Genomic DNA, 55,293 nt, shown 5'->3' with positions numbered 1-55,293 from the left:
AATCTCAGCATCCCCGACCTCACCGCGGTCCGCGCCCGCAACCCGGAGGCCGTCGCCGAGGCGGCCGCCCGCCGGGCCCGCCGCCCGCTGATCGGCGACAGCGGCCGGCTGATGATCGTGGCCGCCGACCACCCGGCCCGGGGCGCGCTCGGCATAGGCGACCGGCGCCTGGCCATGGCGGACCGGGCCGACCTGCTGGAGCGTCTCTGCGTCGCGCTGTCCCGGCCGGGTGTGGACGGGGTGCTGGCCACCGCCGACATCCTGGAGGACCTGCTGCTGCTCGGGGCGCTGGAGAACAAGGTCGTCATGGGGTCGATGAACCGCGGCGGCCTGGCGGGCGCGTCCTTCGAGATGGACGACCGCTTCACCGGCCACCGCGCCGAGGACATCGCCCGGCTCGGATTCGACGCCGGCAAGCTGCTGGTCCGGATCGACTACGACGACCCCGGCTCGCTGACCACCCTGGAGTCCTCCGCGCGCGCCGTCGACGCCATGGCCGAACGCCGGCTGCCGGTGTTCGTGGAGCCGTTCATCTCCCGCCGGGTGGACGGCCGGGTGCGCAACGACCTGTCCGCCGAGGCCGTCACCCGCTCCATCGCCATCGCCTCCGGCCTGGGCGGCACCTCCGCCTACACCTGGCTGAAGCTGCCGGTCACCGACGACGTCGACGACATGGCGGAGGTGCTGCGGACCTCGACGCTGCCGGTGGTGCTGCTCGGCGGGGAGGTCGGCGACCAGGAGGCCGCGTACGAGCGGTGGGGCAAGGCGCTGCGCCTGCCCACCGTGCAGGGGATGGTCGTCGGCCGCTCCCTGCTCTACCCGGCGGACGGCAGTGTGGAGAAGGCGGTCGACACGGCCGTCGGCCTGTTGTGAGAAGCCCCTACGACACCGGAGGCACCGCATGACGCACCACCTTCCCGCGGGCCGGGCCCTCGCCGGGCCCTACGCCGTCGACGTGAGCCCGAAGACGGCCGGCTGGGACCATTCGAGTCTGCGCGTCCTGGAGCTGGAGCCCGGCGGCACGCACATGTTCGACACGGACGACAGCGAGTGGATCGTGCTGCCGCTGAGCGGTGGCTGCACGGTCGCCGTGGACGACGCATCCGGCCGTCACACCTTCGAACTCGCCGGTCGTGCGAGCGTGTTCGACGGCGTGAGCGACTTCGCCTACGTCCCGCGCGACGCCCGCGCGGGCGTGACCTCCGCCCGGGGCGGCCGGTTCGCCCTCACCGGCGCCCGCTGCACCCGCCGCCTGCCCGCCCGTTACGGCCCCGCCTCCGGCGTGCCCGTGGAACTGCGCGGCACCGGGAACTGCTCACGGCAGGTCAACAACTTCGGCGCGGCGGGGGTGTTCGAATGCGACCGGCTCATCGCCGTCGAGGTGCTCACCCCGGGCGGCAACTGGTCGTCCTTCCCGCCGCACAAGCACGACGAGCACCGGCCGGGCGAGGAGTCCGTGCTGGAGGAGATCTACTACTTCGAGTTCGCCGCCCACGACGGCACACCGGGCCTGGGCTACCAGCGGGTCTCCCCCTCCGGCCCGGGCCGCGACACGGACGTGCTGGCGGAGGTGCGCGACGGCGACGTCGTCCTCATCCCCGACGGCTGGCACGGGCCGTCCATGGCGGTGCCCGGCCACCACATGTACTACCTCAACGTCATGGCGGGCCCCGGGGACGAGCGCGCCTGGCTGATCTGCGACCACCCCGACCACGCCTGGATCCGCGACACCTGGCAGGACCGGTCCGTCGACCCCCGACTCCCCCTCTACACCGCACCGGAGAGGTCCGCATGAGCGCCACCACCCGCCGACTGACGACCGCACAGGCGCTGGTGCGGTTCCTGTCCGCCCAGTACACCGAACGGGACGGCGTGCGGCGCCGGCTGATCGCGGGCACCTGGGGCATCTTCGGTCACGGCAACGTGGCCGGCATCGGGCAGGCGCTGGTCGAGTACGCCGACGTCATGCCGTACCACCAGGGCCGCAACGAGCAGGCGATGGTGCACGCGGCGGTCGGCTACACCCGTCAGCTGAACCGGCTCTCCGCGCAGGCGGTGACGACCTCCATCGGGCCCGGGGCGACCAACCTGGTCACCGGGGCGGCCCTCGCCACGATCAACCGGCTGCCGGTACTCCTGCTCCCGGGCGACTACTTCGCCTCCCGCGCCGCGGACCCCCTGCTCCAGCAGCTGGAACACCCGGTCGGGGCCGACGTGTCGGTCAACGACACGCTCCGCCCGGTGTCGCGGTACTTCGACCGCGTCACCCGGCCCGAGGCGCTGATCCCCTCCGCGCTCAACGCGATGCGGGTGCTCGCCGACCCGGCCGAGACCGGCGCCGTCACCCTCGCCCTGCCGCAGGACGTGCAGGCGGAGGCGTACGACTGGCCCGAGGAGTTCTTCGCCGAGCGGGTGTGGTCCGTACGGCGTCCCGCCCCTGACCCGGTGGAGCTGGCGGCGGCCGCGGAGGCGGTGCGGGCGGCGCGGCGGCCGCTGATCGTCGCGGGCGGCGGGGTGCACCACAGCGAGGCCGAGGAGGCCCTGAGGGCACTGGTGGACGCCACCGGCATCCCCGTCGCCTCCACCCAGGCCGGCAAGGGTTCCCTGCGCCACGACCACCCCGCCGACCTCGGCGGCATCGGCCACACCGGTACCGCGGTGAGCGACGAGGCCGCCCGCACCGCCGACCTGGTGATCGGTGTCGGCACCCGCTACACCGACTTCACCACCGCCTCCGGCACCCTGTTCCAGAACCCCGGCGTGCGCTTCCTCAACCTCAACATCACCGCCTTCGACGCGCACAAGCTGGCGGCGCGCACCCTGGTCTGCGACGCGCGGGCCGGTCTGGAGCAGCTCGCCGGGGCGCTGGCCGGGCACCGGGTGGAGGAGTCGTACGCGGACGGGTACCGGGCGGGCAAGGAGCGGTGGGAGCAGGTGGTCGAGCGCGCCTTCCGGGCCGACGACGACAGCGCCGTGCCCACGCAGACGCAGGTACTGGGCGCGCTGGACGCCGTCGTCGGCGACGAGGACGTGGTGATCAACGCGGCCGGTTCGCTCCCCGGCGACCTGCACAAGCTGTGGCGAGCGCGCAGCCCCCGCCAGTACCACCTGGAGTACGGCTACTCCTGCATGGGGTACGAGATCCCCGCCTCGCTCGGCGTCCAGCAGGCCGCGCCCGGCACCCCGGTGTGGGCCCTGGTCGGCGACGGCACGTACCTGATGATGCCGACGGAGATCGTCACGGCCGTCCAGGAGGGCCTGCCCGTCACCATGGTGCTGGTCCAGAACCACGGCTACGCCTCCATCGGCGGTCTCTCCGAGGAGACCGGCGGCGAGCGCTTCGGCACCGCCTACCGCCACCGGGCCGCCGACGGCACCTTCACCGGCGCCCCGCTGCCCGTCGACCTGGCCGCCAACGCGGCCAGCCTGGGCATGCGCGTACTGCGCGCCAAGACCGTCGGGGAACTGCGCGGCGCGCTCGCCGAGGCACGCGCCTCGGACCGCCCCACCTGCGTGTACGTCGAGACCGATCCGGCGACCGGGGCTCCGCCGGCCGAGGCCTGGTGGGACGTGCCGGTGGCCGAGGTGGCCTCCCGCCCGGCCGCCGTCCGGGCCCGCGAACGCTACGACGCGCAGGTCGTCGCGCGCCGCCGTCACCTGTGAACCCGCCCGCACCGTCCGCACTCCCGAGGGAGGTCCGTACCATGGCGAAGACCGGTGACCGCGCGCGTCCGGCGGCCGAACCCGCGCTGAGCGCCCTGGACTTCGCCCTGGACCGGGGCAGTCCGGTGCCGCTGTACCACCAGCTCGCCCAGCAGCTGGAGGCGGCCATCCAGCGCGGGGTGCTCGCCCCGGGGAACCTGCTGGGCAACGAGGTGGACCTCTCGGTCCGCCTCGGCCTGTCCCGCCCCACCGTCCGCCAGGCCATCCAGTCCCTCGTCGACAAGGGGCTGCTCGTCCGGCGGCGCGGGGTGGGCACCCAGGTGGTGCACAGCCGGGTCAGGCGCCCGCTGGAGCTGAGCAGCCTCTACGACGACCTGGAGGCGGCCGGTCAGGGCCCGGCCACCCTGGTGGTCCGCCACGAGACGGTGCCGGCCTCCCCCGGCACGGCCGCGGCGCTGGGCCTGGCGGAGGGCGAGGAGGTCGTCCTCCTGGAGCGCCTGCGCAGCACCCACGGCCAGCCCGTCGCCCTGCTGTGCAACTACCTGCCGCCGGGCCTGCTGGAGCTGGACGACGACCGCCTGGAGGCGACCGGCCTGTACCGGATGATGCGTTCGGCCGGCATCACCCTGCACAGCGCCCGCCAGACCGTCGGCGCCCGCTCGGCCACCGCGCAGGAGGCCGCGCGCCTGGGTGAGCGGGAGGGCGCGGCCCTGCTCACCATGGAGCGCACGGCGTACGACGACACGGGCCGGCCGGTGGAGTTCGGCACCCACATCTACCGCGCGTCCCGTTACTCGTTCGACTTCCAGCTGCTGGTCAGGCCCTGAGGCCCGCGCTGAACGGGGTGACCGGGCGCGGCAGCCGCTCGCCGTCCACGGTCAGGTCGACCGCCTCGTTGTAGAAGGCGAGGCGGTCCTTGATCACGGCCACCGCGGGCAGCGGGTCGGGGTAGCTCCACAGGATGTGCGGCGGTACGGCCCCGTCGCCGCGCCAGGACCAGTACGCGTCGGCCGTGCCCTTGTACGGGCACCGGGTGCTGTGGTCCGCGGGCGCGAAGAGGTCCAGGCGGACGTCCTCGCGCGGAAGGTAGTAGCGGGTCGGCAGTGACGTCTCGAACAGCAGGACCGGGTGTGCGGTGTCGGCGACGACGGTGCCCCCGATCTCGACCCGGACGTGGCGGCTGCTCGGCATCGCGTCCACCCGTTTGTGCGGGTCGCGGGGGTGGACGAAGATCTCCTCGTCCTCCTCGTACCAGTGGTCGAGGCCGGTGCCGCCGGGCCCGAACCAGGCGAAGGCGATGTACCCGGACAGGTCGTCGGCGGGGAAGGTCCAGGCGGCGTTCGGGCGCGGGTCGCCGGCGGCGTGGAGGTCGTAGAAGACCGTCGAACCGGTGTGGCTGCCCGTCCGGGGGCGCCGGGCGGGACGGAGGAGGTCCGTGCGCACCTCCTTCCGGGGGAAGGCGTACTGCGGGACGGGCAGCCGGGGTTCCCAGACGAGGACGGGGTGGCGGCTGTCGACGACGGTGACGTCGCCGGCGGTGCCGCGCACCCAGCGCTCGCTGGGTTCCCACAGCAGGCCCTCGGGGGTCGCCCGCGGGAAAGGGGCGGCTGGACGGGTGGTCATGGCGGGGACTCCCTCCGGACGGGCCGGTACCCCCTCCACCGTCCCACCGGCGGGCGCGGTTGTCCGTCTCAGTGCGCCGCGTCCAGCCGGGCCCGCTGCTGCGGGGAGAGTTCCAGGTCCACCGCCGCCAGGTTCTCCTCCAGCTGCTCCAGGGAGGACACCCCGGCCAGCGGGAGGATCGGCAGCTCGTGGCCGAGCTGCCAGGCCAGGGTCACCTGGTTGGGTGTCGCCCCGGTCTCCCGGGCGACCTCGTGCAGCGCCGCGAGGCGGGCGGGCGTGCCCGGGTGGTCGTAGTCGTGGGGCAGCCGTTCGGGGCGGGTGTAGGCGCCCTTGAGCAGCGGTGAGTAGGCGACCAGGGTGAGAGCGGGTTCCGCGCGCAGGTAGCCGGCCAGTTCCGCTCCGGCGTGGCCGAGGCTGCCGTCGGGGAACAGGCGCTCGGGGACGTCGGACCGGGGCCGGAGGTAGCTGTGCTGGTACTGGAGCACCTCGTACCCGGGCAGTCCGGCCGCCGCCGCGATGGCGCGGGCCCGCTCCACCCGCCACACGGCCTGGTTGCTCACCCCGAGCAGTCCGACCGTGCCCTCGGCGACCAGGGCCGCGAAGCCCTCGACCGTCTCCCGCTGCGGGACGGTGTGGTCGTCGATGTGGGCGTACAGCAGGTCGAGCCGCTCCAGGCCGAGCCGTTCGCGGCTGCGCTCGGCGGACTCCCTGATCACCTTCGCGGACAGGCCCTCCGGGTTGTCGACGTAGTCCGTGCCGGGGGCGAGGGGGCGGGCGCCGAGCTTGGTCGCGAACACCATCTCCTCACCGACGCCCCGGCTGCGCCGCCAGCGGCCGAGGAGTTCCTCGCTCTGGCCGCCCTGGCCGCCGTCGGTCCAGAAGGCGTAGTTGTCGGACGTGTCGACGAAGTTGCCGCCGGCTTCGGCGTAACGGTCGAGCAGGGCGAACGCGGTCCTCTCGTCGGTCGTCGAACCGAACAGCATCGCGCCGAGCGCGAGCACGCTCACCCGCCGGCTGTACGGACCGGTGCCGATGGTGCGGTACTTCATGGCCAACTCCTCCTGTGCCGCGCCCCGTTGTCGGGGCACTGGAGGGGAGTCTTCCTGTTGGAGAGCGCTCGAGGTCAAGCGTGGCGGGCGAACTCCCGTGCCCGCGGTGAAACTGTTCTCCCCCGCGGTTCGTCCTCCACGACGGGCCGAGCGGACGGGGAGACGGGTGCGGCGGGAGTGGTGGGCGTGGACGCGGGGGCGGGTGCTCGCCGGCTGCGCGGTGCTGGTGGCGGCGCTGACGGCGTTCCACGGGGTGATGCCCGACCGGCCGGGCCGGGTGGGCTCCCTGCTGGAGTCGTTCCTGCCGTGGCTCGGCCTGGCGGTCGTGCCGCTGTTCCTGCTGGCCGTGCTGCGCCGGTCGGCGGTCGCGCTGCTGGCCCTGCTGCTGCCCACGGCGGCGTGGACGCACCTCTTCGGCGGGCTGCTGCTGCCCGGGGCGGCGCCCGGACCGCGCACCCTGCTGGTGGTGCAGCACAACGTCAGCGACGAGAACACCGACCCGGCGGGCACGGCCCGCGCGCTGGCCGGGGCCGGGCCCGACCTCATCGCGCTCCAGGAGCTGGTGCCCGGCGCCCTGCGGGTCTACCGGCGCACCCTCGCCGCGGACTACCCGCACCACGTGGTGCGGGGCACCGTGGGGCTGTGGTCGAGGCATCCGCTGACCGGCACCCGGCTCGTGGGCATCAGGCCCCATGACCTCACGGAGCCCTGGAGCCGTGGACTGCGGACGGTGGTCCGCACGCCGCACGGCGACACCGCCGTGTACGTCGCGCACCTGCCCTCGGTCCGGGTCGGGGCGGGCGGCCTCGCGTCCGCCCGGCGCGACGAGAGCGCCGGACTGCTGGGCAGGGCCGTGGCCGCGGAGCGGCTGGAGCGGGTGATCCTGCTGGGCGACCTGAACGGCACGGCCGACGACCGTGGGCTGGAGCCGCTGACCTCGCGGCTGGGCGCGGCGCGGCGGGGTTTCGCCCTCAGCTTCCCCGCGTCGCTGCCGCTGGCGCGGATCGACCAGGTGATGGCCCGCTCCGCGACCGTGGACCACATCCGTGCCCTGCCCGCCACCGGCAGCGACCATCTGCCGGTGGCGGCCCGGATCACCTTGCGCTGAGGCCGGCGAAGGGGCCCTCCAGGGCGGCCCACTGGAGCAGCATGATGGTCTTCGCGTCGTTGATCGCGCCGGTGCGGATCATCCGCAGGGCCTCGCGGAAGGGCAGTTCGAGGATCTCGATGTCCTCCCCCTCCTCGTGCAGGCCGCCGCCCTCGTGGGTGAGGGTGGCCGGGCCGTAGGCGGCGGCGTAGAAGCTGACGCGTTCGGTGACCGAGCCGGGGCTCATGTAGACGTCGAAGACGTGCTGCACGGGGCCGATGGTGTGCCCGGTCTCCTCCACCACCTCGCGGCGCACGGCGACCTCGGGGTGCTCGTCCTCGTCGTCGAGCAGGCCGCCCGGCGTCTCGATCAGCATCCCGTCGGGGTGGCCGTTGACATAGGCGGGGAAGCGGAACTGGCGGGTGAGCAGCACGGTTTCGCGTTCGGTGTCGTGGAGCAGCAGGGTGGCGCCGTTGCCGCGGTCGTGCGTCTCGCGTTCCTGGGTGCTCCAGGTGCCGTCGGCGCGCTGGAGGTCGAAGGTCGTGGTGCGCTCGACGTACCAGTGGCTGGACAGCAGTCTCACGTCCCGGACCCGGACCCGCGGGTTGCCGGTCAGGTCGCGGCCCGTGCGGTCGAGTCCGGTGCGTCCCCGGCGGTCCGGGGTGTCGATGCCGGCGGTCATCGGCGGGCCGATCGCCGGGAGGTCGGGTGCTCAGTGCTCATGCCCGCTTCTACCACGCCCCGGCACGGGGAGGGGGACGGGAAAGGCCGTACCGATGTGTTCGGTACGGCCTGCCGACCTGCGGTTCCAGCAAGTCGGGACGACAGGATTTGAACCTGCGACCCCTTGACCCCCAGTCAAGTGCGCTACCAAGCTGCGCCACGTCCCGATGCGCGTGCGCGGGGTGATCCGCGTGAGCGCGCGAACAGCACTTTACCCCACACCCCGGTCCCGGCCGAAGCCGGTCCGGGCCTGGGACAATCGGTGCATGGGCAGCACGGACAGCACCTCCACCGGGCGGACGGCCGCCGCGCGCGACCGGGACACCGAGGGGCGGGCGCGCAACGCGCGGCCCCGGGACGGGCTCGGACGACCCCTGCCGTACGGGGCCGAGGGCGTGCCCCGGCAGCCGGAGGGGGTGGTGCGGCGGCCGGAGGAGAGCGTCGCGGAGGCGCAGCGGCTGCTGGACGCGGGGAGGCCGTTCCACGCGCACGAGGTGTTCGAGGACGCCTGGAAGTCGGGGCCGGAGCGGGAGCGGGAGCTGTGGCGGGGACTGGCCCAGCTCGCGGTGGGGCTCACCCACGCCGCCCGGGGGAACGCCACGGGCGGGGCGCGGCTGCTGCGGCGGGGTGCCGGTGCGGTGGAGGAATGGGCCGCGGGGGCCGAGGACCGGCCGCACGGGATCGACCTCCCGGGTGTGATCGCCTGGGCCCGGGAGCTCGCCGGGGCCGTGGAGCGGGGCGATGGCCCCGTGGACGCGGGGGCGCGGGCGCCCCGGCTGCGGGGGACCTCCTGACGGGACGACCCGGCGCGACGCGGGCGCCGGCGTGCGGCCGCCGGGGCGGACCGGCCGGGGGCCGGGCCGGCCGGTGATCACCGTCGGGCCGCGCTCGGGTGCGTGCACGCCCTACGATGACGCCGGGCGACTGGAGGAGTCATGGCCGTGGACTGGAGCGAGCGGGGCTACCACGCCCAGCGTTGGGCGGCACGGGGGGCACTGGCCGCCGCCGCGCTCGCGGTGGCGACCCCCTTGGTCTACGGCGGGCTGCGCGGTCTGCTGCTGCTGGTGTCCGGGGTGGCGGGGCTGGGACTCAGCGCGGCCGCCGTGTGGTGGACGCTGACCCTGCGGGGGCCGCTGCGCTGGGTGTCGGCGCTGGTCGCCGTCTGTGTGCCGGCCGGTCTGCTGGCCCTGTTCGCGGTGACGCTGTTCTGGGCGCTGCTGGTGTCGCTGGCCCTGTGGGGACTGGCGGTGTGGAGCGGCAGGTACGCGCTGCGCGGCACGGGTGGCGGGCAGGCCCACGTACGGGAGCGGCGGCTGCCGCCGCCCCGGAAGCCGGTGCTGATCATGAATCCCCGGTCGGGCGGCGGCAAGGTGGGCCGGTTCCGGCTGCGGGAGAAGGCCGAGCGGCTGGGCGCCCGGGTGGTACTGCTCGGGCCCGGCGGGCAGCACGATGTCACCGAGCTGGCCCGGGCCGCCGTCGCGGACGGCGCCGACCTGCTGGGCGCCGCCGGGGGCGACGGCACCCAGGCGCTGGTCGCGGCCGTGGCCGCCGAGCACGACATCCCGTTCCTGGTGATCAGCGCCGGGACGCGCAACCACTTCGCCCTGGACCTCGGCCTCGACCGCGGGAACCCGGCCGCCTGTCTCGACGCGCTCACCGACGGCGTGGAGCTCCGGGTCGACCTGGGATTCGCCGGCGACCAGCCGTTCGTGAACAACGCGTCGTTCGGCGCGTACGCGGCGATCGTGCAGAGCCCCGCCTACCGGGACGACAAGATCGGCACCAGTCTGGAGATGCTGCCGGACCTGCTCACCGGGCAGCAGGGGCCCCGGCTGGTCGCCCGCGCCGGGGACACGACGCTGACGGCTCCGCAGGCCGTGCTGGTCAGCAACAACCCGTACCGCACGGGCGACCCCTTCGGGCTCGGGCGGCGGGAGCGGCTCGACTCGGCCGTGCTCGGTGTCCTCGGGGTCAGGCTGGAGGGCGCCGTCGGTGCGGCCGGTCTGCTGCTGCACCCGGATCCGAGCGGGCTCACCGTCCTGACCGCGCCTGAGGTCCTCATCGAGGCGGACGTCGACCGGATCGAGGCGGGAGTCGACGGGGAGGCCATGGTGCTGCCGGCGCCCGTGCGCTGCCGCATCGCACCGGGGGCGCTCCGGGTCCGGGTGCCGCGCAGGCGGCCCGGTGTCGCCCCGGCGCCGCCCCGGCTGGACTGGCGGCGGCTGCGCAAGCTGGCGGCGACGGTGGGCCGTACCGCGGCGCCGAGCCGGCGGCACCGTCCGCTCCACAGCGCGTCGTCCGGCACCGGGCCGCCGGCCGGTCCGCGGGAGGGGACGCGGCCGGGCGGGCCGCGTTCAGGGGATCAGTAGCTGCACGCCGCCCACCACGGTCGCCGCGATCACCAGGTGCTCGAAGAGCCGCTGGTTGATCCGGTTCACGGCCCACCTGCCGAGCAGCGCGCCGGGCACCACGAAGAGCACGAGTGCGGCGTCGAGCAGCAGCGAGTCGGCGTCGATGAGGCCGAGACCGGCGCTGAAGGGCAGCTTGGAGGTGTTGACGATGAGGAAGAAGAACGCCGAGGTGCCCAGGAACCCCAGCTTCCGGAAGCCGGCGGAGAGCAGGTACATCGACATCACCGGGCCGCCCGCGTTGGCGACCATGGTGGTGAAGCCGCCGAGGACGCCGTAGGAGCGGGCCTTCGCGCGGCCGGCGCGGGTGGTGACCCGGTCGGGGTCGTCCTCGGTGTCGGCCCGGCGCCGCCGCCACACGGTCACGCCGGCCATCAGCAGCAGGATCGCTCCGATCGAGGTCCGTACGATCCCGTCGTCCGCCCACATCAGGAACACGGTGCCGGCGACGACGCCCGCAGCGACCGCCGGGAACAGCCGCCACAGTGTGGGCCAGTGGGCGTGCCGGCGGTAGGTGAGCACGGCGAGCAGGTCGCCGGCGATCAGGATGGGGAGCAGGACGCCGGTGGAGGCGCGGGCGGGCAGGACGGCGGCGAAGATGGCCAGGCTGACCGTGTTCGCCCCGCTGACGGCGGTCTTGGAGAAGCCGACGAGCAGGGCGGCGAAGGCGAGCGCGGCGAATTCCCAGCCGGTGAGGTGCCAGAGGCTCATGGTGTTCATGCGGCAACCGATGCTATGTGCAAGCAACGGAGCCGGGTAAGGACCGTCCCGCCTGACGGCTCCTCGCGACGGTGACCGGCCCGCTCGGTGTCAGGCGCGCTCGACCAGCACCGCGCTGCCCTGCCCGACGCCCACGCACATGGTGGCCAGGCCGCGTCCGGCCCCGGTGCGGCGCATGCGGTGCAGCAGGGTGGTGAGGATGCGGGCGCCGGAGCAGCCCAGCGGGTGGCCCAGCGCGATCGCGCCGCCGCTGGGGTTGACCAGGTCCGGGTCGATGCCGAGCTGGTCCACGCAGGCGAGGGCCTGGGCCGCGAAGGCCTCGTTGAACTCGGCCTCCCCCAGGTCGCCGATGTCCCAGCCGGCACGGGCGAGGACCTTGCGCGTGGCCGGGACGGGACCGATGCCCATGACGTCCGGGTGGACGCCCGCGGAGACTCCGGCGACATAACGGCCGAGCGACTGGAGCCCCAGCTCCCGGAGCGCCTCCTCACTGACGAGGACGAGGCCGGCCGCGCCGTCGTTCATCGGGGAGGCGTTGCCCGCGGTGACCGAACCGCCGGCGCGGAAGACGGGCTTGAGGCGGGCCAGCTTCTCCACCGAGGTGTCCTCGCGGACGCACTCGTCGGCGTCGACGACCACTCCGTCCGGGCGGGTGACGGGCAGCAGTTCGTCGTCGAAGTGGCCGTTCTTGCGGGCCTCCGCGGCGCGCCGGTGGCTGCGCAGGGCGAACGCGTCCTGGCGTTCGCGCGCGATGCCGTACCGGGCGGCGACCTCCTCCGCGGTCTCCCCCATGGCCAGCAGGCCGTGCAGTTCCTTCATCGCGGGGTTGACCAGCCGCCATCCCAGCCGGGTGTCGACGGTCTCCATGCGGTGCGGGAGGGCCTCCTCGGGGCGGGGCAGGACGAAGGGGGCGCGGCTCATCGACTCGGAACCGCCGGCGATCACGATGTCGGCCTCGCCGGCCGCGATGGTGCGGGCGGCGGTGGTGACCGCCTCCAGCCCGGAGGCGCACAGCCGGTTGACCGTGGCACCGGGGACGGACTCGGGGAGCCCGGCGAGCAGGGCGGCCATGCGGGCGACGTTGCGGTTGTCCTCACCGGCCTGGTTGGCGGCGCCCCAGTAGACGTCGTCGACGCGGGCCGGGTCCAGGGCGGGCAGATCGGCGACCAGGCCGCGGATCACGGCGGCGGCGAGGTCGTCGGGCCGGACCGTGGAGAGGGCTCCGCGCAGTTTGCCGATGGGGGTGCGGCGGGCGGCGGCGAAGTGGACGGGACGCACGACAGGACTCCTGACCCGCGCCGGCCGGGATGCCGCGACCGGCGAGACTCCTCGTGATTAGCACTGCTAGTTTTGGACTATAGACCGGTGCTCGCTCCGCTGGGAAGATCCCGGCCGCACCCCGCCCCGCCGGGTTTGCGCCGGTGGGCCACGGGCACCCGCGCGATCAGAGTGGCCAGGAGCGCGGCACCGCGGGTGACGGCCCCGGACAGGCCCGCCCCGGGAGCCCGGGAGCGCCACCGGTGAGGACGCACGCGAGTTGCCCGCTCCGCCCGGCCACGGACGACACGAGAAGGAGGAGCAGCACTTCATGACCGTCGTGAGGAGCACCCTGCCCGAGGAGGCCCGCCGGATCGCCGCCGAGGCCCTCCAGGACACCCTGGTGGACCTGCTCGGGCTGTCACTGATCGGGAAGCAGGCCCACTGGAACGTCGTGGGTCCGCGGTTCCGCTCCGTCCACCTCCAGCTGGACGAGGTGGTCGCGGCGACGCGTGCCCAGGCGGACACGGTGGCCGAACGGGCCGCCACGCTCGGCGTGCCGCCGGACGGCCGCCCGGAGACCATCGCCAAGGTGTTCTCCCTGCCCGCCCCCGACGAGGGCTGGCTGCGCGACTCGGAGGCCGTCCAGTTGATGACCGACGCGCTCGGCGCGGCGGTCACCCGTCTGCGCGAGCGCATCGACACCACCGAGAAGGCCGACCCGGTCACCCAGGACCTGCTGATCTCGATCACCTCGGAACTGGAGAAGCAGCGCTGGATGTTCGAGGCGGAGAACGTCCCCGGGACGTCCTGAGCGAGACGGCACCCGGGAACCACGAACACGTAAGGGGCACACGATGAGCGACGCCCTCGAGATGGACGCGCTGTGGGACGAGTTCCACCGCGTGGTGAACATGACCTCGGCGGAACTGGCGGCCTGGCTGCGGGTGAGCGACGCCGGGGAGACGACGGAACCGCTGCCCGACCGGGCGGGCCCCGAGACGGGGCAGCACGTCCTGGCCATCCTGCAGAAGCGCCGCACCGACCTCACCGAGGACGACCTGCGGGTGATGGAGGAGGTCGTGGACGCGGTCACGGCGCAGGCGGACCCGGAGAACGAGCCCCGGGCCGAGGACACCGCCCGGCGCCACCACCTGATGACGCTGGGCCACGACCCGCTGAAGGGGTAGCCGTGGCCGGCCGGGACGAGGAGCGGGCCGTGCTGCGCGCCCTCGTCGACGCACACGGCGAGACGTACGCGGAAGAGGCCGGCATCACGCTGCGGGACGCGCCGCAGCCGCTGTACCGGCTGCTGGTCCTGGCCCACTTGCTCAGTGCCCGCATCAGCGGGTCGATCGCCGTGGCCTCCGCCCGTGCTCTGCACGAGGCGGGGCTGCGGGATCCCCGCCGCATGGCGGAGGCGGACCGGCAGAAGCGGGTGGACGCACTGGGCCGGGGCGGCTACCGGCGCTACGACGAGCGCACCGCGACCCAACTGGGCGAGGGCGCCACCCTGTTGACCGAGCGCTGGGGCGGGGACCTGCGCGGGCTCCGCGCGGAGGCGGACGGCGACCTCGGGGAACTCCGGCGCCTGCTGAGGGAGTTCCCGGGCATCGGACCCACCGGCGCCGACATCTTCCTGCGGGAGGCCCAGCGCGTCTGGCCCGAGGCGGCGCCGTATCTGGACCGCAAGGCCCTCGACGGCGCGCGGCGGCTCGGGCTGCCGCAGGACCCGGAGCGGCTCCTCACCCTGGCGGAGGACACCGAACCCGCGGTGCTCGCCGCCGCGTTGGTGCGCGCGGCGATCGGCCGGGAGGTGGCCGACGACACGCTGAGCCGTGCCGCCTCATGACACCTCCCCCGTCGGCGCGGTCCCCGCGCTCCCCTGTTCACGGGACAGCCTGATCACCGCGCGGCACAATGGGCCGGGACGGCCCGACGGGCCGCGGGGCGACGGGGAGGCAGCAGACGTGAGCGAGAGCCGCACGCCGCCGGGCGGGCCGGTACGGCCGGACACCGGCGTGGCGCACAACGCCCGCGTGTGGAACCACTGGATCGGCGGCAAGGACAACTACGAGGTCGACCGGAAGGTCGGCGACCAGGTCGCCTCGATCATCCCGGTCGTCCGGGACATCGCCCGCGCGGACCGGGACTTCCTGGGCCGGGCGGTGACGTACCTGACCCGTGAGCGCGGGGTGCGGCAGTTCCTCGACATCGGCACCGGGCTGCCCACCGCGGACAACACCCACGAGATCGCGCAGCGCATCGCGCCGGACGCACGGGTCGTCTACGTCGACAACGACCCGATCGTGCTGGTCCACGCCCGCACCCTGCTGACCGGGAGCCCCGAGGGCGCCACCGACTACATCGACGCCGACGTGCACGACCCCGGGACCATCGTGCGGCGCGCCGCCGAAACGCTCGACCTCACCCGGCCCGTCGCGGTGATGATGCTGGGCATCCTGAACTTCGTGCTCGACACCGGGGCGGCCCTCGACATCGTGCGCCGGATCATGGCGGCGGTGCCCTCGGGGAGTTACCTGGTCCTCACGCACCCCACCGCCGATCCCGAGGTCGGCGGTGAACCGCAGGTGCCCGCCATGGAGTTCTGGAACGAGAACGCCACTCCCCCGATCACCGCCCGCAGCGCCGCGGACGTCACCGCGTTCCTCGAGGGACTGCACCTCGTGGAACCGGGTCTGGTGTCCTGCTCGCAGTGGCGCGCCGCGCCCGGCTCCACCCCCGTCGTGCCGCAGTACGGCGCGGTGGCCGTGAAGCCCTGACCGCTGAAAGTATGATCAAGCAATGTCTGACATGACCGAAACCACGCCGGGCTGGCTGTCCTCCGACGACCTGGAGATGGCACGCGCCCAGATGCCGATCCTGTACGTCGAGGCCGTGCCCGTGCGTGTCGACGACAGTGGCGAAGTCACCAGTGTCGGCCTGTTGCTGCGCATCGGGCCCGACGGCACGGTCAGCCGGACGCTGGTCTCCGGCAGGGTGCTGCACCACGAGCGTGTCCGGGACGCCCTGCTGCGCCACCTGGAGAAGGACCTCGGCCCGGTGGCGCTGCCGCGGGTTCCGGCGTCGTTGCAGCCGTTCACGGTCGCCGAGTACTTCCCCACCCAGGGCGTCACCGCGTTCCACGATCCTCGTCAGCACGCGGTGTCGCTGGCGTACATCGTGCCGGTGACGGGTGACTGCCGGCCCCGGCAGGACGCGCTGGACCTGGTGTGGTTCAGCCCGCAGGAGGCCGTGTCCCCGGCGGTGCAGAGCGAGATGCCGGGCGGGCACGGCGTGCTGCTGAAGCAGGCGCTGGCGCACGCGGGCTGCGCGATCTGACGGAGCGCCGTCAGCTCTCCGGGTGGGTGAGGTTGCTGCCCGTCGACGGGTCGAAGACGTGGGCCTTGCCCATGTCGATCCGGAGCTCGACGGGCGCGCCCTCGCGGGCCCGGGTGGCGGCGTCCAGCCGGGCCACGATCTGCTGGGCCGTCCCGGCGCCGGCGTCGCGCAGGCCCGAGTCGGTGGCCAGTTCCTCCAGTTCGGCCGACGTCACCGGGCCGCCCTCGGCCTGGAAGTACACGTAGGCGTCGGAGCCCAGGGACTCCAGTACGTCCACGGTGGCCGTGACGACGGGCCCCCGGCCCCCGTGCGCCAGGGACGCGTCCTCGAAGGCCTCGGGGCGCAGCCCGACGATGACGTCGCGGGGCGCCCGCCGCTCCTCCAGCACCCGGCGGGCCCGGTCGTCCAGCGGCAGCTCGCCGAGGGGGGTGCGCAGCGTGCCGCCGGCCAGGGAGGCGTTGACGAAGTTCATCGCCGGGGAGCCGATGAAGCCGGCGACGAACAGGTTGCGCGGCATGCCGTAGAGCTCGGCGGGAGTGCCGACCTGCTGGACCAGCCCCTGCCTCATGACGACGACCCGGTCGCCGAGGGTCATCGCCTCGGTCTGGTCGTGGGTGACGTAGACGGTGGTGGTGCCCAGGCGGCGCTGGAGCCGGGAGATCTGGGTGCGCATCTGCACCCGCAGTTTGGCGTCCAGGTTGGACAGCGGCTCGTCCATGAGGAACGCCTCGGGATCGCGGACGATGGCGCGTCCCATGGCCACCCGCTGGCGCTGGCCGCCGGAGAGGTTGGCGGGTTTGCGGTCCAGGAAGTCGCTCAGGTCGAGCACCCGGGCGGCCTCCTCGACCTTGCTGTCGATGGTGGCCCTGTCCACCTTCGCCAGCCGCAGCGGGAAGCCCATGTTCTCCCGCACGCTCATGTGCGGGTACAGGGCGTAGCTCTGGAACACCATGGCGACGTCCCGCTCCTTGGGGGCGAGGTCGTTGACGACCCGTCCGCCGATGCGCAGCGTGCCCTCGGTGATGTCCTCGAGGCCGGCGATCATGTTCAGGGTGGTCGACTTGCCGCAGCCGGACGGGCCGACCAGGATCACGAACTCCCCGTCGGCGATGTCGAGGTCCACGTCCCGTACGGCGAGGGATCCGTCGGGATAGCGCTTGGTGACTCCCTCGAGGACGATCTCTGCCATGGGTGGCTGCTCCTTGCCTTCATGCTCATCCCTTGACCGCGCCGGAGGTGAGTCCGGCGACGATCCGCCGCTGGAAGAGCAGGACGAAGATGACGATCGGGACGGTGATCACCACGGCTGCCGCGGCGATCGACCCGGTGGGCTGCTGGAACTGCGAGCTGCCGGTGAAGAACGCGATCGCGGCGGGCACCGTACGCGCCGACTCGGTGGAGGTCAGCGAGATGGCGAACAGGAAGTCGTTCCAGCAGAAGATGAACACGAGGATGGCCGTGGTGAAGACGCCGGGCGCGGCCAGCGGCACGATGACCAGCCGGAAGGCCTGCGCGGGAGTGGCCCCGTCCACCTTGGCGGCCTTCTCCAGGTCCCAGGGGATCTCCCGGAAGAACGCCGACAGGGTGTAGATCGCCAGCGGCAGCGAGAAGGTCATGTACGGGATGATCAGCCCGAGCCAGGTGTCGAAGATCCCGATGATCCGCTCGATCTCGAACAGCGGGGAGACCAGGGAGATCGGCGGGAACATGGCGATGAGCAGCGACATGCCGATGAGGACGCGCTTGCCGGGGAACCGCAGCCGGGCCACGGCGTAGGCGGCCATGGTGCCGAGGGCGACCGCGATCACGGTGGCGATGAGGGCGATGCCGATGGAGTTCACCAGCGCCCGTGTGAACTCGGAGGTCCGGAAGATGCCCCGGTAGTTCTCGAAGGTCCAGTCCCGAGGGATGTAGTTGCCGTCGGAGAGGGTGCCCGGGTCCTTGAAGGAGAGGGCGGCGATCCACCACACCGGGAAGAGGGCGTACAGCACCACGACCAGGTTGACGACGGCCCAGCGGGCCCTGTGCCTGCTGCCCGCGGCGGCCATCAGCGCCGCACCTCCGCTCCGGGTGCGGCGGCGCCGAACAGCTTGACGAAGGTGAAGGCGATGATGCCGACGCACAGGAAGATCAGGACGGAGATCGCCGAGCCGATGCCGAGGTTCAGTGCCGTGAACAGGTTGTCGTAGCCGAGGATGGACAGGGAGCCGGTCCCGTGGGCGCCCGAGGTCAGGACGTAGATGTTGTCGAAGATGCGGAACGCGTCCAGGGTGCGGAAGAGCAGGGCGACCAGGATGGCCGGCTTCATCAGCGGCAGCATGACCTTGGTGAAGCGCTGCCAGGGGGTCGCGCCGTCGACCATGGCGGCCTTGAGGGTCTCCTCCGGCACCAGGGCGAGTCCGGCCAGCAGGAGCAGGGCCATGAACGGGGTGGTCTTCCACACCTCGGCCAGGATGATCAGCCACAGCGCGGGCCACTGTTCGGTGAGCGGGGCGTCGCCGCTGGGCAGCAGCTCGGCGAGGTAGCCGAGTTCCGGGGTCCAGGCGTACTGCCAGGAGAAGGCGGCGACGACGGTGACGATGCCGTACGGGATGAGGACCGCGGTGCGCACCGTGCCGCGTGCGAAGAGCGTGCGGTGCATCACCAGTGCGAGGCCCATGCCGAGGACGAGTTCGATGGCGACGGACACGGCGGTCAGGAACAGGGTGACCCAGAAGGCCTCCCACCAGTACGGCGAGGACAGCACCGACCCGTAGTTGCTCAGGCCGACGAACTCGGCCCGGACGGGGAAGCGCAGGTCGTAGCGCTGGAGGGAGAGGTAGACCGCGTAGCCGATGGGGTAGGCGGTCACGGCGGTCATGACGAGGACGGCCGGCGCGCACAGCAGCAGGCCCAGCCGGCGTTCCTGCCTGGCTCCGGCGGAGAGCGTCTTCCGGCCCTTCGCCGGCCCTGCCATGGTGCTCACGGGATCACACCCTCGGATCGCAGGGCCTGGTCGATCTGGTCGCCGATGGTGTCGACCGCCTTCTCGGGCTGGATCTCCGAGGGTGGCGACAGGGTGTGGGAGACGACGATCGACACGTTCTGGTAGGCGGGGGTGACGGGCCGTACGCTCGCCGACTCCAGGGAGGCCAGCACCTCCTTGGAAAAGGGGTACTGCTTCATGAACTCCGGTTCGTCGTACAGGGCGCGCAGGGTGGGCGGCAGCCCGCCCTCGAGCGCGGCGGTGAGCTGGTTCTCCCGGTTGCGCAGGCACAGGGCGGCCTCGAAGGCGAGGTCCGGGTGGCGGGAGTAGGAGCTGACGGCGAGGTCGATGCCGCCGATGGTGGGGCGGGCGGGCCGGCCGGCGTCGACGCGCGGGTAGGGGGCCCAGCGGAAGTTCTCGAACAGCTTCGGGTTGTTGCTTCTCATCGACGGATACACGAACGGGTAGTTGAGTTCGAAGGCGGCCACTCCCGACTCCATGGCCAGGCGGTTCTGGTCCTCCATCTGGTTGGGCAGGGAGGGGTCGGCGGCCGGGGAGCCCGCGAGGTCGCGCATGACCGAGGCGGCCCGTACGGCGGGCGGTCCCAGGGAGGGTTCGGTGGCGGCCGGGTTCAGGATGCTGCCACCGGCGCTGTTGAGCAGGGAGTTGAACCAGACCGTGAGGCCCTCGTACTGGGCGCCCTGGATCTCCACGTAGTGCGGTTCGCCCCTGCGGGCGAGGTCGCGGGACATGTCCAGCATCTCCGACCAGGTCTTCGGCGGGGTGGGCACCAGGTCCTCGCGGTACCACAGGAGCTGGACGTTGGTGTTGTACGGGACGGCGTACAGCTTGTCCTTCCAGGTGGCCGTCCGCAGGGGGACGCGGAGTGTGCCCTCGGTGGCCCGGCGTTTCGTCTCGCCGGTCCACTCCCGGATCCAGCGGGCCTCGGCGAACTCGGCGGCCCAGGTGACGTCGAGGCCGAGGATGTCGAGGGAGTCGTCCTCGGCGGCGAGCCTGCGGACCAGTTGCTGGCGCTGTCCGTCGGCGGCCCGGGGCAGTTTGTTGTAACTGATCCGGTAGCGGCCGCCGGAGGCCCGGCTGCACCGGTCGGCGGCCTGTTGCAGGGCGCCGGAGTCGTCCGGGAAGTTGTACCAGTTGAGGGTGGGGCGGGAGGCGGTCTCGTCACCGCCGCAGGCGGCGAGCGCCGACGCCAGCAGGGTCAGCGCGACCAGTGCCCGCGTCCGCCGCGGTCTTCCGGTACGTCCGCGCCTCGCGTGCACGCGCTCCACACCTCGCCTCCGGGGTCGCGGCGCGGGGAGGCCCCGCGGCGGTGTCTACCGGCGAACGTTAGGCAACGCTGATCTTCACATCAAGGACATTCGGGACCGAGTCACCCTCCAGGGCGTCACGGCGGCCGGGAACGGCCGGGGAACGACGAAGAGGCCGCCCCGGGTTTTCCCGATGCGGCCTCCGACTGCCTTGCGACAAGTCGGGACGACAGGATTTGAACCTGCGACCCCTTGACCCCCAGTCAAGTGCGCTACCAAGCTGCGCCACGTCCCGTTGCCCGTCTGACCTGGGGATTCCCCCGGCCGAACGCGCACGGAAACCATACCGCACTCGGGGCGGTGATCGCGCATCCGTTTCCGCCCGGCCGATGCTTGACCTCAAGTCCAGTCGAGGTTGAACGATGGGCGTATGACGATCACCGAGCAACACGCGCACGCGTACGGATTCACGGATCTGCCGGCCCTGATGGGGCTGATGACCGGTGACGAGAAGCACGGTCCTGCCGCGACGTCGACGCTGGACGTGCTGTGGGTGCTCTACGACCGGGTCCTGCGGGTCGGACCGGAGCGGATGGACGATCCCGGGCGGGACCGGTTCCTGCTGTCGAAGGGGCACGGTCCGATGGCCTACTACGCGGTGCTGGCCGCGAAGGGCTTCCTTCCGGTGGACTGGCTGCCGGGGTTCGGCTCCTACGACTCCCCGCTCGGCCACCACCCCGACCGGGTGCTCGTGCCGGGGGTGGAGATCGGCAGCGGGTCGCTGGGGCACGGACTGCCGATCGCGGCCGGCACGGCGCTCGGACTGCGCGCGCAGGGGCTCCACGAGCCCCGGGTGTGGACGCTGGTCGGGGACGCCGAGCTGGACGAGGGCAGCAACCACGAGGCGATCGCCTTCGCCGGGCCGGCCGGGCTGGACCGTCTGCACACCGTGGTCGTCGACAACTCCTCGGCCTCGTACGCCCGGCCGGGCGGGATCACCGCGCGCTTCGAGGCGGCGGGCTGGTCCGCGCTCACGGTCGACGGCCGTGACCACGAGGCGCTGTACGCCGCGTTCACCGCACCGCATCCGGGCAGACCGCACGCGGTCGTGGCCCGGGTCGAGCCGAAGGACGCGTGAACCTCCCCCTGTCGTACCGCATCAAGGAAGGGACCGATCTCCGTGGACAGCATGCGTGATCGTTTCGCCCCCGTCGTCACCCGGCTGCTGGACGAGGACCCGCGCGTGGCGGTGGTGCTCGCCGAGATCGGCATGGCCGACTTCACCGAGGCGCTGCGACGGCACCCGGACCGGGTCGTCAACGTGGGCATCCGCGAGCAACTGCTGGTCGGGGCGGCGGCCGGGATGGCGCTGACCGGGCTGCGGCCGGTCGTGCACACCTTCGCCAGCTTCCTGGTCGAGCGGCCGTTCGAGCAGGTCAAGCTGGACCTGGGGCACCAGGACGCCGGGGCGGTGCTGGTGAGCGCCGCCGCCTCCTTCGACTGGCCGGCCGGCGGTTACACGCACATGGCTCCGGGCGACGTGGCGCTGCTGGACACCCTGGACGGCTGGACCGTGCACGTGCCGGGGCACCCGGACGAGGCCGAGACGCTGCTGCGGCACGCGGTGGCGGCCGGTGACGACAAGGTGTACGTACGCCTGTCGCTGCAGGCCAACGCATGGGCGCTGCCCGTGGACGGGAAGCGGTTCCGCACGGTCCGCGAGGGGCGCCGCGGGGTCGTGGTCGCCGTCGGCCCCCTGCTGGACACCGTGCTGGACGCGACGGAGGGTCTGGACGTCACCGTGCTCCACGCCACCACCGTCCGGCCCTTCGACGCGGCCGGTCTGCGCCGTGCCACCCGGTCGGCGGGGACCGACGTGGTGCTCGTCGAGCCGTACCTGGCGGGTACGTCGACGGCGTCGGCGAACGACGCGCTGGCCGATGTGCCGCACCGGGTACTGGGGCTGGGTGTGGGCCGGGCCGAACTGCGCCGGTACGGGCGGATCGACGAGCACGTCGCCGCCCACGGCCTGGACGCCCGGTCGCTGCGGGCACGCATCGGCGCGTTCGTGGGGGCGGTGCCGGAGCGGGTGTGACGAGGGGCGGTGCGGACCGGGACCGGCCCGGCCTGGCGGGCCGGCGGGGCCGGGCACCGGCGGTACCCGCGGGGTCGGTCACGCGGGCGGCAGTCCCAGCCGGGGGTGCTCCTGCTGGAGGCCGGCCGGGGCGGCCTGACGCCAGGAGTCGGCGAGGATGTCGCGCAGTTCGCCCTCGTCCTCCAGTGCGGCGAGGCGGACCCTGACCCAGGCGAACTGTGCCTCGTGGTCGGCGATCCAGAACTTCTCCGGTTCGGCGAGGGCCAGTTCGTCGCGCTCCTCCTTGGGGCAGCGCACCGCGACGGAGGTCTCGTCCTCGGGCAGCGTGGCGAACATCTTCCCCGCCACCCGGAACGTGGGCATGCTCCAGGCGATCTTCTCCGTCGTGTCCGGCAGGGACAGGGCGATCCGTCGTACGTCTTCGGCTTCCGGCATGGCAGGCACCGTAGCGGCCCGCACCGACAATCACCCGGTGGCGGGTGCCGCGGCCGCCGGCAGGCGCTTGTAGTAGATCGTCGTCGGCCGCAGCACCCCGGCCGGGTCGGCCGCGTAGTCCGGGATGGCGCCGGCCGCGGTCCAGCCGGTGGAGCGGTAGAGGTGCTCGGCGGGGCTGCCGGACTCGGTGTCCAGGTGCAGCAGGGTGATCCCCCGGGCCGCGGCCGCCTCCTCGGCGACGGCCAGCAGGGCCCGCGCCAGGCCCCGGCCGCGGGCCGTGCGGCGCACCATCAGCTTCACCAGTTCCGCGCGGTGCGCGCTGTTGGGTTTGCCGGGGAGGGCGAGGCTCACGGTGCCGAGCATCCGGCCGGGTTCCTCGAACGCCACCCAGACGAGGAGGCGCCCGGCGGCCACGGCCGCGGACCGCTCCCGCCACCAGGCGACCGCCTCCGCGCGGTCGAGCGGGGTGAGGAAGCCGACGGAGGCGCCGTCGTCCACGGCGTCGGTCAGCAGATCGGCCAACTCTCCCGCCATGGCATCGAGTTGGGCGGCGGTGGGGTGGAGGGTGTTCACGGCCGGACCACCGCCAGCACATAGCGCACGTCACCGGGGCCGGGACAGCGGAACCGGGCCGGACCCCAGACGCGCAGCCGGAGGCAGTCGCCCTCGCCGAGGTGGTGCCCGACGTCGTCCGCCGTCACGGAGAGGGCTCCCTCCAGAACCCAGATGTGCTGTTCCAGGCCCGGCACGGGCGGCCGGTCGTAGGCGATGTCCGCGCCGGCCGCGAGGCGTCCCTCGACGAGTTCGCCGCGCAGTCCGCCGTGCGGCGGGGAGACCGACCGGCGGACGAACCCGGATGCCCGGTCCTCCCACACCCCCTGGTCGGCGGCGCGCACCACGGGTGCGGGTTCGGTCTCGACCTCGCTGAGCAGCTGGGACATGGTCCGGCCGTAGACGGCGCACAGGCGGTTCAGCAGGGCGGCGGTGGGGCTGGTCTCCGCCCGCTCCGCGCGGGAGAGGGTGGACCGGCTGATGCCGGTGCGCTCCGCCAGGTCCCCCAGGGACCAGCCGTGAGCGGTCCGGAGCGCGGCCAGTCGCGCGGCGAGCCGGACATCGAGGGGATCCGGGGTGTGCCCCGCGTCAGCTTGTCTCACATCCGGGACGATATCCCGGATGTGAGACGTGAGGGAAGGGGGCCTCTAGGCAGTTTCGTTTGGATCACCGGGCGGACCAGAGGAAGATGCCTGCGATGTGGAGTCCGGCCAGGTAGATGGTGGCGGTCTTTTCGTAGCGGGTGGCGATGCCTCGCCATTGCTTGAGGCGGTTGATGCACCGCTCGACGGTGTTGCGCTGCTTGTAGGTCTCGCGGTCGAAGGCCGGTGGTCTGCCGCCCCGGCTGCCCCGACGTAGCCGGTGTCTGCGCTGGTCTGCGGGGACGGGGATCACTGCCCGGATGCCGCGCTTGCGCAGGTGCTCGCGGATCGCGCGGGAGGAGTACGCCTTGTCGGCCAGCACCAGGTCTGGCCTGGTGCGGGGCCGTCCTCGCCGGCGGGGAACGCGCAGGCGGGCCATGACGTCGGTGAACGCGGGTGCGTCACCGGCCTGGCCTGCGGTGAGAACGAACGCCAGGGGCCGGCAGCGGGCATCGGCAGCGAGGTGGATCTTCGTGGTCAGTCCGCCGCGGGACCGGCCGATGGCATGGTCGGCCGGCTCTCCGGCCGGGGCCCCCTTTTGCGGGCTCCGGCCGCGTGCTGGTGGGCCCGCACGATGGTGGAGTCGACCGAGACGGCCCAGTTGAGGTCCTCGTCCGCGTCAGCCTGGGCGACCAGGGTGGTAAAGACTCGCTCCCAGGTGCCGTCGACGGCCCACATCCGGAGCCGGTTGTAGACCCCTCGCCAGTTGCCGTACTTCTCCGGCAGGTGAACCCACTGCGTGCCGGTCTGGAACTTGTAGGCGATCGCGTCGATCACCTCACGATGGTCCCGCCAGCGGCCACCCCGCTTCGGAGTCCGGTCCGGGAGCAACGGCTCAATCCGCGCCCACTGCGCATCAGTCAACGGCACACCCGGACCAACGACCGACTGATCCAAACGAAACTGCCTAGGCTTCCCCGGCCGCCGCGCGGAGCGCGTCCAGGACCGGCCGGATCAGCGGATGCCCCTCCGCGCCCCGGCGCACGGCGGCGAAGACCCGGCGGGTCGGGGCCACCCCGTCGACGGGGCGGACGACCACACCCGTCAGGTCCGTGCCGCGCAGGGCCGAGCGGGGCACCAGGGCGACGCCGACGTCCGCCGAGGCGAGGGCGACCACCGCGCGGAAGTCGTCCGAGGAGTGCTCCAGGCGCGGCTGGAAGCCGGCGCTCTCGCAGGCGAGGACCACCACGTCATGGCACGGGTTGCCGGGGTAGGGGCCGATCCAGGCGTCCTTGGCCAGTTCGGCGAGCGGCACCTCGGGGGCGTCGGCCAGCCGGTGGGTGACGGGCACGACCGCGTCGAAGGGCTCGGCGTACAGGGGTACGTGGGTCAGTCGCGGGTCGTCGGCGGGGGGCGCCCCGCGGTACTCGACGGCCACGGCGACGTCGACCTGCCGGTCGAGGACCATCGGCAGGCTGGCATCCCCCTCGGCGTCCTGGACCCGGATGCGGATGCCCGGCGCCGCATCGGCGAGACGGGCCACCGCGGGTGCGACGACCTGCGCGATCCCAGTGGCGAAGGCGGCGACCGTGACGGTGCCGGCCTCCCCCGAGCCGTAGGCGGCCAGCTCCGCCTCGGCCCGTTCCAGCTGGGCGAGGACGGCGTTGGTGTGGCCGAGCAGGATCTCGCCGGCCGGGGTGAGCCGTACGCCCTTGGCGCCGCGCTCGACCAGCCGGTGGCCGGTCTCCTGCTCGAGGGCGGCGAGCTGCTGGGAGACGGCAGAGGGGGTCAGGTACAGCGCGGCGGCCGCCGCCGTGACCGTGCGGTGGTCCGCCACCGCACGGAGGATGTGGAGCCGCCGCGCCTCGATCATGAATGCGATTGTCTCAAATCGCTCGGTGTGCTCCGCTCACGCGTCGAGCTCCGCCCGGGCCGCCACGAAGGCGTCCACCGCGCGGTTCACGTCGTCCGTGGAGTGCGCCGCGGACAGCTGGACGCGGATGCGGGCCTGGCCCTGCGGCACCACCGGGTAGGAGAAGCCGATCACGTACACCCCGCGCTCCAGGAGCAGCTCGGCCATGCGGCCCGCCTCCGACGCGTCGCCGATCATCACCGGGGCGATGGCGTGGTCACCGGGGAGGATGTCGAAGCCCTCCTCGGTCATCCGGCGGCGGAAGAGGGCGGTGTTCCCGGCGAGCCGGACGCGCAGGTCGTCGGCCGACTCCAGCAGGTCGAGGACCTTCAGGGAGGCGGCGGCGATCACCGGGGCGAGCGTGTTGGAGAAGAGGTACGGGCGGGAGCGCTGGCGCAGCAGGGCGACGATCTCCGCGCGGGCGGCGACGTAACCGCCCGAGGCGCCGCCGAGGGCCTTGCCGAGGGTGCCGGTGATGATGTCGACGCGGTCCATCACGCCGTGCAGTTCGGGGGTGCCGCGCCCGCCGGGGCCGACGAAGCCGACGGCGTGCGAGTCGTCGACCATGACCATGGCGCCGTGCCGGTCGGCGAGGTCGCAGATCTCGTCCAGCGGGGCCACGTAGCCGTCCATGGAGAAGACGCCGTCGGTGACGATCAGCGTGCGGCGCGCGCCGCCCTCCGCGGCCTCCTTGAGCTGCCGCTCCAGGTCGGCCATGTCGCGGTTGGCGTAGCGAAAGCGGCGGGCCTTGGACAGCCGGATGCCGTCGATGATCGAGGCGTGGTTCAGCGCGTCGGAGATCACCGCGTCCTCGGGGCCGAGCAGCGTCTCGAAGACACCGCCGTTGGCGTCGAAGCAGGAGGAGTAGAGGATCGTGTCCTCCTGGCCGAGGAACGCCGACAGCCGCGCCTCCAGCTCCTTGTGGACCTCCTGGGTGCCGCAGATGAAGCGGACGGAGGCCATGCCGTAGCCCCAGCGGTCCAGGGCCGCGTGGGCGGCGGCGACGACCTCGGGGTGGTCGGCGAGGCCGAGGTAGTTGTTGGCGCAGAAGTTGAGCACCTCGCCGGGGCGGCCGCCGGCCGTGACGTTCACGGTGGCGGACTGCGGGGTGCCGATGACGCGCTCGGGCTTGTGCAGGCCGGCGGCGCGGATCTCGTCGAGGGTGGCGCGCAGGTCGTCGCGCACGGAGTCGAACATGTCGGGAAGCTCCTTGGGAGGCGGGGGGACCTACGCGGTCCAGTCGAGGATGATCTTGCCGCCCTTGCCGGCGGCCGCGTCCTCGAAGGCGGCGTCGAAGTCGCGGTAGGAGTAGCGGCCGGTGATCACCGGGGCGAGGTCGAGACCCCCCTCCAGCAGCACCGACATGGCGTACCAGGTCTCGAACATCTCACGGCCGTAGATGCCCTTGATGGTGATCATCGAGGTGACGATCTTCGACCAGTCGACCGGAAACTCCTCGGAGGGCAGACCGAGCATGGCGATGCGGCCGCCGTGCGTCATGTTGTCGATCATGTCCCGGACGGCTTCGGGGCGGCCGGACATCTCCAGGCCGATGTCGAAACCCTCGCGCAGGCCGAGGGTGTGCTGCCCGTCGGCGATCGTCGACTCGGCGACGTTGAGCGCCAGGGTCGCGCCGATCTTGCGGGCGAGCTCCAGGCGCTCCTCGCTGACGTCGGTGACCACCACGTTGCGCGCGCCCGCGTGCCGGGCCACGGCGGCGGCCATGAGACCGATCGGGCCGGCACCGGTGATCAGGACGTCCTCGCCGACCAGCGGGAAGGACAGCGCGGTGTGCACGGCGTTGCCGAACGGGTCGAAGATCGCGGCGACGTCGAGGTCGACCGGGACCCGGTGCACCCAGACGTTGCCGGCGGGCAGGACGACGTACTCGGCGAAGGCGCCGTCGCGTCCGACGCCGAGGCCGACGGTGGCCCGGCACAGGTGGCGGCGGCCGGCCAGGCAGTTGCGGCACTTGCCGCACACCAGGTGGCCCTCGCCGCTGACCCGGTCACCGATGCCGATGTCGGTGACGTCCCTGCCGGTCTCCACGACCTCGCCGACGAACTCGTGCCCGAGGACCAGCGGGGTGGTGATCGTCTGCCGGGCCCAGCCGTCCCAGGACCGGATGTGCAGGTCGGTGCCGCAGATACCGGTGCGCAACACCTTGATGAGCACGTCGCCGGGTCCGACGGCGGGCTCCGGGACGTCCGCGAGCCACAGCCCGGGCTCCGCCTTCTCCTTGACCAGCGCCTTCAACGCTTCGGCTCCTGAGGGGTGAGTCCCGGGCCGCGGGGCATGCCGAACAGGCCCCGGTCCGGGAAGAGGAGTGGAATGCACTGCAATCTGCCGTACGACACCCTCACCGGTCCATCGAGGATTTCTTAAGCGCGGCCACAGCTTTGCTTCACGCCGTCACCCCATCGGCGGCGCGGGCGGTCCTTACGGCGGCAGTCCGCCGTCCTCCCGGCGCTCCAGCCGCGGGACGAGGTCGGCGGCCCGTGCCTTGACGGCGTCGAGTCCCGGCCGGCCCCAGGTCCGCGGCCGGACGTCGGTGACCGAGACGGTGCCCAGCACGGTGCCGGTGCTGTCGACGAGCGGCGCTCCGAGGTAGGAGCGGATGCCGAACTCGTCCACCACCGGGTTGCCGGCGAACCTCGGGTAGTCGCCGACGTCCTCCAGCGCCAGTGCCCTGCGCCGGGCCACCACGTGCGGGCAGAAGCCGTGGTCGCGGGGCAGCACCCGGCCCAGCAGGGCGCCGCTGCCGTCGCCGCGCAGGGCGGGCGCGGCGGTGGGGGTGTGCAGGCCGGCGAAGAACTGCCCGTGCTCGCCGGGGAGGTTGACCATGGCGTACGGCGTCCCCATCAGCTCCGCGAGCGCGTACGCGAAGACGTCCAGCGAGGGCTCGGGGTGGTCCCCGAGGCCCAGTCCGCGCAGCCTGCGGACGCGGGCCGGCGCCTCCTTGTCCTCGGGGGTGAGCAGCAGACGACCTGCCGGGCGGGGCGGGTCGTAGCTCATGGGCGGGCTCCCGGGTCGTGGGCGTGGGTCATGCGGGGCTCCGAGGGGGTGCGGGGATCACGTGTGGGCGCCGTACCCCGTCGCGGCGGCGGGGGCGTGGACGATGAGGTGGCGGACGAGGGTGAGCAGGGTCTGGACGCCCGAGCTGGAGATGCGGGCGTCGCAGCACACGACGGGGACGTCCGCGGCGAGGTCGAGGGCGGCACGCACCTCCCCGGGGTCGTAGCGGAAGGCGCCGTCGAACTCGTTGACGGCGATGATGAATCCGAGGCCCCGCTGCTCGAAGAAGTCGACGGCGGCGAAGCACTCCTCCAGGCGCCGGGTGTCGGCGAGGACGACCGCGCCGAGCGCGCCCTCGCAGAGCTCGTCCCACATGAACCAGAACCGCTCCTGGCCGGGTGTGCCGAACAGGTACAGCACGTGCTCGGCGTCGAGGGTGATGCGGCCGAAGTCCATGGCCACGGTGGTCTCGACCTTGTTCTCGATGCCGTCGAGGTTGTCGGTGTCGGCGCCCACCGTGGTGAGGAGTTCCTCGGTGCTGAGCGGTGCGATCTCGCTGACCGCGCCGACGAAGGTGGTCTTGCCGACGCCGAACCCGCCCGCTACCAGGATCTTGAGCGCGGTCGGGAACGGCTCGTCGCCGCGGTGGGCGCCGGCGGCCCGGTCAGAGCTGTCGTCGTAGTCCATCGAGCACTGCCTCCAGAAGGGCCCGGTCCGTCGGGTTGTGGTGGAACGCGGGAGGTTTGTCGGTGAGCGCCCCGCATTCGACGAGGTCCGCCAGCAGCACCTTGGTGACGGCCACCGGAAGCCCGAGATGGGCGGCGACCTCGGCGACCGGTACGGGGGCGCGGCACAGGTCGAGGGCCTGTGCGTGCTCGGGGCCGAGGTAGCCGAGGGGGGTGGCGCCGGTGGCTCTCACCTGCGACAGCAGGTCGAGGGCGACGGTGGGGCGGGTCCGGCCGTTGCTGACCGTGAAGGGGCGCACCAGCCGGCCGGCCGCGTCGTCGAGCCACGGCCCGTCGCCGGCCGCCTTCACGCTCAAGGCCTCATCGCCGGCGGTTCGACGCCCTGCTGGCGGGGTGCGGTCATCAGGTACGGGCGGACGGACTTGACCAGCATCGCCATCTCGTAGCCGAGCACGGCCGCGTCGGCCTCCCGGCCGGCCATCACGGCGAGGCAGGTGCCGGAGCCCGCGGTGGTGACGAACAGCAGCGTCGAGTCGAGTTCGACGACGACCTGGCGGACGTCTCCGCCGTCGCCGAAGCGGACGCCGGCGCTGCGGCCGAGGGAGTACAGGCCGGAGGCGAGCGCCGCCATGTGGTCGGCGCTGTCGGGGTCGAGTCCGTGCACGGACTTCACCAGTCCGTCGCACGACAGCAGTACGGCACTGTTCGTGTGCGGTACGCGCTGCACGAGGCCGCTCATCAGCCAGTCGAGGTCGGATACCTGGGCGGTCGGCGCATCGCTCGCCATGGTGGATCGACTCCTTGGGGTACGAAGGTCTGCGGGAGCGCTGGGGGCGGGGGTGGTCATCCGGCGGGTGTGCTCCCGTCCTGCCGGACGGTGTGTTCACCGCGGGGTGCGGTGGCGGGCGGCCCCGGGGCGTCGGACAGTTGCTGCCGGGACTCGGCGAGGCTGACGCCCCGCTGGAAGGCCGCCATGAGCTGCGGGTCGTGGCCGGCGACGTCCTCGGTGTCCTGGCGGGGCGCGGGGCCGTCGCGCAGCTGCGGCGCGATGTGCTCCTGGGCGCGTCTGCGGGGGAGCCGGGGCCGGCCCATGGTGCCGCGCACCGTCGTGCCGCGCGGGGTGAGGGGCGTGGCCGCGTGGCCGGGGTGGGCGTCCCGGTCGCCGGGGTGGACGCCGGGGGCGGCCTCGGCGGGGGTGGGGCGCGTCTCGCGGGCGCCGCGCAGGGGCAGCGGCGGGGGGACGGTGACGGTGTCGCCGGAGGGGGCGGGAGTGCCGGTGCGGGGCACGGGCGGGGTGAGGTGCGCCTCGGGTGTGCGGGGGGTCGCGGCGTCCGCCCGGACCGGTCCGTCCGGCGGTGCGGCCGGCAGGTGGAGGGCCGCCGGGACGGCCGCGGCGCCGGCGTCGTACGGCTGGGGTTCCGTCGCGGTGTCCGGTGCGCCGGGTTCCGCGCCGAGCAGCGCCTGGGGGACCACCAGCACGGCCTGGACGCCGCCGTAGATGTTGCTCTGGAGGCGGACGTGGATGCCGTGCCGCTTGGCCAGCTGGGAGACCACGTACAGTCCGATGCGGCCGTCGGCCAGCAGGCTGGCGACCTGGACCTGGTCGGGGTCGGTGAGCAGCGCGTTCATGCGGTCCTGCTCGGCGAGGGGCATCCCGAGTCCGCGGTCCTCGACCTCGACGGCGAGCCCGGAGGTGACGAGGCCGGCGCGCAGCAGCACCTGGGTGTGCGGGGCGGAGAACACCGTGGCGTTCTCGACGAGTTCGGCGAGCAGGTGGATGACGTCGGCGACCGCGTGTCCGCGCAGTGTGCCGTCGATCGGGGGGACGAGTCTGACGCGCGAGTACTGCTCGACCTCGGCGATCGCCGAGCGCAGGACCTCCGTCACGGGGACCGGGTTGCTCCACTGCCGCCGGGAGACGGCACCGCCGAGCACGGCGAGGTTCTCGGCGTGGCGGCGGATGCGGGTGGCGAGGTGGTCGACATGGAAGAGGCCCTTGAGCAGGTCGGGGTCCTCCATCTCGTTCTCCAGCTCGTCGAGGATGGAGATCTCGCGGTGCACCAGGGACTGCAGTCGCCGGGCGAGGTTGACGAACACCTCGAGTTTCTGTTCGCTGCCGGCCTGGCTGGAGAGCCGGGACGCCTGCACCACGGCGGTGACGGCGCCGTCGTGGGCACGGGTGAGGTCGGCGGCGAGGAGGTCGAACTCGTCGGCGGTCCCGGCCGGCCGGGAGCGCCGGGCCGGCGGGGGCGGGGCCTCGCCGTGGCGCAGCGCCTCGACGAGGGCGTGCAGGTCGGCCTCGCGCCGGGCGGTGCTCCGGCGCAGGGCGCCGATGCGGTCGTTCACGGTGCGGGCGGCGCGCTCGGCGGCCACGGCGGCGATGACGATGCCGGCGAAGGTCACCGAGGTGGCGCCGCCGAGGACGGCCCACAGGGTGGGGCCCGGCCGGATGCCGGTGGAGCGGACGGTGAAGAGCACGGCGGCGCAGGCGCTGAGCGCCACCGCGACGGGCGGCAGCACGGCGAGGCGCAGGAGCTGGTGCCGTACGGGTGTCTCGTGCGGCGCGGTGGTGGTCCGTGCGGACGGCCTTCCGTGCCGCCCGCCCTCGCGCCGGTCCGGCCGGGCGGCCGGGCCGGTTCCCCGGGTCCGGGGGTCGCCGGGCTGCGGGCCGCCGCGGTCCGGCACCCGGGCCACGACCGTGGTCCCGACGGGTACCGGCGTGTGGACGGTGTCCCGGGCCGCGGCCGGGCCCGGGTGCCGGGGCGCCCCGCCCCGTCGACTCCCTCGTCCGCCTTGTGGCTGCACGTACCGGTCCCCGCTCCCTGATCCCGACTCGTCGGCGCGGCTCCTCGGCACGAGCGCGCCCTGCGGCGCGGGCCGTCACGCCCGCTGACCGACACTCACCGTAGTCGCCACCGCATCATGGGCGGTGGGCAGTTGACAAACTGGTGCGGACAGCATCGCGCTCTGGTATGAGGTGTCGTACGACAGACCGATAACCGTTCAGGGTGCGGGATCAGGAGCGAACACACGGCGATCAATGCTGGTCGGAACCGGTCATGACGGCCCGTGAGGACGAGGCGGGGACGCGGCACACGGCGCGCATCAGGGGCACGCCGGCACCTCGGAGCCGACCGGCCGGGGCTCCGGACCGCCACCGAACCGGCCCACCCCCTCCGGCCAGAACATCACTCTCCGTACAGAAGAGGCCAGGAGGCCGAAGGCGCGCCACTGTGCGCGGAGTTCAGGTAGTGGTCGCCGATGGCCCTCATGGTGGGACCGGCGGGGTGGCGGTCCACCAGCGCGAGGATGTTGCGCCAGAACCGGTCGGCTCCCTCCGCGTCGGTGAGGGCCAGGACGCGCTCGCCGGTCAGCAGGGCGGCCTTGGCGGTGACCGCGCCGGCCACCGCGACCTGCGCGGCGGTGTCGGCCCGCCGCTCGTGGCCGAGTTCCTGGCCCGCGGCGAGCGCGTCCGCCACGGCCGCCGTCGCGCGGTCGGTCACCGCCGCGGCGGTGTGCAGGGCGAGGGCGAGCTCGCCGTAAGCCTGGAGGACGTCGGCGTCGCCGTGCGCCGGCCGGGAGCGACGCCCGCGGCGGCCGAGGTCCTTGGCCTCCGCCAGCGCCCCCTCGGCCACGCCCAGCGCGACCTGGGTCAGCATCAGGGCGAGGGCGAGCGGGGCGAGTGCGGTGTGCGGCGGGGTCAGTTCCTCGTCGAGCCCGGCGGGACCGAGCACGTCGGCCGCGGCGACGGGTACGCCGTCGAAGTGGACGGTGCCGGCGCCGGTGAGTCGCTGGCCGAGCCGGTCGTGCTCCGGGGCGCGGCCCACCCGTGGGTGCCGCGCGTCCACCACCACGACCACCGGTTCGTGGGTGACGGAGCAGACGGCGTCGACGACGAGCCGGTCGGCGTCGTGCACCGCGGTGGGCAGGGCACGGTGGCCGTGCAGGACGAGGTGTCCGCCACCGGCGGCGGGGCCGAGGACGGGGCCGGGCAGGTCGCCGTGGGTGAGCGGTCCGGGAGAGGCGGTCGCGCCCGCCCACAGCCACCCCTCCCGCGCCGAGCGGGCCTCCAGCGCGTCGGCGTGGTCCGGGGCGGCGAAGAATCGGGCGCTCCAGGACAGCACGTAGTGGCGGCCGAGGAGTTCACCCACCGAGCCGTCGGCGGCGGCGATCCGGCGTACGACGGCGCAGGCGTCTCGCCAGGGCGTCCCGCGCCCGTCCGGCGCGGGCGGGACGAGCACGGCCGGCAGTCCGGACTCCCGCAGCCGCCCGACCTCGTCGAAGGGGGGCTTGCCGGCCCGTTCGCGGTCGACCGCGTCCACGGCGAGATCGTCGGCGACCTCGTCGGCGACGCGCCGCCAGTAGTCCCCGGCGGTGGTGATCACCTCCACCTCAGCCACGGCTCCCCATTTCCCTATTGGATTGGTAGGGAATCATCCTGCGGGAGTGACGGGGCCTCAGCAAGGTGGCATCCGCCCACCGGACGCGCCCGTCCCAGCAGTCGGGACGGTTACGGGTTGGTCCAGGCGGCCGGGGCGTCCGTCAGCCGCATCACGCCCTCGGGCAGCCGGCCGGAGACGACGTCCGCGAGGGAGACGCCCTCCAGGATCTGCCGCACGTTGGCCCGCAGCGCGATCCACAGCGGGAGCAGGGCGGTGGCCGGGCCGGTGTAGGACAGGTCGGGCGGGCGTACGCCCTGGACGGAGACGAGCGGGCCGTCGACGGCCCGGATGACGTCCGCGATGCTGATGGACTCCGCCGGCCCTGACAGCCGGTAGCCGCCGTTCGCACCGCGCCGGCTCACCACCAGGCCCTCGCGGCGCAGGTCGTTGAGGATGCCTTCCAGGAACTTGCGCGGAATGCCCTGGGCGTCGGCGATGGCCTCCGTGGTGAGCGGGCAGCCCTCCGCGACGGCGGCGAGCTGCAGGGCGGCACGCACCGCATAGTCCGCTCTGGCCGAGATCCGCATGCCCGCAGTATCCCGTAACGGCCGGAGCACCCGGCCGCCGGGCCGGTGGCCGGTGACGCACGGCACGGCGTGAGCGCCGGGCGAGACGGGCCGGAGCATGTGGCTCGGCGGCCGGGTGGCGAGCCGGCTCGGACGTGCCGGTCGCGCACGACGGCCCGGAACCACGACCCGGTGGGTTGCGTCCGTCGGTGGGTCGCCGATACCGCGAACACGCGCCGCTCCCCCGTGCACCGCAACCACCCGTCCATTGCCCACGTCTCCGTGGCCGCGGAGGTGGTGGCCGGGAGCTACGCTCGATGACGTCCTCCCCGTCCCCGAGAGAACCGGAGCCGTACATGCCCGCGCAGAGCCTTCCCGACGACAGTGGTGTGGACGTCGTCGACGTGGCCGAGGCCTCACGGTTCGAGGTGCGGCTGGACGGCGAGACCGTCGGCTTCGCGGACTACCTGCGAACGGACGCGCTGGTCGTGTACCCGCACACGGTGATCGACCCGGCGTACAACGGCCGGGGGCTCGGTTCGGCGCTGGCCCGCGCCGTGCTCGACGACGCGCGCGAGCGAGGTCTGCCGGTGCTGGCCACCTGCCCGTTCATCGCGGCCTGGATGGCACGGCACCCGGAGTACCTGGCGCTCGCCTACCAGAACCGGAGCCGGGTCACCGACTGAGCCGGCACGAGCCCGGACGGCGTCACCGCTCGCCCGCGAGGTCGAGGTCCCCCTTGCTCGTCCCGGCCACGTGCCCGGTGCTCCGGGGATTCCGCCAGGGGTGAGCGACCGGACCGGAGACCGCCCGCCACCACGGCTCGCCCGGCACTCGCCCCGCCGGCTCGAACGGCTCGCCCGGCCGCGGGAACGCCACCGCCTGACCGGCCTCCTCGGCCGCGTCCCTCATCCACTCCCCCGGCTCGGCCCACGGGTGCGGCGCCAGGTTGAAGGTGCCCCAGTGGATGGGGAGCAGGACACCGGCCGGCGCGCCGCCCTGCAGGTCGAGGTGGGACCGTACGCCCTCCTCGGGCGTCATGTGGATGTCCGGCCAGAAGTCCGAGTACGCGCCGACCTGGATCATGGTCGCGTCGAACGGGCCGTGGGCGGCGCCGATCTCCGCGAAGCCGTCGAAGTAGCCGGTGTCGCCGCTGTGGTAGACCCGGTGCTCCCCGCCGGTGACGACCCAGGAGGCCCAGAGGGTGTGCTGGGTGTTGCGCAGGCCGCGGCCGCAGAAATGGCGGGCCGGTGTGGCGGTGAGGGTGAGACCTCCGGCCGTCGTCGACTCGTGCCAGTCCAGCTCGCGCAGCCGGTCCGCCGGCACACCCCAGCGCTCCAGGTGCGCCCCCACCCCGAGGGGCACCGCGAACAGGGTGTCCGTGCCGGCGAGCGCCCTGATCGTGGGCAGGTCGAGGTGGTCGTAGTGGTCGTGGGAGATGACGACCACGTCGACCGGGCCGAGGGCCGCGAGCGGGAGGGGTGCCGGGTGCAGCCGCCGGGGTCCGGCGAAGGGGAAGGGCGAGCAGCGTTCGCCCCAGACGGGGTCGAAGAGGACGCGGTGGCCGTCGATCTCCGCGAGGACCGAGGAGTGGCCCGTCCAGGTCAGGCGCAGCCCCGAGGCGGGCGGGCGGGAGATGTCGGCGAGGGTGGTGGGGTGCACCGGGATGTGGCCCTGCGGGGCACGGCGGGTACGGCTGTCCTTGTCGAAGTACACCTTCGCGAAGTCACGCGCCGAGCCCGAGGGGCGGGTCCGGGCGGGGCCGCCCGGGTTCTGGAACACGCCGTCCGCGAAGTGGGGGGACCTGCGGATGCGGGCCATGCGCTCCCCGCCGGGGTCCGCGCCGAAACCCAGGGGCCGCAAGGCGCGGAGCGTGGGACTGCGGAAAGGGGAGCCGGCCACGGTACCTCCAGGTGGAGTCGTTCAGACATTCCATTATGTGCGGCCGGTACGACACCCGGGGTGCCGGTCACGGTCGGTCACGGCCGGTCGCGGAAAGTGGCGACCGGTGGCGGTTCCGGCGGGTCGCCGGGCCGCGCGGCCGGCCGGACGGCGCCCGCCGGCCGCGTGCCCCGGTCCTCCGTGGCCGGCGCGCCGCCGCGGCGGCGCGGCGGCGTCTCACGCCACGGCGGCGATCCGCACCTTGATGTCGTCCGGCGACAGCGTCCCCTTGGCGATCACGTGGTCGCCCGAGGACTCGCCGCGCAGCCGGCGGCCGATCCACGGCACCAGGTACTCACGGGCCCACTGCACGTTGTCCCGGCGGACCTCGAGGGCGCCGCGGCGCGGCAGCTGCGGCCAGGGCTGCTCCGGGTCGGCGGGGACCTCCAGGCCGAGGGCGAGCCCGGCGCGGAGCGCCACGCGGGTGTGCCCTTCGGGCGACAGGTGCAGCCGGTCGGCGTCCCAGGCCCTGCGGTCCTGGACGCTCCTGAGGGACCACAGGTCCAGCACCGGGCAGCCGTAGCGGTCGGCGACGGCCCGCACGTGCCCGTTGTAGGTGGCGATCTTGCCGCGCAGGTGCTTGAGGAGGGGGACGCCGCGGGTGTCGAACCCGGTCGTCACCAGCACGGTGCCGGACACGGCGGTGAGCGCGGCGACGGCCCGCTCGAAACGTTCTGCCACCTCGTCGGGGTCCGATCCCGGACGGAGGATGTCGTTGCCGCCCGCGCAGAAGGAGACGAGGTCCGGGGCGAGTTCCACGGCCCGCGGGACCTGGTCCGCCATGATCTGGTCCAACAGCTTTCCGCGCACGGCGAGATTGGTGTAGTCGAAAGCGCCCTCGGGCCGGAGGTCGGCGAGGAGTACGGCGAACCGGTCGGCCCAGCCGACGAAGGACCCGTCGGGGCCGGGGTCACCGACGCCCTCCGTGAAGCTGTCCCCCACCGCCACGTACGACCCGATCACTCTTCTGCTGTCATTCTTCGAATCGTCTGCCACAGCAGGTCATGATTCACCTTTTAATGTGACCTACGCGACCGTAGGCAAGGGTTGACGCGCGGTGAGATAAGCCACTCCGCGAAGTCGGCCGTCGCGGAATACGGCGAAGGCCGGCCCCGGGGAAGGGAGCCGGCCTTCGGCGTGCGTGTCAGGAAGGTCGCCGCAGGGGTCAGAGGGAGACGCCCTTGGAGCGGAGGTAGGAGACCGGGTCCACGTCCGAGCCGTAGTTCGGGCTGGTGCGGATCTCGAAGTGGAGGTGCGGGCCGGTCGAGTTGCCGGTCGAGCCGGAGAGGCCGACCTGCTGGCCGCCGCTCACGGTCTGGCCGGCCGAGACCGACAGCGAGGACAGGTGGGCGTACTGGGCGTAGTAGCCGTCGCTGAGCTTGATGACGACCTGGTTGCCGTACGCGCCGGCCCAGCCCGCGGAGACGACCGTGCCGGAGCCGACGGCCTTCAGGGAGGTGCCGGTCGGCACGCTGAAGTCGACACCGGTGTGGTAGCCGCTGGACCACATGCTGCCGGCCACCTTGTAGGCGGTGCCGACGCCGCCGCCGGGCACCGGGGAGCTGTAGCCGGAGGCGGCCTGGTTCGCGGTCGTCTGCGTGGACGTCTGCGGGGCCGACTTCTCGGACGACTGCTGCGCCGGCTTCTCGGCGGGCTTCTCGGCCTTGGGCGCGGCGGGCTTCGGCGTGGCGGGCTTCGGCGTGGCGGACTTCTTCGGGGCCTCGGCGGCCTTGCCGTCCACGGAGAGCTTCAGGCCGGGGTGAATGAGTGACGGGTCGTCACCGATGGCCTGGCGGTTGTCCGCGTAGAGCTTCTTCCAGCCACCGTCGACCTGCTCCGCCTCGGCGATCTTCGCGAGGTAGTCGCCGGCCTTCACGGTGTAGGTACGGACCTCACCGCTCTTGCCGGCCGTGGCCTGGTGGCCGGCGGAGACGGACTGGACGGTCTTCTCGGGGGCCGCCTGCGGGGCGGCGGCGTGCGCGCCGGTGGCGCCGAGAAGCGGCAGGGCGAGTGCGGCGCCACCGGTTCCGGCGACGGCGATGGAACGGGTGAGGCGCTGGGCCTTGGTACGGCGGTGCTTACCCTTCGCGGGCATGACGAATTTCCTCTCCGGCGCCTACGAGGTGAGCTGTCGGGTTCGGACTGGAGATGCCCGGCCGCGCTGTCGCGCGGCTTAACCCCAAGCCGTTCCGGAGACCGGAACAGGCAGTCGTACCTGTGGGTCCCCCGCTCCTGCCGTACACGGGTCAGTGTGTGCGGGCTCCGGGCGGCGGCAGGATTAGGCGTCCGTCCGGATCGGTTGGGAACGTAAGCGACCCGGACGCGACGGGACAAGCGGAGGTTCACCGCGCACGCCCTTTTTCGTGATCCACAGGACGAAACGACGTCACCGAGCGTCGATGCGCACGTCGGATCGACGTCCGAATTCCCTTGCCGTTCCAGCGAATTACGTGCACATGGCGACAACGCATCGTCACGGATATGACGATGCTCACGCACCCCACACCCATCTCCCGCCCTAACGGGGCACGTTGACACCAATGGATCTAAACGGACAGAACACCCGAATGCGACGATCGCGGTCACCTCATGCGGGGCACCGCTCCGGTGCGGGCGCACCCGCCCCTCGAAGAGATCCGCGTCACCGGAGCACCGTCGTCACCGGGGCCGTGGAGCGGCCCGGCCGTGCCCGTGGACACCTCGTTGCCCCAGGCAGGCGATGTCGTATCGTCGAGTGGTGCCCGTCGACGAGCCGCGGCGACGGTGCGGAGTGGGAGGAGTCCTACGTGACGCAGCAGATCCCGTCGACCGAACCGGGGCTGGCCGGAGTCCGCAACTTCCGCGACGTGGGCGGACTGCCGACCGTGGACGGACGGCGGGTGCGGCACGGAGTCCTGTTCCGCAGCGGCCACCTCGCCCACGCGACCGCGGAGGACGCCGTCTTCCTGTCCTCGCTGGGGCTGCACACCATCTTCGACTTCCGCAACGCGGCCGACCAGAAGCTGGAGGGGGCGGACGTCGAGCTGCCGGGCGTGCGCAACGTGAACCTGCCGCTCAGCGACCCGGCCGACGGCGCCGAGTTCTGGAAGATGGTCCGCGACGGCGACCTGGACCAGCTGCGCTCGATCCTCGCGGACGGCAAGGGCGCGGACCGGATGATCAGCTCCTACCGTCTGATCATCAAGGAGCGCACCGCCGAGCACGCTCTGGTGCTGCGCTCGCTCGCCGAGGACAGCGTCCCCGCGCTGATGCACTGTGCGGCGGGCAAGGACCGCGCGGGACTGTCGGTGGCGGTGACGCTGCTCGCCCTGGGCGTGGAGCGGGACGCGATCGTCGACGACTACCTGAAGTCCAGCGCCACGCACCGCCGCTACAAGGTGCACCGCAGCGGCAGCTCCGCCTCGGCCTACTCCCCCGAGGTGATGGAGCTGCTCGACCCCCTGTTCGACGCCCGGGCGGAGTACCTGTCGGCCGCCTTCGAGACCGTCGAGGAGACGTGGGGTGGCGTGGACCCCTATCTGGAGCAGGGCCTCGGGCTCACGCCCGAGACCCGGGAGCGGCTGCGCGCGCGCCTGCTCGACTGAGGCGGCGCCCCGCGCCCTTCGCGTTCTCCGCGCGGAGCGGCCCCCTACTTCTTGGGGGCCACCTCGAAGAGGAAGTAGATGAAGGCCGCGAGGACGTGCCCCACCACCACGTAGATGAACAGCCGCACCCACATGGCGCGGGGCAGCTTCTCCTCCATGTCCTTGCCGGTCATGTCGCGTCTCCGTGGATCGGGCCCAGGCACAGCGCGGCCGTGGGACTCTGCAGCAGGGTGTGGACGAACAGCAGCTCGACCCCGTCGGGGTCGGACGCCTCGATGCGGTGCGGGGTCAGCGAGTCGAAGTGCGCGCTGTCGCCCGGGGCGAGCCGGTGCACGGTGTCCCCCAGGCGCAGCCGCAGCCGCCCCCTGAGGACGTACAGCCACTCCTCGCCGGGGTGGACGCGCACGATGTCGCCCTGGGAACCGTGCGGCACGCGGACCCGCAGCGCCTGCATGCCCCGCCCGGGGGCACCGGCCGGCCAGTAGGTCCAGCCGCCCGCGGTGGTGGAGTCCATGTCGGCGGCGCGCACCACCGCGTCCCGGCCGGCGGCCGCCTCGCCGAGCAGCTCGGAGACCGTCGTACCGTAGATGCGGGCGAGGGACAGCAGCATCGGCAGCGAGGGCTGGCGCTGCCCGGTCTCCAGGCGGGAGAGGTGGGCCGGCGACAGTCCCGCGTCGCGGGCGGCGGCCTCCAGGGTCAGGGAGGCCCGTCGCCGCAGGGCGCGCAGGTGCGGCGCGACCGCGGGGAGCGCGCCGGCCGGCTGGGCCGACGGCTCGGTCTCGGAGGAGCTCATGCCTCCATTCAGCCGCATATTTGCCCCTGGGGCAATTTTCTTGTCTCAGAGGCAAAACCAGAGCGGGTGCCCGGGTCAGCGGTCGGCGACCGCCTGCTTCACCAGGGTCCTGCCGAACTCCCAGATGAGTCCGCCGTCGTGCGCGTCGTCCATCACGGCGGTGAAGGCGTCCACGAACCGCTCCACGTCCGCCTCGTCGACGACCAGCGGCGGGATCAGTTTGATCACCTCCATGTGGTCGCCGGAGACCTGGGTGAGGATCCGGTGCCGTTGCAGCAGCGGCACGACCACCATCTGCGCGAAGAGGCCCTTGCGGGCGGCCTGCAGCATGGTCCAGCGCGAGCGCAGCCGCAGCGACCGGGGCCGGCCGAACTCGATGCCGATCATCAGGCCCCGGCCGCGGACGTCGGCGAGCAGCTCGTACTTGTCGACCAGGGCGGCCAGCCGGGACCGCAGCAGCTCCCCGGTGGTCCGCACGTGCGCGACGATCCCCTCGTTCTCCATGACCGACAGCACGGCGAGGCCCGCCGCCATGGCCTGGGCGTTGGCCCCGAAGCTGGCCGAGTGGACCAGCACCCGGTCCATCGACGAGAAGACCTTCTTGAAGATCCAGTCCCTGCCGATGGTCGCGCCCACCGGCACGTACCCGCCGGAGAGCGCCTTGGCCACGCACACCAGGTCCGGCTCCACCCCCTCCTCGTGCTGGTAGGCGTAGAAGTCGCCGGTCCTGCCCAGCCCGGTCTGCACCTCGTCGGCGATGAGCAGGGCCTTGTGCCGGCGCAGCAGCTCCTGCGCGCCCCGCAGGTAGCCCGGCGGTGCCGCGTGTACGCCCTTGCCCTGGACCGGCTCGACGATCAGGGCGGCCACGTCGCCCCGGCGCAGCTCCCGCTCCAGGGCGTCGAGGTCTCCGAGCGGCACGGCCGTGTCCGGCAGCAGCGGGGCGAACCCGTCCCGGAAACCCGCCTCGCCGTTGACGGACAGGGAGCCGGTGGTCAGGCCGTGGAAGGCGTGCTCGCAGTACAGCACCCGTGGCCGGCCGGTCACGTACCGGGCGAACTTCAGGGCGCCTTCCACCGCTTCCGTGCCGCTGTTGCCGAAGAACACCCGGTCCAGGTGCGGGCTGTGCGCGAGCAGCCGCTCGGCCAGCAGACCGGGCAGCGGCTGGCAGTCGAAGCGGGTGAGGTCGGCGAGGGAGGCGTCCAGGACGTCGTGCAGGGCCTTGCGGACCACCGGGTGGTGGCGGCCGAGCCCCATCACCCCGAACCCGGCGAGCATGTCCAGGTGGTCGTTGCCGTCGGCGTCCCAGAAGTGGGCGCCCTCGGCGCGCACGTAGACCTTGTCGAAGCCGATGGTGTGCAGCATGCGCGGGAGCTGGTGGTTGAGGTGACGGCTGTGCAGCTCGTAGCGCTCGGCCCCGCGCTCGGCCAGCAGCGCGCCGAGGTCGAACTCCCCGGTCTGCGACGAGTCCGACGCGGACTCCGCGGTCGTCATGCCTGGTGCTCCTGTGGGTCCGGTGACGGGTGTGCGGGCTCCTCCCGGACGGCGAGGCTCGCGCCGATCCGTCCGGCGACCTCGACGGGCGTGAGGCCGATGTCGGCCAGCACCTCGCCGCGTTTGGCGTGCGGGAGGAACTGGTCGGGGATGCCGAACCGCCGTACGGGTACGTCGACGTCGGCGTCGCCCAGGGCCAGCGCCACCGCCGAACCCACTCCGCCCGCGCGGCTGTTGTCCTCGACGACGGCCACCAGGCGGTGCTCGGCGGCCAGTCCCGGGAGCGCGGCGTCGACGGGCTTGACCCAGCGGGGGTCGACCACCGTGCAGCCGATGCCGCGTGCCTCGAGCAGTCCGGCGGCCTGGAGGCAGACGGGCGCCATCACACCGACGGCCACCAGCAGCACCTCCGGCGACCCGGCACGGTGCAGTACGTCCATGCCGCCGACGCGGTCCAGCGCGGGGACCGCCGGCCCCACGGACTCCTTCGGGAAGCGCACCAGGGTCGGCGCGTCGTCGACGGCGACCGCCTCGCGCAGCTGCGCGCGCAGCTGGTCGGCGTCGCGGGGCGCGGCGATGCGCAGGCCGGGGACGACCTGGAGGACGGACATGTCCCACATGCCGTTGTGGGAGGGCCCGTCGACGCCGGTGACACCGGCCCGGTCCAGTACGAACGTGACCCCGCAGCGGTGCAGCGCCACGTCCATCAGCAGTTGGTCGAAGGCGCGGTTGAGGAAGGTGGCGTAGACGGCCACGACCGGGTGCAGGCCACCGGTGGCCAGGCCGGCCGCGGAGACGGCCGCGTGCTGCTCGGCGATGCCGACGTCCCACACCCGGTCCGGGAACCGCTCGGCGAAGGCGCCGAGCCCCACCGGACGCAGCATGGCGGCGGTGATCGCCACGATGTCCTCGCGCTCCTCGCCGATCCTGACGATCTCCTCGCCGAAGACGGAGGTCCACGACGGTCCGCCGGAGGGAGCCAGGGGCGCACAGGTGAGCGGGTCCATCGCGCCGACGGTGTGGAAGTGGTCCTCCTCGTGGGCGAGGGCGGGCCCGTAGCCGCGGCCCTTCTCGGTGAGGCAGTGGACCAGCACGGGTCCGTGAAACCGCTTGGCGCGGCGCAGCGCGGACTCCACGGCCTTGATGTCGTGGCCGTCGATCGGGCCGAGGTACTTCAGGCCCAGGTCCTCGAAGAGTCCCTGCGGCGCGAAGGCGTCCTTGAAGCCCTTCTTCGCGCCGTGCAGGGCCTCGTAGAGGGTGCGGCCGACCACGGGCGTGCGCTGGAGCACGTCCTTGCCCCAGGCGAGTACGCGCTCGTAGCCGTCGGTGGTGCGCAGGGTCGCGAGGTGGTTGGCGAGGCCGCCGATGGTGGGCGCGTAGGAGCGTTCGTTGTCGTTGACGACGACGATCAGCGGCCGGTCCTTGGCGGCGGCGATGTTGTTGAGCGCCTCCCAGGCCATCCCGCCGGTGAGCGCGCCGTCGCCGATCACCGCGACGACGTGGCCCTTCTCCCCCCGGACCCGGCGGGCCCGGGCGAGCCCGTCGGCCCAGCCGAGGGCCGTGGAGGCGTGGCTGTTCTCGATGACGTCGTGCTCGGACTCCTCCCGGGAGGGGTAGCCGGACAGGCCGCCCTTTCCGCGCAGCTTGGAGAAGTCCTGACGCCCGGTCAGCAGTTTGTGCACATAGCTCTGGTGGCCGGTGTCCCACAGGATGCGGTCCACCGGCGACTCGAAGACCCGGTGCAGGGCGACGGTGAGTTCCACCACCCCGAGGTTGGGGCCGAGGTGGCCGCCGGTCCTGGCCACCGCGTGCACCAGGAACTCCCGGATCTCCTGGGACAGTTCTCCGAGCTGCCGTTCGGACAGCGCCTTCAGGTCGTGTGGTTGCCGAATGGTCTCCAGAATGGTCACGCTCGGGCCCCCTTCGAAGAATGCCGCGGTGTTCAGCTCACGGTGACGGCCGGCTCCCCCGACGCGGTGCCGTCCTTCTCCATCTGCTCGGCGATCTTCATCGCCTCCTCGATCAGCGTCTCCACGATCTTCGACTCGGGGACGGTCTTGACGACCTCGCCCTTCACGAAGATCTGCCCCTTGCCGTTGCCGGAGGCGACCCCGAGGTCGGCCTCGCGCGCCTCGCCCGGACCGTTCACCACACAGCCCATGACGGCCACCCGCAGCGGCACCTCCATGCCGTCCAGTCCCGCGGTGACCTCCTCGGCGAGCTTGTACACGTCGACCTGGGCGCGGCCGCAGGACGGGCAGGAGACGATCTCCAGCCGCCGCTCCTTCAGCCCCAGTGACCGGAGGATCTGGATGCCGACCTTGACCTCCTCGGCCGGCGGCGCGGACAGCGAGACCCGGATGGTGTCACCGATGCCCTCGCTGAGCAGTGCCCCGAAGGCGACCGCCGACTTGACCGTGCCCTGGAACGCCGGGCCGGCCTCGGTGACGCCGAGGTGCAGCGGGTAGTCGCAGGCCTCGGCGAGCATCCGGTAGGCGTTGATCATGATCACCGGGTCGTTGTGCTTGACGGAGATCTTGATGTCCCGGAAGCCGTGCTCCTCGAAGAGGGACGCCTCCCACAGGGCGGACTCGACGAGTGCCTCAGGGGTGGCCCTGCCGTACTTCTGGAGCAGACGCCGGTCGAGCGAGCCCGCGTTGACCCCGATGCGGATGGGCGTGCCGTGGTCCCGCGCGGCGCGGGCGATCTCCTTGACCCGGTCGTCGAACTGCTTGATGTTGCCCGGGTTGACGCGCACGGCGGCGCAGCCGGCCTCGATCGCCGCGAACACGTACTTGGGCTGGAAGTGGATGTCGGCGATCACCGGGATCTGCGACTTGCGGGCGATGGTGGCGAGTGCGTCCGCGTCGTCCTGCGTGGGGCAGGCGACCCGTACGATCTGGCAGCCGGTGGCGGTGAGTTCGGCGATCTGCTGGAGGGTGGCGCCGATGTCGGACGTGCGGGTCGTCGTCATCGACTGCACCGACACCGGGGCGCCGCCGCCGACCGCCACCGGTCCGACCTGGATCCGCCGCGACGCGCGCCGCTCGGCGAGCGGCGGCGCGGGCACGGCGGGCATGCCGAGCGAGACGGCTGTCACGGCCTCACCCCCGGTTCCCGGAGGCCGTCTCGCGCAGGGCGCGCAGCGACTCCTTCAGCGATCCCATGGTGGCGAGGACGGCGGTGGGCTCGTAGCCGCAGTGCGCCATGCAGTTGGCGCAGCGCGGGTCCTTGCCGCGGCCGTACCGGTCCCAGTCGGTGTCCTCGATCAGTTCCCGGTACGTCGGCACGTAGCCGTCGCTCATCAGGTAGCAGGGGCGCTGCCAGCCGAAGAGCGAGTAGTTCGGGATCGCCCACGCGGTGCACGGGAAGTCGACCTTGCCCTCGAGGAAGTCCAGGAACAGCGGCGAGTGGTTCAGCCGCCAGCGGCGCCGGTTGCCGCCCGCGAAGGCCTTCCTGAACAGCTCCCGGGTCTGTTCCACGCCGAGGAAGTGCTCCTGGTCGGGGGCCTTCTCGTAGGCGTAGGCGGGCGAGATCATCATCTCGTCGACGCGCAGGTCGTCGTTGAGGTAGTTGAGCACCTCGACGACGGTCTGCGGGGTGTCGGTGTTGAAGAAGGTCGAGTTGGTGGTGACCCGGAAGCCGCGCCGCTTGGCCTCCTTGATGGCCTCCACGGCCTCGTCGAAGACCCCCTCCTTGGCCACGGACTCGTCGTGCCGCTCGCGCAGGCCGTCGATGTGCACCGCGAAGGCGAAGTAGGGCGAGGGGGTGAACAGGTCCATCTTCTTGCGCATGAGCAGGGCGTTGGTGCACAGGAAGACGTACTTGCGCCGGGCCACCAGCTGGCGCGCGATCTCGTGGATCTGCGGGTGCATCAGGGGTTCGCCGCCGGCGATCGACACCATCGGCGCACCGGACTCCAGTACGGCGCCCACGGCCTGGGCGACGGGCATCCGCTGCTTGAGCACCCCGGCCGGGTGCTGGATCTTGCCGCACCCCTCGCACTTGAGGTTGCAGGCGAAGAGCGGTTCCAGTTCGACGATGAGCGGAAACTTGTCCCGCCTGCGGAGCTTCTGTGCGGCCAAGTATGTAGCGACCTTGACGGACTGACGCAGCGGCATGGCCATCTGGCTCACCTCCTGGGGAGCAGCAAGGAACGGTGCCATTCATAGAAAGCCGGAAGGACGGAACGAAGCACACGGAAAGCCGATATTCCACCGCGGACCGTGCCGATGCGGACCAGCTCGTGTTCAGGAGCGTCCACGACCACCCGGACGGCCGCAACCGGGCGCTCGCCCGTCCGGACGGCGCTCAGGAGCGTGGCCGCCGATTCCATGTCGGCGGCGATCGCGCCGGTGGCGAGCAGAGCGGACCGTTCGTGGCCGCGCACGACGTGGTCGGTCCCGGTGAGCGGACCGGTGTGGACGGTACGCCCGGGCACCGCCCGCACCAGCTCCTTCACCAGCAGGTCGGTCCCGACGCAGGGGACGGTCCCGCGCGGGTCGCGCGTCTCCCCGGCGACCACCAGGTCGCCGGGGTGCATGCCGGGTGCCAGTCCCGCGCAGAAGCCGGTGGCCAGGACGGCCGCCCCGCGCAGGTCCGCGCCGGTGAGCAACCGGGTGACGGAACGCTCGGCCGCCGCCGGTCCCATGCCGGTGCGCAGGACGGTGACCGGCCCGCCCGCCCTGCCGCGTTCACGCCTGCGCAGGGCGAACTGCTCGATGCCGAGCGCGCAGGCGATCAGCAGCGGGGCCGGGGCCGCCTGCGGGGTCATCAGCGGCCCTTCGCCTCGGCGAGGGACCGCTGCCCGGTGCCGGCCTTCACGGCGACCGGTTCCTTGCCGCCGAAGGGATCCCCGTGCACGTACCGGCCGAGCGCGGTGAGCGGGAAGACCTGCCGGTAGAGGTGGTAGTTGATGGAGAAGTCCCAGGGGAAGCCGGTGCCGGTGAAGTACGGCTCGTCCCAGGAGCCGTCCGCGCGCTGGGTGGCCGCCAGCCACTCGACGCCGCGTTCGACGGCCCCGGAGTCGCGCTCCCCCGCCGCGAGCAGCGCCATCAGGGCCCAGGCGGTCTGCGAGGCGGTGGAGGCCCCTCTGCCGCTCCACTCCCGGCTGTGGCGGTAGGAGCGCAGGTCCTCGCCCCAGCCGCCGTCGTCGTTCTGCACCCTCTCCAGCCAGGCCACCGCACGCCGGATCGCCGGGTGCGACGAGGGGAAGCCCGCCGCGGCCAGCGCGGGGAGCACCGAGCCGGTGCCGTAGAGGTAGTTGACGCCCCAGCGTCCGAACCAGGAGCCGTCGGGCTCCTGTTCGGCGAGGAGCCACTGGATGCCGCGGCGGGTGCGCGGGTCGTGGGCGAGGCCCTCGAGGGCGAGCATCTCCACGACGTGGGCGGTGACGTCGGCCGACGGCGGGTCGATGACCTCGCCGAAGTCGCAGAACGGCAGCCGGTTGGGGAAGGGGCTGGTGTTGTCGACGTCGAAGGCGCCCCACGCGCCGTTCCTCGACTGCATGCCGAGGGTCCAGCGGACCCCGCGCCCGATGGCGTTGTCCATCCGCTCGGGGTCGTGGTGGCGGACCCGCCGCAGCGCGAGCACGACCTCGGCGGTGTCGTCGATGTCGGGGTAGTTGTCGTTGTGGAACTCGAACGCCCAGCCGCCGGGCGGCAGCTGGGGCCGGCGCACCGACCAGTCGCCGGGCCGCACGATCTGTTCCCCGAGCATCCAGTCGGCCGCCCTGACCAGTTGCGGGTGGTCGGCGGGCAGGCCCGCGTCGGCCAGGGCGATGGTGGCGAGGCAGGTGTCCCACACCGGGGACTGGCAGGCCTCGATCATCCGGGCCCCGTCCTCGCGCCACACGGCGAACCGGTCCAGCGATTCCAGACCCGCGCGCATCACCGGATGGTTCAGGTCGTAGCCGAGCAGATGCAGCGCGATGACGGAGTACACGGCCGGGGGCTGGATGCCGCCCCAGCATCCGTCGTTCTCCTGCCGCTCGACGATCCAGCGGGCGGCGGTGTTCATCGCCGCCCGGCGCAGCCGGCGCGGGACCACCCCGCGCAGGGCGTGCAGGCCCTTGTCCAGGCGCTGGAAGGCACCGTCCCAGCTCCTCAGCGGCGCGAACGGCCGGGGAGGGTTCGGGTGGCGCGGGTCGGTGTGCAGTTCGTCCAGCGGGAACGGGGCGGGGCGCACCGGCCGCTCGGCGGAGACGATCGTGAGCGGCACGATGGTCTGGCGCGCCCAGCAGCCGAAGTCGTAGATGTTGAGGGGCACCCAGGACGGGAACCAGATCAGTTCGGGCGGGAGTTCGGGCAGGTCCTCCCACTGCCACCAGCCGAAGAGGGCCAGCCAGATCCGGGTGAAGACCCGGGACGCGGCGATGCCGCCCCGCTCGCGGATCCAGGCGGCGGCCCGCGCCATGTGCGGGGCGTCGGGCCGATCACCGGCGAGGCGCAGGGCGACGTAGGCCTCGATGGTGGTGGAGAGTTCACCGGGTCCGCCGTGGAAGGTGGCCCAGGTGCCGTCCTCGCGCTGCTCCCCGCGGATGAACAGGGCGGCCGCGCGGGTGGTGTCCTCGTCGCGGATACCGAGGAACTGGCGCAGCAGGAGGTCCTCGGCGTCCATCGTGACGTTGGTCTCGAGGTCGCCCTTCCACCAGCCCTCGTCGTGTTGCAAGGACAGCAGGTGGTCGGTGGCGCGCCGCACGGCGCGGGCGGCTCTGTCGGGAACCCCGGCCGCCTCGGGGATGTCGGTGTCGTTGTCGCTGGCCGCGGTCACGCGGGTCGGCAGGGCCGCCCCGGTGCTTCCGTCGGTCGTCGCTGTCATGGCTTCCCCTTCGTGCAGTCCTGCAAGTGGTGCGTCTGCTGTGGGTCCGCCGTCGGCCGGTGCCGTTCTCCCCGCAACACCGGCCGGCGACTACGCGAGGGCTATTCGACCGATAGTGATCATCTCTTCCGTACGACGACGAAGTCCGCGAGCGCCGTGAACTGCTCCCGCACCCGGTCGGGCATGTCCACGGCGTCGAGGGCCTCGATGGCGATGGTGTGCTGACGGCGTGCCTCGTCGGCGGTCCACTCGCGGCCGCCGGCCTCCTCGATGAGGGCGGCACGGGCCGCGAACTCCTCCTCGGAGAAGTTCGCGAAGTCGCTGCTCTTGGCGTCGGCCGCGAGGATCTCGCCGAGCCGCCGGGAGGCGGGGCCGTCGGCGGCGAGCGCCGCCACGACCGGGAGGGACTTCTTGCGCTGGCGCAGGTCGCTCCAGGTCTGCTTGCCGGTGGCCTCCGGGTCGCCCCAGATGCCGAGGAGGTCGTCGACGGCCTGGAAGGCGAGGCCGAGGTGGTAGCCGTACCTCTCCAGCGCGTCGGCGGTGCGGTCGTCGGCGCCGCCGAGCACCGCACCGATGGAGCTGGCGCAGGCGAGCAGGGCGCCGGTCTTGTTGCCCTCCATCTCCAGGCACTCCTCGACGCTGACGCGGTCGCGGTGTTCGTAGGAGATGTCCTGGGCCTGGCCGTCGATCAGGGCACGGCTCGCCGTCGCCAGCCGCCGGGTGGCGCGGCCGGCGTCGACGGTGCCGAGTTCCAGGAGCACCTCGTTGGCCAGGGCGAACAGGGCGTCGCCGACGAGGATCGCCTGGGCGGGGCCGTGCACCTTCCAGACGGTGTCGCGGTGCCGGCGCTGCTCGTCACCGTCCATCAGGTCGTCGTGCAGCAGCGAGAAGTTGTGGACCAGTTCGACCGCGACCGCGCCGGGGACGCCGGTCTCCGGCGCGGCCCCGGTGACCTCGGCGGACAGCACCGCGAGCGCGGGACGCACGGCCTTGCCGCCGTCGCCGTCCGCGGGCCGGCCCTCGGCGTCGATCCAGCCGAAGTGGTAGGCGGCGACCGTGTCCATGGGAGGGGCCAGGCGGTCGACGGCCGCCCGCAGTACCGGCGTGGCCAGGGTCCGCCCGCGCTCCAGGAGCGCGGCGACGTCCACCGCGGTCCTTCGAGCGGCGTGCGAGGCCGGGGGCACAGTGGGCACAGTCTCTCCTCTTGTCGCGGTACCGGGGGTGCGGGAACCTGCCGCGCCGCTCCGTTGCAGCATCAGGCCGCCTCCTCGAGGGCGAAGAGGTGGCGGGGACGGGGCCGGCCGAGGGCGCCCAGCGCGGCGTCCGCCGCGCCGACGCCGCTGCGGACAGCGCCCTCCATGGTCGCGGGCCACCCGGTGGCGGTCCACGCTCCGGCCAGGTAGAGGCCGGGTGCCTTGGTGCGGGCGCCGGGCCTGAGGCGTCCGACGCCGGGTGCGGGAGCGAACGTGGCGGTGCGCTCCCGGGTGACGAAGAAGTCCTCGACCCGTGCGCCGCGGGTGCGCGGCAGCAGCCGGCGGAGTTCGGGCAGGTAGCGTTCGCGCAGCACGGCGACCGGCTCGTCGATGTCGGCCTGGGCGACCGACTGGGACACCGCCAGGTACTGGCCGCGCTCCAGTCCGGAGGCGTCGGTACGGTCGAAGACCCACTGCACGGGGGTGCCGAGGGCCGCGAAGAAGGGCCGCGTGAGCACCGGCCGGTCGTAGACCACGTGGACGTTGAGGATCGGCGCGGTGCCGATGCCGAGGAGCCGCTCTGGTGCGTCGAGCGCGCCGGCGGGCAGCAGGTCGTACGCCTCGCGCTGCGGTACGGCGAGCACGACCGTGTCGGCCGTGATGGTCTCGCCGGGGATCCGTACGCTCCACCCTCCGTCCGCGTGCGGGGAGAGGGAGGCGACCCGGGTGCGGACCTCGGTCCGCACACCGGCGGCGTCGAGTGCCTGCCGGGCGAGGCGGTCGTGCAGTTCGCCCAGCGGCACCCGGGCCCAGCCGATGTCGGCGGCCGAGGGGTCGGAGAGCAGACCGGTCTTGAACACCATCGCGGCCAGCGCCAGGGAGGTGTCGTCCGCGACCGCGTTGAGGGTGGCGACGCCGACCAGGTCCCACAGTGCCTCGACGGCACGCGCCGACTGGCCGTGCGCGGCCAGCCAGCTGCCGAAGTCCTGGTCGTCCAGGGCCGGATCGGCGAGGTCGAGTCCCTTCAGCGCCAGCGCGGCACGGCCCACCCGGGCCCGATCGGCGAGCGACAGGTGCGGGTACGCGGCGAGGCTGCGGCCCAGGTGCAGCGGCACCGGCAGCGGGTCGCGCCGCAGCCGGCCGAGCCGCCGCCCCTCGGGACGCGCGAGGTCGAGCACGGGCACGTCGAGACGGTTCTGCAGCGGTGCCAGCGCCGCTCCGCCGATCCGGTCGAGGAACCAGCGGTAGGCGGTGCAGCAGCGCAGGTACACGTGCTGGCCGTTGTCGACGGTCAGGCCGCCGCGGCGGAAGGAGAAGGCGAGACCGCCCAGGCGCGGCCGGCCCTCCAGCAGCGTGACGCCCACTCCGGCGTCGGCGAGGGCGAGCGCGGCGGTGACGCCGGCGAGCCCGCCGCCGACCACGACGGCGTGCCGTCCGGCCGGGGCCGGCCGGTCCGTGCCCGGCCCCCCGGCGCGTGTGCCGTGGCTCATGTGCCCTCCCCCGGCCGGCCGGGCCGCGCGAAGGGTGCGCGACCGGCCGTCTCAGTCTGGGACGCGGCGTCGCGGCGGAGGGTTGCCCGCCGGTTTCCGCCGGGGAGCGGGGTGTCCATCAGGCCCGCCTCCTGACGGTCCGCCGGGTCACGTTCCGGGTGTCCAGGCCCGACAGGCCGCGCACCGCGACGTAGGCCTTCTCCCGGCCGGGCAGGGAGACCCGGCCGCGGAGCACGGCCGCGGGGTCGCGCTCGATGCGGTCCAGGAGCCGGCGGTAGATGCCGGCCATGGCGGCCACGCAGGCGCCGCTGCGCCGGTCGAGCATGGGGAGCAGCCGGTAGCCCTCGGCGAAGAGGGCGCGGGCCCTGCGCACCTCGAAGTGCACCAGGCCCGCGAAGTCGGAGCCCTCCGGTGGGGTCGGGCCGTCGAACCCGGCGGAGCAGCCGAACTTGGCGAGGTCGTCGGCGGGCAGGTAGGTGCGCCCGCCCTCGGCGTCCTCCCGGACGTCCCTGAGGATATTGGTCAGCTGCAGCGCGAGCCCCAGCGTGTCGGCGTACTCGGCGGCGCGCTCGGAGCCGCGCGCGCCGGGCTCGGTGCCGAACACGCCGAGCGAGAGCCTGCCGATGGCGCCCGCGACGCAGCGGCAGTAGACCTTGAGGTCGTCCCAGGTCTCGTACGTCTCGCCCCGTACGTCCATCTGGACGCCGTCGATGAGTTCGTCCAGACCGCCGAGCGGGATCGGGAAGCGCGCGGCGGCGTGCGCGAGGGCGACGGCGACCGGGTCGGTGTCGTCCTCGTCGACCGCTCCGTCCCGGATCCGCGCGAGCAGCGCCCTGGTGTCCTCCAGCCGGGCGACCTTGACGTCGTCCGCGAGGGGGCCGTCGCCGATGTCGTCGACCCGCCGGGAGAACGCGTACAGCGCCGACATCGCCCGCCGCTCCGGCGTGGGCAGCAGCCGGATGCCGTAGGCGAAGTTGCGCGCCTGCTGTCCGGTGACGGTCTCGCAGTAGCTGTAGGCGGCGAGTACCGGTGCGGACGTGAGTGGTTGCGACTCCACGGTCCGGATCACCCCTTTCCTCGCAGAGTCACGCCCGCCTCGCGCAGCAGCTGCATCCTGCCGGGCTTGGGCGGGCCGGGAAGTACGTCGTATTCGGCGGCGGCGATCGCCCGGACGGCCGCCCGTCCGCCCGCCACGAACCCCGTGAGCAGCAGCCTGAGTCTGCCGCGGACGCTGCCCACCAGGGGCGCGCCCTCGTCCAGCAGGTCCAGGGCGCGTTGCGCCTGATGGGCGACGAGCGCGCGCACGGACGCGCCGGCGGTCGGTGCGGCGAGGTCCGCCTCCTCCACGTGAAAGAGCTTCATGTCGGTGGCGGGCAGGTAGACACGGTCGCGGCCGAGGTCCTCGGCGACGTCCTGGAGGTGCTCGACGATCTGCAGGGCCGTGCAGATCGCGTCGGAGCGGCGGATCCGCTCCGGGGTGGCGGTCCCGGTGACGGCGAGCACCAGCCGGCCCACCGGATTGGCCGACAGTTCGCAGTAGGCGAGCAGGTCGTCGTAGGTCTCGTAGCGCTTGACGAGCTGGTCCTGGCGGTTCGCCGCGACGAGGCCGAGGAAGGGCTCGGGGGTCAGCGCGTGCCGGCGGACGGTCGGCAGCAGCCGGAGCAGCAGTGGGTGGCGGGGCGCCGGGCCGGCCGGGTCGAACACCCGGCGGAGGTCGGCCTCGAAGGCGTCCAGCAGGACCAGCCGGTCGTCGGCCTCGTCCGGCGTGACGCCGAGGAGCCGCGCGTCGGCGCCGCCGGGCGCCAGGTCGCCGTCGCCGATGTCGTCGACCAGACGGGCGAAGCCGTACACGGCCATGAGGTCGTCGCGCCAGGACCTGGGCAGGAAGAAGGGGGCGACGGGGAAGTTCTCGGCGGCGGCCTTGTCCAGTGTGGCCCGCTCGACGCCGGCGGCCCGTGCCGCGGCGGTGGGCGTCATCGCGGACTGCCCGGGGCGGGGACGGCGCACGCTGCGTTCAGCCTGGGAGTCTCCGTAGCCATTGCCGTCACATCTCCCGTTCTACACCGCTGACCCAATACACACTATTTCGGACACGCCGCCCAGGTTTCCGCCCGGCGGTATCGCTGGATGGTGACGGGCATTATGGCCCTGATTGCCGCCTTTCGGGACCGCTCCAGCTTACGTTGTACAACGTGGGGCGCATCGCCGGGGGTCCCCGGGCACCGGGGCAACACGGCCGACGGCGTCAGGATTGCGTCGCGCGGCCGGAATTGACGCCGCTTTTTCAGACGTGTGGCCCCGCCGGAGAGTTCCGGCGGGCCACAGGATCCGAACACGGCCTGAACGGGCTACTTCCCCGTGAACTTCTCGTATTCCTTGATGACCTCGTCGGTGGGTCCGTCCATGCGCAGTTCACCGCGCTCCAGCCACAGCACGCGGTCGCAGGTGTCGCGGATGGACTTGTTGTTGTGGCTGACCAGGAAGACCGTCCCGGCGTGCTTGCGCAGTTCCCGGATGCGTGCCTCGGAACGCTTCTGGAACTTGCGGTCGCCGGTGGCCAGCGCCTCGTCGATCATGAGGACGTCGTGGTCCTTGGCGGCGGCGATGGAGAAGCGCAGCCGGGCCGCCATGCCGGAGGAGTAGGTGCGCATCGGCAGGGTGATGAAGTCGCCCTTCTCGTTGATGCCGGAGAAGTCGACGATCTCCTGGTAGCGCTCCTTGATCTGCTCGCGGGACATGCCCATGGCGAGCCCGCCCAGGATGACGTTGCGCTCGCCCGTCAGATCGTTCATCAGGGCCGCGTTGACACCGAGCAGCGAGGGCTGGCCGTCGGTGTAGACCTTGCCCTTCTCCGCGGGCAGCAGCCCGGCGATGGCCCGCAGCAGGGTGGACTTGCCGGAGCCGTTGGAGCCGATCAGGCCGATCGCCTCGCCCCGGTAGGCGACGAAGGAGACCCCGCGCACGGCGTGCACCTTGCGCACACCCCGCTCCTCGCCCCGCTTCACGATGCGGCTGAGCGCCGCCGTGGCGCTGCCCTTGCCGGTCTTGGCGCCGTTGACGCGGTAGACGATGTGCAGCTCGTCCGCGATGACGGTGGGCACCCGCGCATCCGTCGTGTCGTCAGCCACGGCCGTACCTCTCCTCGGACTTCCAGAAGTAGACGAAGCCGACCACGCCGGCCAGCAGGGCCCAGCCCACCGCGAACGCCCAGATGTGCGGCGGCAGGTACGAGGAGCCGTAGCCGTCGATCATCGCGAAGCGGACCAGGTCCATGTAGACCGCGGCCGGATTGAGCTGGAGCACGTCGGCGAGCCAGACGGGGACGTCCTTGTCGGACAGCATCACCGGGATGCTGAACATCACGCCCGAGGCGTACATCCACGTCCGCAGCACGAACGGCATCAGCTGCGCCAGGTCCGGCGTGCTGCTGCCCATCCGGGCGAAGATCAGCGCCAGCCCGGTGTTGAACACGAACTGCAGCGCCAGCGCGGGCACCACCAGCAGCCAGGACAGGTCCGGGAAGCTGCGGAACGCCAGCATCACGACGACGAGGACCACCATCGAGAACATCAGCTGCTGGAGCTGCTGGAGCGCGAAGGAGATCGGCAGCGAGGCCCGCGGGAAGTGCAGGGCCCGCACCAGGCCCAGGTTGC

Annotated in this window: 57 protein-coding genes, 2 tRNA genes and 1 riboswitch (1 of these 60 only partly in view); of the genes, 16 read left to right on the top strand and 43 right to left on the bottom strand. The window is 73.0% G+C overall.

Features of this window, described 5'->3' with window-relative positions; translation table 11 throughout:
* The 4 genes in view from IE118_RS31830 to IE118_RS31815 are tightly spaced (at most 41 nt apart) and all read left to right on the top strand, a layout consistent with a single transcriptional unit that may run on beyond the window.
* On the top strand, nt 1-873 hold the 3' portion of the coding sequence (locus tag IE118_RS31830) for a Cgl0159 family (beta/alpha)8-fold protein (RefSeq protein ID WP_189561573.1). 3 nt of this gene lie to the left of the window's left edge; the window shows 873 of its 876 coding nt (coding positions 4-876); the start codon falls outside the window, past its left edge; its stop codon occupies nt 871-873.
* Nucleotides 874-901: 28 nt separating this feature from the next.
* A complete protein-coding gene (iolB, locus tag IE118_RS31825) occupies nt 902-1,795 on the top strand; it encodes a 5-deoxy-glucuronate isomerase (RefSeq protein ID WP_189561572.1) in 894 nt (297 codons plus the stop codon).
* Nucleotides 1,792-3,663, top strand: coding sequence for a 3D-(3,5/4)-trihydroxycyclohexane-1,2-dione acylhydrolase (decyclizing) (iolD, locus tag IE118_RS31820; protein WP_189561571.1), 1,872 nt, complete (start codon nt 1,792-1,794; stop codon nt 3,661-3,663). The genes iolB and iolD overlap by 4 nt, the downstream gene beginning before the upstream one ends.
* Nucleotides 3,664-3,704: 41 nt before the next feature.
* On the top strand, nt 3,705-4,490 hold the full coding sequence (locus IE118_RS31815) for a GntR family transcriptional regulator (RefSeq protein ID WP_189561570.1): 786 nt from the start codon (nt 3,705-3,707) through the stop codon (nt 4,488-4,490).
* Here IE118_RS31815 and IE118_RS31810 read toward each other — a convergent pair.
* Entirely contained in the window at nt 4,480-5,286 is an 807-nt protein-coding gene (locus IE118_RS31810) for a DUF427 domain-containing protein (RefSeq protein WP_189561569.1), read from the bottom strand. The two genes, IE118_RS31815 and IE118_RS31810, sit on opposite strands and share 11 nt — an antisense overlap.
* Before the next feature lie 68 nt (nt 5,287-5,354).
* Nucleotides 5,355-6,335 carry an aldo/keto reductase gene (locus tag IE118_RS31805; protein WP_189561568.1) on the bottom strand — a complete coding sequence of 327 codons (981 nt, stop codon included), beginning with the start codon at nt 6,333-6,335 and terminating at the stop codon, nt 5,355-5,357.
* Between the two features lie 166 nt (nt 6,336-6,501).
* Here IE118_RS31805 and IE118_RS31800 point away from each other — a divergent pair, with 166 nt between their 5' ends.
* Complete coding sequence (locus IE118_RS31800; RefSeq protein ID WP_373303256.1) at nt 6,502-7,443, top strand: endonuclease/exonuclease/phosphatase family protein; 942 nt, start codon at nt 6,502-6,504, stop codon at nt 7,441-7,443.
* Here the strand turns inward: IE118_RS31800 and IE118_RS31795 are convergent.
* Together IE118_RS31795 and IE118_RS31790 are read right to left on the bottom strand one after the other, a co-directional pair.
* On the bottom strand, nt 7,430-8,104 hold the full coding sequence (locus IE118_RS31795; protein ID WP_189561566.1) for an NUDIX domain-containing protein: 675 nt from the start codon (nt 8,102-8,104) through the stop codon (nt 7,430-7,432). The genes IE118_RS31800 and IE118_RS31795 overlap by 14 nt on opposite strands.
* A 134-nt stretch (nt 8,105-8,238) precedes the next feature.
* Nucleotides 8,239-8,312 (bottom strand) — tRNA-Pro (locus tag IE118_RS31790).
* Between the two features lie 99 nt (nt 8,313-8,411).
* Here IE118_RS31790 and IE118_RS31785 point away from each other — a divergent pair.
* Nucleotides 8,412-8,939, top strand: coding sequence for a DUF309 domain-containing protein (locus tag IE118_RS31785; RefSeq protein ID WP_189561565.1), 528 nt, complete (start codon nt 8,412-8,414; stop codon nt 8,937-8,939).
* A gap of 141 nt (nt 8,940-9,080) precedes the next feature.
* Nucleotides 9,081-10,514, top strand: a complete 1,434-nt coding sequence (locus tag IE118_RS31780; protein WP_229847039.1) for a diacylglycerol/lipid kinase family protein — start codon at nt 9,081-9,083, stop codon at nt 10,512-10,514.
* Here the strand turns inward: IE118_RS31780 and IE118_RS31775 are convergent.
* Together IE118_RS31775 and IE118_RS31770 are read right to left on the bottom strand one after the other, a co-directional pair.
* Entirely contained in the window at nt 10,500-11,273 is a 774-nt protein-coding gene (locus IE118_RS31775; RefSeq protein WP_189561564.1) for a sulfite exporter TauE/SafE family protein, read from the bottom strand. The genes IE118_RS31780 and IE118_RS31775 overlap by 15 nt on opposite strands.
* A gap of 90 nt (nt 11,274-11,363) precedes the next feature.
* Nucleotides 11,364-12,551, bottom strand: coding sequence for a thiolase family protein (locus IE118_RS31770; RefSeq protein WP_189561563.1), 1,188 nt, complete (start codon nt 12,549-12,551; stop codon nt 11,364-11,366).
* 310 nt (nt 12,552-12,861) lie between these two features.
* On the opposite strand from IE118_RS31770, the gene IE118_RS31765 reads away from it, so the two are divergent.
* The 5 genes from IE118_RS31765 to IE118_RS31745 all read left to right on the top strand — a co-directional run bounded on the left by IE118_RS31765 (nt 12,862) and on the right by IE118_RS31745 (nt 15,872).
* On the top strand, nt 12,862-13,344 hold the full coding sequence (locus tag IE118_RS31765) for a Dps family protein (RefSeq protein WP_189561562.1): 483 nt from the start codon (nt 12,862-12,864) through the stop codon (nt 13,342-13,344).
* A 43-nt stretch (nt 13,345-13,387) separates the two neighbouring features.
* A complete protein-coding gene (locus IE118_RS31760) occupies nt 13,388-13,720 on the top strand; it encodes a DUF3140 domain-containing protein (RefSeq protein ID WP_189561561.1) in 333 nt (110 codons plus the stop codon).
* A gap of 2 nt (nt 13,721-13,722) precedes the next feature.
* On the top strand, nt 13,723-14,382 hold the full coding sequence (locus IE118_RS31755; protein WP_189561560.1) for an HhH-GDP family DNA glycosylase: 660 nt from the start codon (nt 13,723-13,725) through the stop codon (nt 14,380-14,382).
* A gap of 118 nt (nt 14,383-14,500) precedes the next feature.
* Nucleotides 14,501-15,313 (top strand): SAM-dependent methyltransferase, encoded by an 813-nt coding sequence (locus tag IE118_RS31750; RefSeq protein ID WP_189561559.1) that lies wholly within the window; start codon nt 14,501-14,503, stop codon nt 15,311-15,313.
* Between the two features lie 22 nt (nt 15,314-15,335).
* Nucleotides 15,336-15,872: an NUDIX hydrolase family protein gene (locus tag IE118_RS31745; RefSeq protein ID WP_189561558.1), complete on the top strand. Its 537-nt coding sequence runs from the start codon at nt 15,336-15,338 to the stop codon at nt 15,870-15,872.
* A gap of 10 nt (nt 15,873-15,882) precedes the next feature.
* On the opposite strand, the gene IE118_RS31740 is transcribed toward IE118_RS31745, so the two are convergent.
* The 5 genes from IE118_RS31740 to IE118_RS31720 all read right to left on the bottom strand — a co-directional run bounded on the left by IE118_RS31740 (nt 15,883) and on the right by IE118_RS31720 (nt 20,400).
* A complete protein-coding gene (locus IE118_RS31740) occupies nt 15,883-17,061 on the bottom strand; it encodes an ABC transporter ATP-binding protein (RefSeq protein WP_189561557.1) in 1,179 nt (392 codons plus the stop codon).
* Between the two features lie 25 nt (nt 17,062-17,086).
* Nucleotides 17,087-17,920, bottom strand: a complete 834-nt coding sequence (locus IE118_RS31735; protein WP_189561556.1) for a carbohydrate ABC transporter permease — start codon at nt 17,918-17,920, stop codon at nt 17,087-17,089.
* Complete coding sequence (locus IE118_RS31730) at nt 17,920-18,828, bottom strand: carbohydrate ABC transporter permease (protein ID WP_189561626.1); 909 nt, start codon at nt 18,826-18,828, stop codon at nt 17,920-17,922. Before IE118_RS31730 ends, IE118_RS31735 begins: the two co-directional genes overlap by 1 nt.
* Before the next feature lie 5 nt (nt 18,829-18,833).
* Nucleotides 18,834-20,117 (bottom strand): ABC transporter substrate-binding protein, encoded by a 1,284-nt coding sequence (locus tag IE118_RS31725; RefSeq protein ID WP_221345340.1) that lies wholly within the window; start codon nt 20,115-20,117, stop codon nt 18,834-18,836.
* Nucleotides 20,118-20,326: 209 nt separating this feature from the next.
* Nucleotides 20,327-20,400: transfer RNA gene (locus IE118_RS31720), tRNA-Pro, on the bottom strand.
* A gap of 135 nt (nt 20,401-20,535) precedes the next feature.
* Between IE118_RS31720 and IE118_RS31715 the strand changes: the two genes are divergently transcribed.
* Together IE118_RS31715 and IE118_RS31710 are read left to right on the top strand one after the other, a co-directional pair.
* Nucleotides 20,536-21,243 carry a thiamine pyrophosphate-binding protein gene (locus IE118_RS31715; protein WP_189561554.1) on the top strand — a complete coding sequence of 236 codons (708 nt, stop codon included), beginning with the start codon at nt 20,536-20,538 and terminating at the stop codon, nt 21,241-21,243.
* A gap of 42 nt (nt 21,244-21,285) precedes the next feature.
* Nucleotides 21,286-22,200, top strand: coding sequence for a transketolase family protein (locus tag IE118_RS31710; RefSeq protein WP_189561553.1), 915 nt, complete (start codon nt 21,286-21,288; stop codon nt 22,198-22,200).
* Nucleotides 22,201-22,278: 78 nt separating this feature from the next.
* On the opposite strand, the gene IE118_RS31705 is transcribed toward IE118_RS31710, so the two are convergent.
* From IE118_RS31705 to IE118_RS31640, 14 genes are all read right to left on the bottom strand, one after another.
* Nucleotides 22,279-22,635 carry an MmcQ/YjbR family DNA-binding protein gene (locus tag IE118_RS31705; protein ID WP_189561552.1) on the bottom strand — a complete coding sequence of 119 codons (357 nt, stop codon included), beginning with the start codon at nt 22,633-22,635 and terminating at the stop codon, nt 22,279-22,281.
* 30 nt (nt 22,636-22,665) lie between these two features.
* Nucleotides 22,666-23,169, bottom strand: a complete 504-nt coding sequence (locus IE118_RS31700) for a GNAT family N-acetyltransferase (RefSeq protein ID WP_189561625.1) — start codon at nt 23,167-23,169, stop codon at nt 22,666-22,668.
* A 35-nt stretch (nt 23,170-23,204) separates the two neighbouring features.
* Nucleotides 23,205-23,789 carry a helix-turn-helix domain-containing protein gene (locus IE118_RS31695; RefSeq protein WP_189561551.1) on the bottom strand — a complete coding sequence of 195 codons (585 nt, stop codon included), beginning with the start codon at nt 23,787-23,789 and terminating at the stop codon, nt 23,205-23,207.
* A gap of 64 nt (nt 23,790-23,853) precedes the next feature.
* A protein-coding gene (locus IE118_RS31690) for an IS5 family transposase (RefSeq protein WP_373303255.1) occupies nt 23,854-24,725 on the bottom strand; the annotation gives its coding sequence in 2 pieces (ribosomal slippage) (nt 23,854-24,368 and nt 24,368-24,725; 873 coding nt in all).
* A gap of 10 nt (nt 24,726-24,735) precedes the next feature.
* Nucleotides 24,736-25,641: a LysR family transcriptional regulator gene (locus IE118_RS31685; protein ID WP_189561550.1), complete on the bottom strand. Its 906-nt coding sequence runs from the start codon at nt 25,639-25,641 to the stop codon at nt 24,736-24,738.
* Nucleotides 25,642-25,677: 36 nt separating this feature from the next.
* The gene (locus tag IE118_RS31680; RefSeq protein ID WP_189561549.1) at nt 25,678-26,877 is read right to left on the bottom strand and encodes a glycine C-acetyltransferase; all 1,200 of its coding nucleotides are present in this window, start codon (nt 26,875-26,877) and stop codon (nt 25,678-25,680) included.
* A 30-nt stretch (nt 26,878-26,907) separates the two neighbouring features.
* A complete protein-coding gene (gene tdh / locus IE118_RS31675) occupies nt 26,908-27,936 on the bottom strand; it encodes an L-threonine 3-dehydrogenase (RefSeq protein WP_189561548.1) in 1,029 nt (342 codons plus the stop codon).
* Between the two features lie 183 nt (nt 27,937-28,119).
* A complete protein-coding gene (locus tag IE118_RS31670) occupies nt 28,120-28,695 on the bottom strand; it encodes a GAF domain-containing protein (protein WP_189561547.1) in 576 nt (191 codons plus the stop codon).
* Nucleotides 28,696-28,752: 57 nt separating this feature from the next.
* Nucleotides 28,753-29,382 (bottom strand): GTP-binding protein, encoded by a 630-nt coding sequence (locus IE118_RS31665; RefSeq protein WP_189561546.1) that lies wholly within the window; start codon nt 29,380-29,382, stop codon nt 28,753-28,755.
* Nucleotides 29,360-29,731, bottom strand: coding sequence for a DUF742 domain-containing protein (locus tag IE118_RS31660; RefSeq protein WP_189561624.1), 372 nt, complete (start codon nt 29,729-29,731; stop codon nt 29,360-29,362). Before IE118_RS31660 ends, IE118_RS31665 begins: the two co-directional genes overlap by 23 nt.
* 2 nt (nt 29,732-29,733) lie before the next feature.
* Nucleotides 29,734-30,168, bottom strand: a complete 435-nt coding sequence (locus IE118_RS31655; RefSeq protein ID WP_189561545.1) for a roadblock/LC7 domain-containing protein — start codon at nt 30,166-30,168, stop codon at nt 29,734-29,736.
* Between the two features lie 56 nt (nt 30,169-30,224).
* On the bottom strand, nt 30,225-32,066 hold the full coding sequence (locus IE118_RS31650; RefSeq protein ID WP_189561623.1) for a sensor histidine kinase: 1,842 nt from the start codon (nt 32,064-32,066) through the stop codon (nt 30,225-30,227).
* 503 nt (nt 32,067-32,569) lie between these two features.
* Nucleotides 32,570-33,781 carry an acyl-CoA dehydrogenase family protein gene (locus IE118_RS31645; protein WP_189561544.1) on the bottom strand — a complete coding sequence of 404 codons (1,212 nt, stop codon included), beginning with the start codon at nt 33,779-33,781 and terminating at the stop codon, nt 32,570-32,572.
* Nucleotides 33,782-33,891: 110 nt separating this feature from the next.
* Nucleotides 33,892-34,350: an RrF2 family transcriptional regulator gene (locus IE118_RS31640; protein WP_189561543.1), complete on the bottom strand. Its 459-nt coding sequence runs from the start codon at nt 34,348-34,350 to the stop codon at nt 33,892-33,894.
* A gap of 335 nt (nt 34,351-34,685) precedes the next feature.
* On the opposite strand from IE118_RS31640, the gene IE118_RS31635 reads away from it, so the two are divergent.
* Nucleotides 34,686-35,015 (top strand): GNAT family N-acetyltransferase, encoded by a 330-nt coding sequence (locus IE118_RS31635; protein ID WP_189561542.1) that lies wholly within the window; start codon nt 34,686-34,688, stop codon nt 35,013-35,015.
* Between the two features lie 22 nt (nt 35,016-35,037).
* Here IE118_RS31635 and IE118_RS31630 read toward each other — a convergent pair whose 3' ends face one another.
* From IE118_RS31630 to IE118_RS31620, 3 genes are all read right to left on the bottom strand, one after another.
* A complete protein-coding gene (locus IE118_RS31630; protein WP_189561622.1) occupies nt 35,038-36,150 on the bottom strand; it encodes an MBL fold metallo-hydrolase in 1,113 nt (370 codons plus the stop codon).
* A 297-nt stretch (nt 36,151-36,447) separates the two neighbouring features.
* The gene (locus IE118_RS31625) at nt 36,448-37,233 is read right to left on the bottom strand and encodes an SGNH/GDSL hydrolase family protein (protein ID WP_189561621.1); all 786 of its coding nucleotides are present in this window, start codon (nt 37,231-37,233) and stop codon (nt 36,448-36,450) included.
* A 202-nt stretch (nt 37,234-37,435) separates the two neighbouring features.
* Complete coding sequence (locus IE118_RS31620) at nt 37,436-38,365, bottom strand: M23 family metallopeptidase (protein WP_189561541.1); 930 nt, start codon at nt 38,363-38,365, stop codon at nt 37,436-37,438.
* Nucleotides 38,366-38,368: 3 nt separating this feature from the next.
* A riboswitch (cyclic di-AMP (ydaO/yuaA leader) is annotated at nt 38,369-38,532 on the bottom strand.
* Nucleotides 38,533-39,056: 524 nt separating this feature from the next.
* Here IE118_RS31620 and IE118_RS31615 point away from each other — a divergent pair.
* Entirely contained in the window at nt 39,057-39,854 is a 798-nt protein-coding gene (locus IE118_RS31615; protein ID WP_189561540.1) for a tyrosine-protein phosphatase, read from the top strand.
* Nucleotides 39,855-39,898: 44 nt separating this feature from the next.
* Here IE118_RS31615 and IE118_RS31610 read toward each other — a convergent pair whose 3' ends face one another.
* The 15 genes from IE118_RS31610 to IE118_RS31545 all read right to left on the bottom strand — a co-directional run.
* Nucleotides 39,899-40,027, bottom strand: coding sequence for a DUF6126 family protein (locus tag IE118_RS31610; protein WP_103545957.1), 129 nt, complete (start codon nt 40,025-40,027; stop codon nt 39,899-39,901).
* Nucleotides 40,024-40,647, bottom strand: a complete 624-nt coding sequence (locus IE118_RS31605) for a helix-turn-helix domain-containing protein (protein WP_189561539.1) — start codon at nt 40,645-40,647, stop codon at nt 40,024-40,026. The genes IE118_RS31610 and IE118_RS31605 overlap by 4 nt, the downstream gene beginning before the upstream one ends.
* A 75-nt stretch (nt 40,648-40,722) precedes the next feature.
* Entirely contained in the window at nt 40,723-42,138 is a 1,416-nt protein-coding gene (locus IE118_RS31600; protein WP_189561538.1) for an aspartate aminotransferase family protein, read from the bottom strand.
* Nucleotides 42,135-44,048, bottom strand: coding sequence for a 1-deoxy-D-xylulose-5-phosphate synthase (dxs, locus tag IE118_RS31595; RefSeq protein ID WP_189561537.1), 1,914 nt, complete (start codon nt 44,046-44,048; stop codon nt 42,135-42,137). The genes IE118_RS31600 and dxs overlap by 4 nt, the downstream gene beginning before the upstream one ends.
* Nucleotides 44,049-44,080: 32 nt before the next feature.
* On the bottom strand, nt 44,081-45,238 hold the full coding sequence (ispG, locus tag IE118_RS31590) for a flavodoxin-dependent (E)-4-hydroxy-3-methylbut-2-enyl-diphosphate synthase (protein WP_189561536.1): 1,158 nt from the start codon (nt 45,236-45,238) through the stop codon (nt 44,081-44,083).
* A gap of 4 nt (nt 45,239-45,242) precedes the next feature.
* Nucleotides 45,243-46,265: an adenosyl-hopene transferase HpnH gene (gene hpnH, locus IE118_RS31585; RefSeq protein ID WP_189561535.1), complete on the bottom strand. Its 1,023-nt coding sequence runs from the start codon at nt 46,263-46,265 to the stop codon at nt 45,243-45,245.
* A 5-nt stretch (nt 46,266-46,270) separates the two neighbouring features.
* Entirely contained in the window at nt 46,271-46,912 is a 642-nt protein-coding gene (locus IE118_RS31580) for a phosphorylase family protein (RefSeq protein WP_189561534.1), read from the bottom strand.
* A complete protein-coding gene (shc, locus tag IE118_RS31575; protein ID WP_189561533.1) occupies nt 46,912-48,957 on the bottom strand; it encodes a squalene--hopene cyclase in 2,046 nt (681 codons plus the stop codon). The genes IE118_RS31580 and shc overlap by 1 nt, the downstream gene beginning before the upstream one ends.
* Nucleotides 48,958-49,076: 119 nt before the next feature.
* Nucleotides 49,077-50,141 (bottom strand): polyprenyl synthetase family protein, encoded by a 1,065-nt coding sequence (locus IE118_RS31570; RefSeq protein ID WP_189561620.1) that lies wholly within the window; start codon nt 50,139-50,141, stop codon nt 49,077-49,079.
* A gap of 71 nt (nt 50,142-50,212) precedes the next feature.
* Nucleotides 50,213-51,640, bottom strand: a complete 1,428-nt coding sequence (hpnE, locus tag IE118_RS31565) for a hydroxysqualene dehydroxylase HpnE (protein WP_189561532.1) — start codon at nt 51,638-51,640, stop codon at nt 50,213-50,215.
* Nucleotides 51,637-51,759 (bottom strand): DUF6380 family protein, encoded by a 123-nt coding sequence (locus IE118_RS34800; protein ID WP_351807252.1) that lies wholly within the window; start codon nt 51,757-51,759, stop codon nt 51,637-51,639. The genes hpnE and IE118_RS34800 overlap by 4 nt, the downstream gene beginning before the upstream one ends.
* Nucleotides 51,759-52,709 carry a presqualene diphosphate synthase HpnD gene (gene hpnD / locus IE118_RS31560; protein WP_189561531.1) on the bottom strand — a complete coding sequence of 317 codons (951 nt, stop codon included), beginning with the start codon at nt 52,707-52,709 and terminating at the stop codon, nt 51,759-51,761. Before hpnD ends, IE118_RS34800 begins: the two co-directional genes overlap by 1 nt.
* A complete protein-coding gene (gene hpnC / locus IE118_RS31555; protein ID WP_189561530.1) occupies nt 52,706-53,617 on the bottom strand; it encodes a squalene synthase HpnC in 912 nt (303 codons plus the stop codon). Before hpnC ends, hpnD begins: the two co-directional genes overlap by 4 nt.
* A 371-nt stretch (nt 53,618-53,988) precedes the next feature.
* Entirely contained in the window at nt 53,989-54,768 is a 780-nt protein-coding gene (locus IE118_RS31550) for an ABC transporter ATP-binding protein (RefSeq protein WP_189561529.1), read from the bottom strand.
* On the bottom strand, nt 54,761-55,293 hold a 533-nt coding region (locus tag IE118_RS31545), incomplete at its 5' end, for an ABC transporter permease (protein WP_189561528.1). The genes IE118_RS31545 and IE118_RS31550, both read right to left, overlap by 8 nt.

It is taken from the genome of Streptomyces pilosus (genome assembly GCF_014649835.1).
GTDB lineage: Bacteria > Actinomycetota > Actinomycetes > Streptomycetales > Streptomycetaceae > Streptomyces > Streptomyces pilosus.
This window is presented reverse-complemented; position numbering and strand designations above follow the sequence as displayed.

Bases quoted from the DNA above. Each gene is read 5' to 3' on its own strand.
- iolB (WP_189561572.1), top strand. From the start codon at position 902: ATGACGCACCACCTTCCCGCGGGCCGGGCCCTCGCCGGGCCCTACGCC.
- iolD (WP_189561571.1), top strand. From the start codon at position 1,792: ATGAGCGCCACCACCCGCCGACTGACGACCGCACAGGCGCTGGTGCGG.
- IE118_RS31815 (WP_189561570.1), top strand. From the start codon at position 3,705: ATGGCGAAGACCGGTGACCGCGCGCGTCCGGCGGCCGAACCCGCGCTG.
- IE118_RS31810 (WP_189561569.1), bottom strand. From the start codon at position 5,286: ATGACCACCCGTCCAGCCGCCCCTTTCCCGCGGGCGACCCCCGAGGGC.
- IE118_RS31805 (WP_189561568.1), bottom strand. From the start codon at position 6,335: ATGAAGTACCGCACCATCGGCACCGGTCCGTACAGCCGGCGGGTGAGC.
- IE118_RS31795 (WP_189561566.1), bottom strand. From the start codon at position 8,104: ATGACCGCCGGCATCGACACCCCGGACCGCCGGGGACGCACCGGACTC.
- IE118_RS31785 (WP_189561565.1), top strand. From the start codon at position 8,412: ATGGGCAGCACGGACAGCACCTCCACCGGGCGGACGGCCGCCGCGCGC.
- IE118_RS31780 (WP_229847039.1), top strand. From the start codon at position 9,081: ATGGCCGTGGACTGGAGCGAGCGGGGCTACCACGCCCAGCGTTGGGCG.
- IE118_RS31775 (WP_189561564.1), bottom strand. From the start codon at position 11,273: ATGAACACCATGAGCCTCTGGCACCTCACCGGCTGGGAATTCGCCGCG.
- IE118_RS31765 (WP_189561562.1), top strand. From the start codon at position 12,862: ATGACCGTCGTGAGGAGCACCCTGCCCGAGGAGGCCCGCCGGATCGCC.
- IE118_RS31760 (WP_189561561.1), top strand. From the start codon at position 13,388: ATGAGCGACGCCCTCGAGATGGACGCGCTGTGGGACGAGTTCCACCGC.
- IE118_RS31745 (WP_189561558.1), top strand. From the start codon at position 15,336: ATGTCTGACATGACCGAAACCACGCCGGGCTGGCTGTCCTCCGACGAC.
- IE118_RS31740 (WP_189561557.1), bottom strand. From the start codon at position 17,061: ATGGCAGAGATCGTCCTCGAGGGAGTCACCAAGCGCTATCCCGACGGA.
- IE118_RS31735 (WP_189561556.1), bottom strand. From the start codon at position 17,920: ATGGCCGCCGCGGGCAGCAGGCACAGGGCCCGCTGGGCCGTCGTCAAC.
- IE118_RS31730 (WP_189561626.1), bottom strand. From the start codon at position 18,828: ATGGCAGGGCCGGCGAAGGGCCGGAAGACGCTCTCCGCCGGAGCCAGG.
- IE118_RS31715 (WP_189561554.1), top strand. From the start codon at position 20,536: ATGACGATCACCGAGCAACACGCGCACGCGTACGGATTCACGGATCTG.
- IE118_RS31705 (WP_189561552.1), bottom strand. From the start codon at position 22,635: ATGCCGGAAGCCGAAGACGTACGACGGATCGCCCTGTCCCTGCCGGAC.
- IE118_RS31700 (WP_189561625.1), bottom strand. From the start codon at position 23,169: ATGGCGGGAGAGTTGGCCGATCTGCTGACCGACGCCGTGGACGACGGC.
- IE118_RS31685 (WP_189561550.1), bottom strand. From the start codon at position 25,641: ATGATCGAGGCGCGGCGGCTCCACATCCTCCGTGCGGTGGCGGACCAC.
- IE118_RS31680 (WP_189561549.1), bottom strand. From the start codon at position 26,877: ATGTTCGACTCCGTGCGCGACGACCTGCGCGCCACCCTCGACGAGATC.
- IE118_RS31670 (WP_189561547.1), bottom strand. From the start codon at position 28,695: ATGAGCTACGACCCGCCCCGCCCGGCAGGTCGTCTGCTGCTCACCCCC.
- IE118_RS31665 (WP_189561546.1), bottom strand. From the start codon at position 29,382: ATGGACTACGACGACAGCTCTGACCGGGCCGCCGGCGCCCACCGCGGC.
- IE118_RS31655 (WP_189561545.1), bottom strand. From the start codon at position 30,168: ATGGCGAGCGATGCGCCGACCGCCCAGGTATCCGACCTCGACTGGCTG.
- IE118_RS31640 (WP_189561543.1), bottom strand. From the start codon at position 34,350: ATGCGGATCTCGGCCAGAGCGGACTATGCGGTGCGTGCCGCCCTGCAG.
- IE118_RS31635 (WP_189561542.1), top strand. From the start codon at position 34,686: ATGCCCGCGCAGAGCCTTCCCGACGACAGTGGTGTGGACGTCGTCGAC.
- IE118_RS31630 (WP_189561622.1), bottom strand. From the start codon at position 36,150: ATGGCCCGCATCCGCAGGTCCCCCCACTTCGCGGACGGCGTGTTCCAG.
- IE118_RS31620 (WP_189561541.1), bottom strand. From the start codon at position 38,365: ATGCCCGCGAAGGGTAAGCACCGCCGTACCAAGGCCCAGCGCCTCACC.
- IE118_RS31610 (WP_103545957.1), bottom strand. From the start codon at position 40,027: ATGACCGGCAAGGACATGGAGGAGAAGCTGCCCCGCGCCATGTGGGTG.
- IE118_RS31605 (WP_189561539.1), bottom strand. From the start codon at position 40,647: ATGAGCTCCTCCGAGACCGAGCCGTCGGCCCAGCCGGCCGGCGCGCTC.
- IE118_RS31600 (WP_189561538.1), bottom strand. From the start codon at position 42,138: ATGACGACCGCGGAGTCCGCGTCGGACTCGTCGCAGACCGGGGAGTTC.
- hpnH (WP_189561535.1), bottom strand. From the start codon at position 46,265: ATGGCCATGCCGCTGCGTCAGTCCGTCAAGGTCGCTACATACTTGGCC.
- IE118_RS31580 (WP_189561534.1), bottom strand. From the start codon at position 46,912: ATGACCCCGCAGGCGGCCCCGGCCCCGCTGCTGATCGCCTGCGCGCTC.
- shc (WP_189561533.1), bottom strand. From the start codon at position 48,957: ATGACAGCGACGACCGACGGAAGCACCGGGGCGGCCCTGCCGACCCGC.
- hpnE (WP_189561532.1), bottom strand. From the start codon at position 51,640: ATGAGCCACGGCACACGCGCCGGGGGGCCGGGCACGGACCGGCCGGCC.
- IE118_RS34800 (WP_351807252.1), bottom strand. From the start codon at position 51,759: ATGGACACCCCGCTCCCCGGCGGAAACCGGCGGGCAACCCTCCGCCGC.
- hpnC (WP_189561530.1), bottom strand. From the start codon at position 53,617: ATGACGCCCACCGCCGCGGCACGGGCCGCCGGCGTCGAGCGGGCCACA.